Source organism: Streptomyces sp. NPDC111656 (genome assembly GCF_055656965.1).
In genome coordinates, this window is record NZ_JBVKCA010000004.1 from 344,793 (window position 1) to 400,446 (window position 55,654).

52 protein-coding genes (1 of these 52 running past the window's edge) are annotated in these 55,654 nt (G+C 70.2%); 21 read left to right on the forward strand and 31 right to left on the reverse strand.

Features of this window, described 5'->3' with window-relative positions:
* Positions 1-93: 93 nt before the first annotated feature.
* The 5 genes from ACZ7M3_RS14915 (at position 94) to arfA (ending at position 5,872) form a co-directional block, all read left to right on the forward strand.
* Entirely contained in the window at positions 94-1,482 is a 1,389-nt protein-coding gene (locus ACZ7M3_RS14915; RefSeq protein ID WP_472063516.1) for an extracellular solute-binding protein, read from the forward strand.
* Entirely contained in the window at positions 1,479-2,429 is a 951-nt protein-coding gene (locus ACZ7M3_RS14920; RefSeq protein ID WP_472063518.1) for a carbohydrate ABC transporter permease, read from the forward strand. Before ACZ7M3_RS14915 ends, ACZ7M3_RS14920 begins: the two co-directional genes overlap by 4 nt.
* Positions 2,426-3,283, forward strand: a complete 858-nt coding sequence (locus ACZ7M3_RS14925) for a carbohydrate ABC transporter permease (protein WP_450426369.1) — start codon at positions 2,426-2,428, stop codon at positions 3,281-3,283. The genes ACZ7M3_RS14920 and ACZ7M3_RS14925 overlap by 4 nt, the downstream gene beginning before the upstream one ends.
* A gap of 21 nt (positions 3,284-3,304) precedes the next feature.
* Entirely contained in the window at positions 3,305-4,273 is a 969-nt protein-coding gene (locus ACZ7M3_RS14930; protein WP_472063520.1) for an arabinan endo-1,5-alpha-L-arabinosidase, read from the forward strand.
* 93 nt (positions 4,274-4,366) lie between these two features.
* Positions 4,367-5,872, forward strand: coding sequence for an arabinosylfuranosidase ArfA (gene arfA / locus ACZ7M3_RS14935; protein ID WP_472063522.1), 1,506 nt, complete (start codon positions 4,367-4,369; stop codon positions 5,870-5,872).
* 3 nt (positions 5,873-5,875) lie between these two features.
* Here arfA and ACZ7M3_RS14940 read toward each other — a convergent pair whose 3' ends face one another.
* The 3 genes from ACZ7M3_RS14940 to ACZ7M3_RS14950 form a co-directional block, all read right to left on the reverse strand.
* Entirely contained in the window at positions 5,876-8,869 is a 2,994-nt protein-coding gene (locus ACZ7M3_RS14940) for a beta-galactosidase (protein WP_472063524.1), read from the reverse strand.
* 214 nt (positions 8,870-9,083) lie between these two features.
* Entirely contained in the window at positions 9,084-9,755 is a 672-nt protein-coding gene (locus ACZ7M3_RS14945; protein ID WP_472063526.1) for a DUF4232 domain-containing protein, read from the reverse strand.
* A 170-nt stretch (positions 9,756-9,925) separates the two neighbouring features.
* Positions 9,926-10,990, reverse strand: coding sequence for an alpha-hydroxy acid oxidase (locus tag ACZ7M3_RS14950; RefSeq protein WP_472063528.1), 1,065 nt, complete (start codon positions 10,988-10,990; stop codon positions 9,926-9,928).
* Positions 10,991-11,099: 109 nt separating this feature from the next.
* Between ACZ7M3_RS14950 and ACZ7M3_RS14955 the strand changes: the two genes are divergently transcribed.
* Positions 11,100-11,612, forward strand: a complete 513-nt coding sequence (locus tag ACZ7M3_RS14955) for a DinB family protein (protein WP_472063530.1) — start codon at positions 11,100-11,102, stop codon at positions 11,610-11,612.
* A gap of 4 nt (positions 11,613-11,616) precedes the next feature.
* A complete protein-coding gene (locus ACZ7M3_RS14960; RefSeq protein WP_472063532.1) occupies positions 11,617-12,009 on the forward strand; it encodes a VOC family protein in 393 nt (130 codons plus the stop codon).
* 13 nt (positions 12,010-12,022) lie between these two features.
* Here the strand turns inward: ACZ7M3_RS14960 and ACZ7M3_RS14965 are convergent, their stop codons facing one another.
* Positions 12,023-12,439, reverse strand: coding sequence for a nuclear transport factor 2 family protein (locus tag ACZ7M3_RS14965; protein WP_472063534.1), 417 nt, complete (start codon positions 12,437-12,439; stop codon positions 12,023-12,025).
* Between the two features lie 172 nt (positions 12,440-12,611).
* Here ACZ7M3_RS14965 and ACZ7M3_RS14970 point away from each other — a divergent pair, with 172 nt between their 5' ends.
* The 3 genes from ACZ7M3_RS14970 to ACZ7M3_RS14980 all read left to right on the forward strand — a co-directional run bounded on the left by ACZ7M3_RS14970 (position 12,612) and on the right by ACZ7M3_RS14980 (position 15,573).
* The gene (locus ACZ7M3_RS14970; protein ID WP_095854857.1) at positions 12,612-13,178 is read left to right on the forward strand and encodes a hypothetical protein; all 567 of its coding nucleotides are present in this window, start codon (positions 12,612-12,614) and stop codon (positions 13,176-13,178) included.
* Complete coding sequence (locus ACZ7M3_RS14975; RefSeq protein ID WP_472063536.1) at positions 13,175-14,548, forward strand: carotenoid oxygenase family protein; 1,374 nt, start codon at positions 13,175-13,177, stop codon at positions 14,546-14,548. Before ACZ7M3_RS14970 ends, ACZ7M3_RS14975 begins: the two co-directional genes overlap by 4 nt.
* Before the next feature lie 86 nt (positions 14,549-14,634).
* On the forward strand, positions 14,635-15,573 hold the full coding sequence (locus ACZ7M3_RS14980) for an RNA polymerase sigma factor (protein ID WP_472063538.1): 939 nt from the start codon (positions 14,635-14,637) through the stop codon (positions 15,571-15,573).
* A 30-nt stretch (positions 15,574-15,603) separates the two neighbouring features.
* Here the strand turns inward: ACZ7M3_RS14980 and ACZ7M3_RS14985 are convergent, their stop codons facing one another.
* The 7 genes from ACZ7M3_RS14985 to ACZ7M3_RS15015 form a co-directional block, all read right to left on the reverse strand.
* Complete coding sequence (locus ACZ7M3_RS14985; protein WP_095854860.1) at positions 15,604-16,344, reverse strand: DUF2637 domain-containing protein; 741 nt, start codon at positions 16,342-16,344, stop codon at positions 15,604-15,606.
* A gap of 27 nt (positions 16,345-16,371) precedes the next feature.
* Entirely contained in the window at positions 16,372-16,527 is a 156-nt protein-coding gene (locus ACZ7M3_RS14990) for a hypothetical protein (protein WP_472063540.1), read from the reverse strand.
* A gap of 170 nt (positions 16,528-16,697) precedes the next feature.
* Positions 16,698-17,474, reverse strand: coding sequence for an intradiol ring-cleavage dioxygenase (locus ACZ7M3_RS14995; protein ID WP_472063542.1), 777 nt, complete (start codon positions 17,472-17,474; stop codon positions 16,698-16,700).
* A gap of 98 nt (positions 17,475-17,572) precedes the next feature.
* A complete protein-coding gene (locus ACZ7M3_RS15000; RefSeq protein WP_472063544.1) occupies positions 17,573-18,001 on the reverse strand; it encodes an organic hydroperoxide resistance protein in 429 nt (142 codons plus the stop codon).
* 82 nt (positions 18,002-18,083) lie between these two features.
* A complete protein-coding gene (locus ACZ7M3_RS15005; RefSeq protein WP_472063545.1) occupies positions 18,084-18,986 on the reverse strand; it encodes a helix-turn-helix domain-containing protein in 903 nt (300 codons plus the stop codon).
* Between the two features lie 75 nt (positions 18,987-19,061).
* Positions 19,062-19,313 carry a DUF397 domain-containing protein gene (locus ACZ7M3_RS15010; RefSeq protein WP_472063547.1) on the reverse strand — a complete coding sequence of 84 codons (252 nt, stop codon included), beginning with the start codon at positions 19,311-19,313 and terminating at the stop codon, positions 19,062-19,064.
* Positions 19,310-20,149: a helix-turn-helix domain-containing protein gene (locus ACZ7M3_RS15015; protein ID WP_472063549.1), complete on the reverse strand. Its 840-nt coding sequence runs from the start codon at positions 20,147-20,149 to the stop codon at positions 19,310-19,312. Before ACZ7M3_RS15015 ends, ACZ7M3_RS15010 begins: the two co-directional genes overlap by 4 nt.
* Positions 20,150-20,277: 128 nt before the next feature.
* Here ACZ7M3_RS15015 and ACZ7M3_RS15020 point away from each other — a divergent pair, with 128 nt between their 5' ends.
* Positions 20,278-20,826, forward strand: a complete 549-nt coding sequence (locus tag ACZ7M3_RS15020; protein WP_472063551.1) for an ATP-binding protein — start codon at positions 20,278-20,280, stop codon at positions 20,824-20,826.
* On the opposite strand, the gene ACZ7M3_RS15025 is transcribed toward ACZ7M3_RS15020, so the two are convergent.
* Entirely contained in the window at positions 20,735-22,003 is a 1,269-nt protein-coding gene (locus tag ACZ7M3_RS15025; protein ID WP_472063552.1) for an ABC transporter substrate-binding protein, read from the reverse strand. The two genes, ACZ7M3_RS15020 and ACZ7M3_RS15025, sit on opposite strands and share 92 nt — an antisense overlap.
* Positions 22,004-22,152: 149 nt before the next feature.
* Here ACZ7M3_RS15025 and ACZ7M3_RS15030 point away from each other — a divergent pair, with 149 nt between their 5' ends.
* Entirely contained in the window at positions 22,153-23,058 is a 906-nt protein-coding gene (locus ACZ7M3_RS15030; RefSeq protein ID WP_472063554.1) for an NmrA family NAD(P)-binding protein, read from the forward strand.
* A gap of 156 nt (positions 23,059-23,214) precedes the next feature.
* Here ACZ7M3_RS15030 and ACZ7M3_RS15035 read toward each other — a convergent pair whose 3' ends face one another.
* From ACZ7M3_RS15035 to ACZ7M3_RS15070, 8 genes are all read right to left on the reverse strand, one after another.
* Positions 23,215-25,062, reverse strand: a complete 1,848-nt coding sequence (locus ACZ7M3_RS15035) for a pyridoxal phosphate-dependent aminotransferase (protein ID WP_472063556.1) — start codon at positions 25,060-25,062, stop codon at positions 23,215-23,217.
* Between the two features lie 205 nt (positions 25,063-25,267).
* A complete protein-coding gene (locus ACZ7M3_RS15040) occupies positions 25,268-26,416 on the reverse strand; it encodes an aldose epimerase family protein (protein ID WP_351293657.1) in 1,149 nt (382 codons plus the stop codon).
* Between the two features lie 61 nt (positions 26,417-26,477).
* Positions 26,478-27,722: a multiple monosaccharide ABC transporter permease gene (gene mmsB, locus ACZ7M3_RS15045; RefSeq protein ID WP_067369546.1), complete on the reverse strand. Its 1,245-nt coding sequence runs from the start codon at positions 27,720-27,722 to the stop codon at positions 26,478-26,480.
* Positions 27,719-29,269, reverse strand: coding sequence for a multiple monosaccharide ABC transporter ATP-binding protein (gene mmsA / locus ACZ7M3_RS15050; RefSeq protein WP_472063558.1), 1,551 nt, complete (start codon positions 29,267-29,269; stop codon positions 27,719-27,721). Before mmsA ends, mmsB begins: the two co-directional genes overlap by 4 nt.
* A gap of 32 nt (positions 29,270-29,301) precedes the next feature.
* A complete protein-coding gene (gene chvE / locus ACZ7M3_RS15055; protein ID WP_472063560.1) occupies positions 29,302-30,414 on the reverse strand; it encodes a multiple monosaccharide ABC transporter substrate-binding protein in 1,113 nt (370 codons plus the stop codon).
* A gap of 141 nt (positions 30,415-30,555) precedes the next feature.
* Complete coding sequence (locus ACZ7M3_RS15060) at positions 30,556-31,524, reverse strand: hypothetical protein (protein WP_054233605.1); 969 nt, start codon at positions 31,522-31,524, stop codon at positions 30,556-30,558.
* Positions 31,525-31,746: 222 nt separating this feature from the next.
* Positions 31,747-32,751: a zinc-dependent alcohol dehydrogenase gene (locus ACZ7M3_RS15065; RefSeq protein WP_452967587.1), complete on the reverse strand. Its 1,005-nt coding sequence runs from the start codon at positions 32,749-32,751 to the stop codon at positions 31,747-31,749.
* Complete coding sequence (locus tag ACZ7M3_RS15070) at positions 32,748-33,905, reverse strand: mandelate racemase/muconate lactonizing enzyme family protein (protein WP_054233607.1); 1,158 nt, start codon at positions 33,903-33,905, stop codon at positions 32,748-32,750. Before ACZ7M3_RS15070 ends, ACZ7M3_RS15065 begins: the two co-directional genes overlap by 4 nt.
* Positions 33,906-34,170: 265 nt before the next feature.
* Between ACZ7M3_RS15070 and ACZ7M3_RS15075 the strand changes: the two genes are divergently transcribed.
* Entirely contained in the window at positions 34,171-34,983 is an 813-nt protein-coding gene (locus ACZ7M3_RS15075) for an SCO2400 family protein (protein ID WP_472063563.1), read from the forward strand.
* Positions 34,984-35,181: 198 nt separating this feature from the next.
* On the opposite strand, the gene ACZ7M3_RS15080 is transcribed toward ACZ7M3_RS15075, so the two are convergent.
* Positions 35,182-35,616 (reverse strand): MarR family winged helix-turn-helix transcriptional regulator, encoded by a 435-nt coding sequence (locus ACZ7M3_RS15080; RefSeq protein WP_351293644.1) that lies wholly within the window; start codon positions 35,614-35,616, stop codon positions 35,182-35,184.
* Positions 35,617-35,739: 123 nt separating this feature from the next.
* On the opposite strand from ACZ7M3_RS15080, the gene ACZ7M3_RS15085 reads away from it, so the two are divergent.
* Positions 35,740-36,759 (forward strand): NADP-dependent oxidoreductase, encoded by a 1,020-nt coding sequence (locus tag ACZ7M3_RS15085; RefSeq protein ID WP_472063565.1) that lies wholly within the window; start codon positions 35,740-35,742, stop codon positions 36,757-36,759.
* Between the two features lie 112 nt (positions 36,760-36,871).
* Positions 36,872-37,291 (forward strand): organic hydroperoxide resistance protein, encoded by a 420-nt coding sequence (locus ACZ7M3_RS15090; RefSeq protein WP_472063567.1) that lies wholly within the window; start codon positions 36,872-36,874, stop codon positions 37,289-37,291.
* An 85-nt stretch (positions 37,292-37,376) separates the two neighbouring features.
* Here the strand turns inward: ACZ7M3_RS15090 and ACZ7M3_RS15095 are convergent, their stop codons facing one another.
* A complete protein-coding gene (locus tag ACZ7M3_RS15095; protein WP_472063569.1) occupies positions 37,377-39,950 on the reverse strand; it encodes a M14 family zinc carboxypeptidase in 2,574 nt (857 codons plus the stop codon).
* Between the two features lie 270 nt (positions 39,951-40,220).
* On the opposite strand from ACZ7M3_RS15095, the gene ACZ7M3_RS15100 reads away from it, so the two are divergent.
* Complete coding sequence (locus tag ACZ7M3_RS15100; RefSeq protein WP_472063571.1) at positions 40,221-41,093, forward strand: hypothetical protein; 873 nt, start codon at positions 40,221-40,223, stop codon at positions 41,091-41,093.
* A gap of 400 nt (positions 41,094-41,493) precedes the next feature.
* Complete coding sequence (locus tag ACZ7M3_RS15105) at positions 41,494-42,321, forward strand: EI24 domain-containing protein (protein ID WP_472063573.1); 828 nt, start codon at positions 41,494-41,496, stop codon at positions 42,319-42,321.
* Here ACZ7M3_RS15105 and ACZ7M3_RS15110 read toward each other — a convergent pair.
* Both ACZ7M3_RS15110 and ACZ7M3_RS15115 read right to left on the reverse strand, forming a co-directional pair.
* Positions 42,302-43,555 carry a pyroglutamyl-peptidase I gene (locus tag ACZ7M3_RS15110; RefSeq protein WP_472063575.1) on the reverse strand — a complete coding sequence of 418 codons (1,254 nt, stop codon included), beginning with the start codon at positions 43,553-43,555 and terminating at the stop codon, positions 42,302-42,304. The two genes, ACZ7M3_RS15105 and ACZ7M3_RS15110, sit on opposite strands and share 20 nt — an antisense overlap.
* 130 nt (positions 43,556-43,685) lie before the next feature.
* Positions 43,686-44,618, reverse strand: coding sequence for a LysR family transcriptional regulator (locus ACZ7M3_RS15115; RefSeq protein WP_472063577.1), 933 nt, complete (start codon positions 44,616-44,618; stop codon positions 43,686-43,688).
* 49 nt (positions 44,619-44,667) lie between these two features.
* Here ACZ7M3_RS15115 and ACZ7M3_RS15120 point away from each other — a divergent pair, with 49 nt between their 5' ends.
* Together ACZ7M3_RS15120 and ACZ7M3_RS15125 are read left to right on the forward strand one after the other, a co-directional pair.
* Positions 44,668-45,480, forward strand: a complete 813-nt coding sequence (locus tag ACZ7M3_RS15120) for an NAD(P)-dependent oxidoreductase (protein ID WP_472063579.1) — start codon at positions 44,668-44,670, stop codon at positions 45,478-45,480.
* A gap of 11 nt (positions 45,481-45,491) precedes the next feature.
* Positions 45,492-45,881 carry a RidA family protein gene (locus tag ACZ7M3_RS15125; RefSeq protein ID WP_351293619.1) on the forward strand — a complete coding sequence of 130 codons (390 nt, stop codon included), beginning with the start codon at positions 45,492-45,494 and terminating at the stop codon, positions 45,879-45,881.
* Between the two features lie 56 nt (positions 45,882-45,937).
* Here ACZ7M3_RS15125 and ACZ7M3_RS15130 read toward each other — a convergent pair whose 3' ends face one another.
* Positions 45,938-46,513, reverse strand: a complete 576-nt coding sequence (locus tag ACZ7M3_RS15130) for a TetR/AcrR family transcriptional regulator (RefSeq protein ID WP_095854879.1) — start codon at positions 46,511-46,513, stop codon at positions 45,938-45,940.
* A 198-nt stretch (positions 46,514-46,711) separates the two neighbouring features.
* Between ACZ7M3_RS15130 and ACZ7M3_RS15135 the strand changes: the two genes are divergently transcribed.
* On the forward strand, positions 46,712-49,255 hold the full coding sequence (locus ACZ7M3_RS15135) for a glycoside hydrolase family 3 protein (protein WP_472063581.1): 2,544 nt from the start codon (positions 46,712-46,714) through the stop codon (positions 49,253-49,255).
* Positions 49,256-49,359: 104 nt separating this feature from the next.
* Here ACZ7M3_RS15135 and ACZ7M3_RS15140 read toward each other — a convergent pair whose 3' ends face one another.
* Together ACZ7M3_RS15140 and ACZ7M3_RS15145 are read right to left on the reverse strand one after the other, a co-directional pair.
* Positions 49,360-50,340, reverse strand: coding sequence for an aldose epimerase family protein (locus ACZ7M3_RS15140; RefSeq protein WP_472063583.1), 981 nt, complete (start codon positions 50,338-50,340; stop codon positions 49,360-49,362).
* Between the two features lie 37 nt (positions 50,341-50,377).
* Complete coding sequence (locus tag ACZ7M3_RS15145; RefSeq protein ID WP_472063584.1) at positions 50,378-51,280, reverse strand: SGNH/GDSL hydrolase family protein; 903 nt, start codon at positions 51,278-51,280, stop codon at positions 50,378-50,380.
* 256 nt (positions 51,281-51,536) lie between these two features.
* Here ACZ7M3_RS15145 and ACZ7M3_RS15150 point away from each other — a divergent pair, with 256 nt between their 5' ends.
* The gene (locus ACZ7M3_RS15150) at positions 51,537-52,031 is read left to right on the forward strand and encodes a DUF3145 domain-containing protein (RefSeq protein WP_067369479.1); all 495 of its coding nucleotides are present in this window, start codon (positions 51,537-51,539) and stop codon (positions 52,029-52,031) included.
* A 148-nt stretch (positions 52,032-52,179) separates the two neighbouring features.
* On the opposite strand, the gene fabF is transcribed toward ACZ7M3_RS15150, so the two are convergent.
* From fabF to ACZ7M3_RS15170, 4 genes are all read right to left on the reverse strand, one after another.
* Positions 52,180-53,451 (reverse strand): beta-ketoacyl-ACP synthase II, encoded by a 1,272-nt coding sequence (fabF, locus tag ACZ7M3_RS15155; protein WP_095854883.1) that lies wholly within the window; start codon positions 53,449-53,451, stop codon positions 52,180-52,182.
* A 106-nt stretch (positions 53,452-53,557) separates the two neighbouring features.
* A complete protein-coding gene (locus ACZ7M3_RS15160; RefSeq protein ID WP_028800941.1) occupies positions 53,558-53,806 on the reverse strand; it encodes an acyl carrier protein in 249 nt (82 codons plus the stop codon).
* Positions 53,807-53,883: 77 nt separating this feature from the next.
* Positions 53,884-54,915 (reverse strand): ketoacyl-ACP synthase III, encoded by a 1,032-nt coding sequence (locus ACZ7M3_RS15165; protein WP_452970734.1) that lies wholly within the window; start codon positions 54,913-54,915, stop codon positions 53,884-53,886.
* Between the two features lie 14 nt (positions 54,916-54,929).
* Positions 54,930-55,654: the 3' portion of an ACP S-malonyltransferase gene (locus ACZ7M3_RS15170; RefSeq protein WP_075026664.1), read on the reverse strand. Its footprint extends 202 nt past the window's final position; 725 of the gene's 927 nt are visible here — the last part of the coding sequence; its start codon lies beyond the right edge, outside the window; its stop codon occupies positions 54,930-54,932.

A 55,654-nucleotide genomic window follows, 5' to 3' on the forward strand; every position in this document is an offset into this window, starting at 1 on the left:
GACGAGAAAGCGCTTCCTATCTACGGTCCCGTTCGAAGTTACGAGCGATCACCGAAATCTCGAACAGTGAATCTCGAACAGTGAGGGCAGGGCATGGGACGACCTGACCTGAACGACGGGTATCCGAACCGTGGGAACCTGAACCGCAGGAACGTTTTGGCCGCGCTCGGCGGCCTGACCGTCGCCGGCAGCCTCGGCTTCGCCGCGCTCGGCACCGGCGCGGACGCGCTCGCCTCCAGCGCGCGCACCCGGGTCCGTTACTGGAACCTCTTCCAGGGCGGCGACGGCACCAACCAGGTCGCGATGGTGGACGCCTTCCGCAAGGGGCATCCGGACATCGCGGTCAAGGACTCCACCCTGACCTGGGGCGGCCCCTACTACACCAAGCTCGCCATGGCCGCGGCCGGCAACCGCGCACCGGACCTCGCCGTCATGCACCAGGGCCGCGTCCCCGGGTTCGCGCCCGGCCGCCTCCTGGACCCCTGGGACATCGACCTTCTGGCCAAGTACGGCGTGCGGGAGGCCGACTTCAACCCCGTGCTGTGGAAGCGCGGCATCGTCGGCGGCAAGCTCTACGCCCTGCCCCTCGACATCCACGTCCAGCTCTGCTTCTACCGCAAGGACGTCTGCAAGAAGGCCGGGCTGCTCGACGCCGACGGCCGGCTGCCGGCCGCCGGCTCCACCGACGAGTGGTTCGCCCTCCTCAAGGCGGCCAAGAAGCAGCTGAAGAACGGGCAGCAGACCCTCGGTCTGCACGCCAACGACCAGAACTTCGCCTGGTGGTTCTTCGTCGCCTTCTACCAGCAGCTCGGCGGCGGCTACTTCAACGACGACCAGACCGACGTCACCTTCGACACCGACAAGGCCACCGAGGTCCTGGAGTTCTTCCGCAAGCACGTGACCGACGGCTACGTCACCGTCGGCGAGGCCGACGGCGAGGCGTTCCTCGCCGGGTCACCGTTCACCTGGGAGGGCAACTGGTCGGTGCCGTACTTCAACGGGGAGAAGCTCGACTTCGGCGCCCAGCCGCTGCCTCCGGTGTTCGGGAAACCGGCCACCCACGCCGAGTCGCACTCCTTCATCCTGCCCCACCAGTCCGGCCGCGGCGGCGCCGCCGACGAGGGCGCCTACCGGCTCGCCGCCTACATGGTCACCCACGCCACCACCTGGGCCATCGGCGGCCATGTCCCCGCCTACCTGCCCACCTTCAAGGATCCCGCCTACCTCAAGCTCAGCCCGCAGAACGAGTACTCCGGGCCCGCCATGGAGCATCCGGCCACCGAACCGCACATCTGGTTCGCCGGCTCCACCGGCGTCCTCGCACAACGCGTCGGCCCGGTCGTCGCCTCCTCCAACCTCGGCTCCGCGAAGCCGGCCGCGGCGGCCCGCCGTATGAAGTCCGTCCTGGAGCAACTGCTCGCCATGAAGAACCCCATGGACGGCAGGACGGCCGCCCAGGAGCTGAAGGGAGCAGGCGCATGAGCAGCGCCACGAGCACGGTCGCCGCCACCACCCTGCGTCCTCGCGCGACCGCCGCCGCCGACTCCGCCCGCGTGCGCTGGGGCCGTCGCTTCCAGCACGGCGGCTGGTTCGTCGCCCCGTTCTTCGTCCTGTACGGGCTCTTCGTGCTGCTGCCGGTCGTCCGCGGCCTCTACCTCAGTTTCACCGACGCCAACATCTCCGGCGACCACACCGACTTCGTCGGCCTCGACAACTACCGCGAGGCCCTCAAGGACGACCTGGTGTGGAACTCGCTGTGGCACAGCGTTCAGTTCACCCTGTACGTCGTCCCGTGCATCGTCGTCGTGGCGCTGCTGATGGCGCTGATCGCCCACCACACCGTGCACTTCAAGTGGCTGTGGCGGCTGTGCTTCTTCGCGCCGTTCCTGCTGCCCTCGGCCGTCATCGGCAACCTGTGGTGGTGGCTGTTCCAGCCCACCAACGGCATGGTCAACCACGTCCTCGGCCTCACCACCCCCTGGCTCACCCAGAAGTCCACGGCCCTGCTCGCCGTCGTCGTCGCGACCCTGTGGTGGACGGTCGGATTCTCCTTCCTGCTCTTCCTCGCCGCCCTCCAGAACATCCCCCAACACCTCTACGAGGCGGCCGAGCTGGACGGCGCGAACGCCTTCCGGCGCATGCTCCACATCACCGTGCCGAACCTGCGCAACATCACCGGCCTCGTCATCGCGCTGCAGATCCTGGCCTCGCTCCAGGTCTTCGACCAGGCGGTGGTCATGTACCAGTTCGGCCCGGGGCCGGAGGAATCGACCCGCACCTTCGTCCAGTACACCCTCGAACAGGGCTTCACCAGCTACCGCGTGGGCTACGCCTCCGCGATCTCCTTCGTCCTGTTCCTCATCATCGCGGCCGTCGCCCTCGGGCGGATGTGGCTGCTCCGCAGCCGAGAGGAGGGCATCTCCCGATGACCACGCCGTCACCCACCCTCCGTAAACCCCGCAGCACCTGGACGCCCGCGCAGATCGCCCTGACGGTCGTCGCCCTCGCCCTGTCCGTGATCTGGATGGCGCCGCTGGTGTGGGCCCTGTCCACGTCGCTCAAGACCCCGGCCGAGTCGGTGGCCTCGCCGCACTGGATCCCCGAGGACCTCACCCTCGACTCCTGGCGAAAGGTCTTCGAGGCCGGCAACATCCCCAACTGGTTCGTGAACTCGCTGGTCGTGTCGGTCTGCGTCACCTTCATCGTGCTGCTGGTCGCCTCCCTCGCCGGATACGGATTCGCCCGCACCGAGTTCCGCGGCAAGTCCGTCCTGATGGCCGTGACGATGGCGGGCCTGATGTTCTCCCCGGCGATCCTCGGCGTCCCGCTCTTCACCACCGTGCAGTCGCTCGGCATGGTCGACACCTACTGGGGCATGATCCTGCCGCAGTGCGCCCCCGCCGCGATGGTCTACATCCTCTACAAGTTCTTCCAGTCGCTGCCCCGCGAGCTGGAGGAGGCGGCGTTCATCGACGGCGCGGGCCGCTGGCGGATCTTCTTCACCCTCGTCCTACCGCTCTCGAAGCCCTCGCTGTCGGCCGTCGGGATCTTCACCTTCATCGCCTCGTGGAACAACTTCCTGTGGCCGTACATGGTGACCAACAACCCCGACCTGATGACCATGCCGAACGGCATCGCCACCGTGCAGAACGCCTTCGGCATCGTCTGGCCGCAGCTCATGGCGGGCGGCCTGATCGCGGGACTCCCGCTGATCGTCGTGTTCGTCTTCTTCCAGAGCCAGATCGTGCGGGGTGTCGCCCACACGGGTCTGGCCGGCCAGTAACAGCCCAGAGGAGAGTGTGAGTTGAAGCGCTTCAGACTCGCCGTACTGCTCGCCGCGGCCACCATCGCCCTGCTCCCGGCCACCGCGTCGGCCGACGTCACCTACCCCGACCCCCTCCCCCTCACCGGCCAGCAGATCATCCACGACCCCACGGTCACCCACCTCAGGAACGGCCGCTACGTCGCCTACTCCACCGGCGGCGTCCTCGGCGCCCGCCTCTCCACCGACCTCCACCACTGGGACGACGCGGGCAACGCCTTCACCACGCACCCGAGTTGGTGGTACGACTACAGCTCCACCGCCGACCCCTGGGCCCCCGACCTCTCCTACCGAGACGGCCGGTACTGGCTCTACTACGCCGTCTCCTCCTGGGGCACCAACCACTCGGCGATCGGCGTGGCCACGTCGAAGACGGGCATGCCCGGCACCTGGACCGACCACGGCCCTGCCTTCACCTCCCAGACCACCGATGCCTGGAACGCCATCGACCCGGCGGTGATCCGGGCCGACGGCAAGCTGTGGATGGCGTTCGGCTCGTACTGGACGGGCATCCGCATGGTCGAACTGGACCCGAGCACCGGCAAGGCGAGCGCAGACACACCCGTGGAGCACCTGGCCACCCGCCCGGACGCCCCGTACGCGGTCGAGGGCCCGTACATCGTCAAACACGGCCGCTACTACTACCTCTTCGCCTCCTACGACGCCTGCTGCGCGGGCGTGAACTCCACCTACAAGATCCGGGTGGGCAGGTCGACGAAGGTGACCGGCCCCTACGTGGACAGCACGGGCAAGCCGCTGCTGGAGGGCGGCGGCGACCTGCTCCTGGCCGGACACGGCAGGTACATCGGCACCGGAGGCGAGTCGGTCTTCCACGACCGAGGCCAGGACTGGCTGGCGTACCACTACTACGACGCCGATGACTCGGGCACGCCCAAGCTGGGGCTGAACACCCTGAACTGGAAAGCAAACGGCTGGCCAAGTTTGCGCTAGGGGCGCGGGGCTGTACCAATATGCGGCTCCGCCGCGTGGGCGCGCCCAGCCCCACCAAACCCGCAGACAAAACTGAACCCCCGGAAGGAAGAAATGCGTACCGCCCGCTTCGCCCTGGACCCCGCCTTCACCATCGGCGAGGTCAACCCCCGCCTCTTCGGCTCCTTCGTCGAACACCTCGGCCGCTGCGTCTACACCGGCATCTACGAACCCGACCACCCCTCCGCCGACGCCGAAGGCCTCCGCACCGACGTACTGGATCTGGTCCGCGAACTGGGCGTCACCACCATCCGCTACCCCGGCGGCAACTTCGTCTCCGCCTACAACTGGGAGGACGGCGTGGGCCCCGCGGAGGAACGGCCCCGCCGCCTCGACCTCGCCTGGCGCTCCACCGAGACCAACCGCTTCGGCCTGTCCGAGTACATCGCCTTCCTGAGGAAGATCGGCCCCCAGGCCGAGCCGATGATGGCGATCAACCTCGGCACGCGCGGGGTCGCCGAGGCCCTGGAGCTCCAGGAGTACGCCAACCACCCCGGCGGGACGGCCCGTTCGGACCTGCGGGTGGCGCACGGCGACAAGGAGCCGTTCGGCATCGGCCTGTGGTGTCTGGGCAACGAGATGGACGGACCCTGGCAGACCGGCCACAAGACGGCGGAGGAGTACGGCCGACTCGCCGCCGAGACCGCCCGCGCGATGCGCCAGATCGAGCCGGACCTCGAACTCGTCGCGTGCGGATCGTCGGGGCAGAACATGGAGACGTTCGCCGCGTGGGAGGCGACCGTGCTGGCCCAGACGTACGACCTCGTCGACTACATCTCCCTGCACGCCTACTACGAGGAGACCGAAGGCGACCGCGACTCCTTCCTCGCCTCCGCCGTCGACACCGAGTCCTTCATCGAGAACGTGGTGGCGACCTGCGACCACGTAGGCGCCCGGCTGAAGTCGAAGAAGAAGATCAACCTCTCCTTCGACGAGTGGAACGTCTGGTACCAGAGCCGGCCGAACCCGCATCCGGTCGAGGACTGGCAGGAGGCCCCGCGCATCCTGGAGGACGTCTACAGCGTCACGGACGCCGTCGTCTTCGGCTCCCTGCTGATCGCGCTGCTGCGACACGCGGACCGGGTGACCGTCGCCTGTCTCGCCCAGCTCGTCAACGTCATCGCGCCGATCATGACGGAGCCGGGCGGCGCGGCCTGGCGGCAGACGACGTTCTTCCCGTTCGCGCAGGCGGCGAAGTACGGACGCGGGGAGGTCCTCGACGTCCGCGCGGTGTCGCCGACGTACGAGACGAAGAAGTACGGGGAGGTCGACCTGCTGCACGCCACCGCCGTGCGCGCCGAGGACGGCTCGGTCACCGTCTTCGCGGTCAACCGCAGCCAGACCGAACCGCTGCCGCTCGAAGTCACCCTGAACCGGCTTGGGTTGACGACGGTCGTCGAGCACAGCGCGGTCGCCGACGCGGACCCCGACGCCCGCAACACCCTTCAGGACCGGGAACGGGTCGCCCCGCACCCCGTCGAGGGCACCACCCTCCAGGACGACGGCACCCTGACCGCCGTCCTGGAACCGCTGTCCTGGAACGTGATCCGGCTCGGCTAGGTCCTAGCGGGCGTGCGCGCGGCCGGGGGAGTCCACCGGTGTCACCGGTACCCCTCCGGCTGCGCTGCCCATCAGCGTCAGCCTCACCTCGCCGGGACCGGCCGGGGTGGTGCCGTCGGACAGTACGGCGAGGGCCAGGGTGTTGGCGCCCCGGGTGCGCAGGACGCCGCCCGGCAGGACGAAGGTGTGCTGGGGGCCGACGTCGTTGATGTACTGGCCCATGTTCCAGCCGTTCAGGAAGATCTGGACGCGGTAGGCGCGGGCCGGGTCGTCGGTGAGGGTGAGCCCGATCGAGGCGTCCACGCCCGGATCGATCGCGAGCCGGAACCCGGTGCGGTACCAGGCGACCCCCTGCCCACGTTCCGCCCGCGGGAAGTCCACGACCTTCCAGCCGCCGTCGGCGAACTCCGGCAGATGCCAGCCCTGCCGTTCCCCGTACAGCCCGCCGTGGTTGAGCGGCCCCCGCACGGGGTCGGGCGCCGCCCCGCCCTGGATCCGCCAGGTGACGGCCGGGCTCGCCCCCGCGAACGTCACCGCCGTGAGACCCCGTGCGGCCTTGTGCGTGTCCTTCGCCGCGCCGTCCATGTCGTGCTGCATCCGGCGGACGAGGACGGAGAGGACGTGCGGTCCGTTCGTGTACCGCGCGGGGAAGGTGGCCGTGGCGGACCACGTGCCCTTCCGCACCGTCGACTTGTCCGGCACCGGCATCCGGTGCGTGCCGAGCGGCTTCCCGTCCAGCCACGCCATCAGCAGCCCCTGTGTGCCCGTGACGTACGAGAGGGACACCGACCCGGCGGCGCCCACGGCCCCCGCTTCCTCGAAGCGCCCCCGGTACCAGACGTCTCCGTAGTGGAAGCCGTAGTCGTCGGCGAAGAGGACGGGCTGCCCGGCCGGTACGGGGGTGGTGCTGTACGAGGAGGTCCTGTCCGCGACCTTCCAGGTGGAGTCGTCGAACTCGGGGTCCGATTCGGGGTTCTCCGTGCGGAAGCGCCAGTTGCCCAGCGCGGGAAGGGGGACGGCCGCGACCCCCGGCAGCCGCTGCTCGGCCCGCAGACTCCCGGAGGTGGTCGCCCGTGCCTTCAACGTGCCCCGGTTCCATACCACTTCACTCATCCCGCGCGGTCCCCACACCTCCAGGTCGGCCTCCTCGACGGTGTCCCCGGTGAGATGGACGGTCGAGTCGCGCAGGGCGGCGGTGCGCAGGAGCGCCGGGCCGTGTACGAGCACGGGCCCCGACGGGGTGTCGTAGCGCCACAGTCGTACGGACGTCTCGTCGTCGGCGAGCAGCAGGAGGAGGGGAGCGTCCGTGCCGCCGCCCTCCACCAACACCCTTGTCAGGCCGTCGAGTTCGGCGTCGACGCGCAGCGCGCCGGACGCGTACGCGTGGTGGGCCTTCCCCTCCAGCACGGTGACCGTGGGCTCGCTCGCGCACTCGACGGCCGTCCGCGTCGCCTCCCCCTTGCGCCCCGTGAACACGGCGATGTCCTGCCGTCCGGCGGTGAGCCACAGCATCGGCTGGGCGCTGGAGTATCTCAGCGTCCGCCGCCCGAGCGCGAGACCGGTGGCGAGCAGCCGGGCGTCGAGGCCGGGGACCGGCACCGGTAGCGGAACGTTCACTCCGGCGAGGGGGACGGCGGCGAGGACGTCGTCGGCCCGGTCGTTGCGCAGGATGTGGAAGTGCGCCTCGGTGTCCGGGTTGACCAGGTGGTACGCCGTGATCCCGGCGTCCGCCCCCGACGCGCCGCCCCTCGCGCCGACCCGGACGTCGGCCGCCCGGTCCAGCTTGGCGAGGTCGGGCACGGAGTGCAGGAGCTGCCCGAGCTGGTGCATCGGGACCAGCTTGGGGGTGGGTCTGCGGGCCTCGTCGAGGGCGGCGCCGTAGTCGTACGAGGTGTAGACGACCGGCGCGGGCAGCCAGCCCCAGGAGGTCCCCCCGAACGTCATGTAGACGTTGTGGACCTTGATGCCGTTGGCGAGGTTGGTGAGGTAGAAACGCCGCTCGTACGCCGCGTCGCGCGTCCGCGCCGACTCCGCGTACCCCTTCCCGTCGAACTCCACCCCGCCCCACGGATCGAACCAGCCGCCCCCGAACTCGGCCAGCAGCCCCGGGGTTTCGGGACTCGCCGTCGAGCCGCCCTTCGTACCGCCGATGCCGAAGTAGCCCCAGTCGGGCGGCGGCGCGACGGGCGAGGGATAGCCGTCGAAGCCGTACAGATAGCGGCCGCTCTCGCCGCCCGTGTCGAACGTTCCCGGTGCCCAGTACCCGTTGCGCCCCTTGTCGTTGTGGAAGAGCGGCACGTCGATGCCGTCGGCGCGGACCTTGGCGTAGAGGTGGGCCATGTAGTCGCGTCCGCGGGGGCTGGTGATGTGGTTCGCGTACTCGTTCTCCAGCTGGTAGAGGACGATCGTGCCGCCGCCGTGGGTGTAGAGGTGCCGGGCCGCGATCCGGTTCACGGCGGTCAGCCACTCGTCGACGTACGACAGATAGGTCGGGTCGGAGGTGCGGGCGGTGCCTCGGGTGGCGGTCAGCCAGCCGGGGAAGCCGCCCGCGTCGACCTCGGCGTTGATGTACGGGCCGGGCCGCAGGATCACGTACAGGCCGGTCTCGGCGGCCGTGCGCAGGAACAGGTCGAGGTCGCGGACGCCGGTGAAGTCGTACTGTCCGGGCGCGGGGGAGTGGTAGTTCCAGGAGACGTAGACGCTGATGGTGTTGTAGCCGTGGGCGCGCAGCTTCTCCAGGACGTCCCGCCAGAGGGAGGGGCTCGGCAGCCGGAAGGGGTGGACCTCGCCGGACCACAGGACGACCCGCCTGCCGTCGACCAGCATCGAGTACTTGTCGAAGCCCACGGTGTGGCGGCTGCCGTCGGCGCCGGGCGGCTCCGGTGCCGGACCGGTGGGGGCGGTCGCGCGGGCGAAGGCGCCGTCGCTCCCGCTGAGCGTGAGGCCGAGCGCGGTGGTACCGGCGAGTGCGCTGAAGGTACGTCTGCTCAACACCATGCGGGGCCTTTCGGGGACAACGGTGGGGGTCCCCCCTGTTCGAGCGGAGCCGAGAACTTGGGGGAGGGTGCGGCCATTGTCCACAGCGGTGCGTCTCCCCATGGCGGTATGAGGGGCCCGGCGCGGGCGGATTACGCGGTACGGCCGGTACGGGCGGCATCGGCTCCATCGACACGAGCGAGTTCCTGATGCCGCCGCGCGGGGCCGGGTGGGGTCAGGAGGGCTTGGCCGCCGAGAGGGCGGTGACCGTCACCTTGTCGTCGCACTCGGCGATGACACCGTCCGTCAGCGCGACCTGGTGCGCCCCGGCGCCCGGGACACCCACCACCAGCGTCGGGTAGCTCGCGGGCGTGGCCGCGGACTTGCAGTAGCCGTCGGCCTCGCCCTGGACCTGCACGAACGTCAGCTTTGTCCACGCCTTCCCGCCCGCGGCGATCTTCACCGTGGACGCGCCCCCGGTCGTGGTCACCTTGAGCGGACGGTTCTTCTCGGGGGAACCGTTGCCCGCCCCCGCCACGGTCGGATACCCCTGGACGGTGCACGCCTTGCCGGACACGTTGGTGAACTCGACGATCGCCGCGCCGGTCCCGGTACCGTCCGGCCGCACCGCGGCCTGGTACATGGACGCCTTGAGATCCGGCAGACCGCAGGCCTTCGCACCGGTGGGCGGCGTCGCGGTGTGCGTCGGGGAGCCGGATGTGGCGGATGCGGCGGGGGAAGCGGAGCCGGAGGTGGAAGTGGACGCCGCCGGCTTGACCGGAGCGCCCGACGGCGAAGAGCCCGCCCCCGCCGGGCTCCCGCCCGGCTGACACGCGGTCATGAGCAGGGTGGCCGCCGACGCGGTCACCATGGCCGTCGCGACTCTGCGGATACCGATGCCGTACATGAAGTCCCCCGAAGTGGTTCAGGCGCCGGTCTCTCACCGACACTCGTCGCTTCAGAGCGCGTCATCGGCTTCCGGGGTTCACCTGGCGGGCTGTCTGTGACATGACGGTGACACAGCAGGCCGCACTGCGCATTTCGGGACAGCTCGACCGCCGACGCCCGCACGTTCGATCAATCGAGCAGCGGTCGGGGAGCCGCCCACAGGAGGTCGCGGGTCAGTTCGAGCACGCTCGGTGTGCCGGTCAGGCTCATCGCCTCGACGAGTTCGTCGGTGAGGTCGTCGATCAGGCGGGTCACACCGGCGGCGCCGCGGACGGTCAGCGCCCACAGGACGGGACGGCCGATGAACACCGCGCGGGCACCGAGGGCGAGGGCGGCGAGGATGTGGGTGCCGCGGCGCAGCCCGCCGTCGGCGTAGACCTCGGCGCCGGTGCCCGCCACCGCGTCGACGACCTCCGGCAGGGCCCAGGCGGTGGGCACCAGCCCGTCCAGTTGCCGCCCGCCGTGGTTGGAGACGATGAGGCCGGACGCCCCCGCGGCCACCAGTTCCCGGGCGTCGTCGCCGCGCAGCACGCCCTTGACGACGATGGGAAGGCCGCGGGCCCGTTCCCGCAGCCAGCCGATGACGTCGAGGGTCAGATCGGGTGCGCGCTCGGCCGCCTCGGGCGAGGGAATCCCGGTGACGTTGCCGTACAGGTCGTCCGGTCCGATGAAGTCGTCGACCTGGGTGCCACGTTTGCCCCGCGCCCCGTTGACCGGCGTGTCGGCGGTCAGCACGACCGCCCGCGCCCCGGCGGCGAGGGCCCGCTCCAGCGTCTCGATGGTCAGTACGGGGTCCCGGGCCACGTACACCTGCACCCACCACGGCGCCCGGCTCGGCACCAGGTCCGCGAACGGCACCGCGGTGTTCGAGGTCACCGCCAGCAGTGATCCCGCCGCCGCGACGCCCCGCGCGGTGGCGGCCTCCCCGTCCGGGTGGGCCTTGCGCTGCAGGGTGCTGGGCGCGACGAGTATGGGCGTACGAACGGGCGTGCCGAGTACGGTCGTGGAGGCGTCGCACGTCGAGACGTCCCGCAACAGCCGTGCCCGGAAGCGGAACTGGTCCCAGGCCGAGGTCGCCTCCGCGACGCTCATGCCGCGACCTGCGCCGCGCCGGAAGTACGCGTAGACGTCCTCCGGCAGCACCTCGGCGGCCCGTTCCTGAAGACCGTCCATCCAGCGATCGATGTCTGTCACCTGACATCCCTTCGTCGTACGGTACGACGAAGCAAGGGTGCCCCAGGCACCCGCCTCGGCGGTCAAATTCGCTCGACACCGAGGAGCGGGACCGTGATGCTGCACACCTATGACGCGAACCGATACACCCACTGCCTGGGACGAACGCACACAGCTGACCACCTTCCTCGACTACGCCCGTGCCACCGCCCGCGCCAAGTGCGAGGGGGTCTCGCCGGAGGGCGCGCGACAGGCCCCGCTCCCCGGATCCCCGCTCATGACGCTGTGCGGGCTGATCAGCCACCTGCGCTGGGTCGAGCACTACTGGATTCAGGTGGTGTTCCTCGGCGGGGAGGACGACGGGCCGATCGCTGCCGCGACGGAGGAGGATCCCGATCCGGAGATGCGGATCGCCGTCGACGTGCCGTTGCCCCAACTCCTCGACGAGTACGAGGAGCAGAGCGCCCGCTTCCGTCTCCTGGTCGCCGAGCACGACCTCAACACCACGGCCAAGCGTCCGATCCGCGACGGCCGGCACGTCGACCTGCGCTGGATCATCCTCCACCTGACCGAGGAGACCGCCCGGCACAACGGCCACCTGGACATCGTCCGGGAACTGGTCGACGGCGAGAAGGGAGCCTGAAGCCATGGGCGAGTCGGCGGGGCTGAACCCGACCATCCGCACCCTCACCTTCGACTGCACCGGTGATCCGTACGATCTCGGCCTGTTCTGGAGCGAGTTGCTCGGCCGTCCGCTGGACGAGGACGACAAGCCGGGCGACCCGGAGGCGTTGCTGCGCGACCCGTCCGGCGGCCCGATGCTGCTCTTCGTGCGGGTCCCCGAGGGCAAGTCGGCCAAGAACCGCATCCACTTCGACCTTCAGCCGCAGGGCCGCACCCGCGCCCAGGAGGTCGCCCGCGCCCTCTCCCTCGGCGCCCGCCAAGTCGCCGACCACACCCGCCCGGACGGCGGCGGCTGGATCACCCTCACCGACCCCGAGGGCAACGAGTTCTGCGTGGAACGGGGCGAGTTGGGCTGAGCGCGCGCTAGCGCTACGCGCCCGTCACCCCGTTCAACGGCACCCGCCGCGCCTCCACCGTCCGCCGCGCGATGCGCCATCCCCCGTCACGCCGCACCACGACGTCCTCGTACGTCACCGATCCGCACCGGCCGTCCGCCATCACCCCCAGTCCTTTGGACCGCACCCGCGCGCGGCCGTCTCCGAGATCGTCGGTGATGACGATGTTGGTGACGTGATGGGCGACGGCGTTCGCGGCGCCGAGGGCGAGGGCCGCGTCCCGGATCGCCTCGATCCCGACCAACTCGCCCTGTCCGAAGGCGGACACGTCGTAGACGACGTCCTCGGTGAACAGTTCCGTCAGTTCGTCGAGGCGCCCGCCGTCGAAGAGGTGGCCGTGCAGGGAGACCAACTCGGCGATGGCCAGGCGGTCTTCGGTGGCGAGTGTCATGGCGGGGCCTTCCGTGTGCGTGCGGTCGTGTGTGGTGTGCGGTGTGACGGGCATCACATTTCTGGGTTCGAACTTTCGCGCTAGCCGTGCATCTGGTCGGTGTCAGGTCACTGGGTGGCTTCGGAGCAGCACGTCTCCGGAGCCGTCCGTTCCATTTCACCGAGGAACTTTCATGGGTTATCTGCGCGGATTCATTCCCTGGATCGTCGCCGGCGTCGTCTCGTCCTTCGACTGGCGCTGGGGCGCGATCGCGGGCCTTGTGTCGGGGCTGCTGCTCCTGCTGCAGGACCGCTTTCGCGGGGTCGGCCTCGACGCGCTGATCCTGGAGATCAGCACCGTCGCGTACTTCGTCGTGGTCGGCGCCGTGGCCGTCGCCGACCCGGGCTCGGCGCTGGCGGACCACACGGACGTCATCTCCTTCGGCTGGCTGGCCGCCACCGCCTGGGGGACCCTGGCGATCCGGCGCCCCTTCACGCTGGGCATCGCCAAGCGCCAGACTCCCCCCGAGTACTGGGACATGCCGGAGTTCGTCCGGGTCAACAACCACATCACCAGTGCCTGGGGCGCCGGCTTCACCTTCATCGGCGTCAGCCTGGCCGTCTGCGGCGCGGTGGACGCCCCGGCCTGGGTGGGCATCGCCGCCCACGTCGCCGGTCTCGTCGGCCCCGCCGTCTTCACGAAGGTCTATCCCGCCCGAGCCCAGGCACGCCTGCTGGCCGCCGCAGGAGCGACCGCGTGACGAACGAGACAGCTCTTCCCCTGTATCTCCAGGGCCGCTTCGCCCCGGTCCCCAAAGAGCACAGCGCGGCCGACCTCACCGTGCGGGGCTCCCTGCCGCCCGACCTGGACGGCCGCTATCTGCGCAACGGCCCCAACCCGCTGCCCGGCCAGGACAAGGGGCACTGGTTCACCGGTCCGGGCATGCTCCACGGCATCCGGCTGCGGGGCGGACGCGCCGAGTGGTACCGCAACCGGTGGATCCGCACCCGCCGGCTGGACGGGCACCCGTTCATCCGCGCCGACTTCACCGTCGACCTGGCCGCGACGCCCGCCAACACGCACGTGATCCGGCACGCCGACACCGTGCTGGCCCTGTGCGAGGTCGGTCTTCCCTACTGGGTCACCCCCGAGCTGGAGACCGTGGGACCGTACGACTTCGGCGGGCGGCTGACCACCGCGATGACGGCCCACCCCAAGGAGGACCCGGTCACCGGCGAACTGCACCTGTTCGGGGCCGGGTTCGCCCCGCCGTACCTCACCTACCACCGGGTCACCGCGGACGGACTGCTGCTCGACAGCAGGCCGGTCGAGGTGCCGGGCCCGACGATGATGCACGACTTCGCCATCACCGAGCACCACATCGTGTGGATGGACCTTCCCGTCGTCTTCGACCCCGCCCTGGCCGGGCCCGGCGGCGGCATGCCCTACCGGTGGGACGAGGAGTACGGCGCGCGGCTCGGGGTCATGTCCCGTACGCCCGGAAGCACCGACGTGCGGTGGTACGACGTCGATCCCTGCTACGTCTTCCATGTGGGCAACGCCTACGAAGACACGCGGGGGCGCATCGTGCTGGACGCGGTGCGCTACGACCGCGCCGGCTTCCGGCACACCTGGTCGGACATCGGCGGTTCCACCAGGGCGAGCGGCCCGGTCGGGGTGAGGGAGCCGGGTCACTCCCAGGCCTCCTCGGTCCTGCACCGCTGGACCCTGGACCCGGTCACCGGCCGCGCCTCCGAGTCACCACTGGACGACCGTGACGCCGAGTTCCCCACGCACAACGAGACCCTCACCGGGCGTGCGAACCGCTACCTCTACACCGTCTCCGGTGACGGCATCGCCAAACACGACCTCACGCGCCACACCAGTCGCACCTACGAGACGCCCGGCAGCCGCTACGCGGGCGAGGCGGTCTTCGTACCGGCGGCGGACGCCACCGGCGAGGACGAGGGGTGGCTCCTGTCGCTCGTCTCGAACGGCGACGGCGAGGCCGGGGAACTGCTCGTCCTCGACGCCACGGAGATGACCGTCCAGGCAGTGGTGGAACTGCCCCACCCCGTCCCGGCGGGATTCCACGGAAGCTGGCTGCCGGAGCCCGTCCAGCGGCCATGATCGACTGGACAGGTCCTAGGGCTCCCACGGCCCCAAGTGGAAGCTCTATCCTACGCGCATCGCCATCGCGACGGAGGCGTTCGGACATGATGCCCCTCACCTCACCCACGGATGAGGAACTCACCCGCCGGGCGCAAGCCGGCGAGACCGGAGCCCTCGGGCTGCTGCTGGCTCGCCATCAGGCGCCGATGCGCGCGGTGGCGATGAGCCTGCTCGGCTACGGCCCCGACGCGGAGGACGTGGTGCAGGACGCCGCACTGACCGCGCTGCGACGCATCGGGGACGTACGGGATCCCGCGGCCGTAGGAGCCTGGCTGCGGGCGGTCGTGCGCAACGCCGCCCGTATGCGGCTGCGTGTCACCCGGGAGACGCCAGGGCTGGACGGCCTCGACCACCTGCACCCGTGTGATCACGAGCCGTCGCACCCGGAGCGGGTCGTCGAGCAGCACGCGATGCGGGACTGGATCTGGGACGCGGTGGAGGAACTGCCCGAGCCGCTGCGGCTGGTGCTGATGCTGCGGCACTTCAGCGGCATCACCTCGTACCAGGAGATCGCCGCCGCCTGTGAGATACCGGTCGGCACGGTGCGCAGCCGACTCAACCAGGCCAGGGCGAAGCTGGCCCAGGTGCTGTTGTCGACCGCCGCCCAGGCGCACGACGACGCTTCCGCTCTCACCGAGGACAGCAGGCAGGAGGCCCTGGTGACCCTGCAGGGTGCCGCGCGCGGCGATCTGCCCCGGGAGATAGCCGAGCTGTGGCCGGCCGAGGCCGAACTGGTCGGTGCGCTCAGTCGAGCGGGTGAGCGCACCCACCCCTTCCCGGCCATGCGGCAGAACCGGGAATCCGGGGTGCGCCAGCACCTGCGCCATGTGGTGGCCAGCCGGGACATCACCATCTGGGAGATGGACGTCATCAGCCCCGCGGATGCGGTCAGCCCCTGCCCGCCGACCCTCGCCTGGCTCATGTTCCGGCGGGACAGAAGAGTTCAACGACTACGGGTGGTCTTCCCCGAACCTCCACGGTGAGCGTTGTTCCGGCGGGGACGGCCGTGACGATCAAGGTCTTGGCTGCTTGGGCCGCCTCATGGTCTGGCAGGCGTGCCGAGGTCCGTGGTGGGGCGAGATCTGGCCGACGAGTTCCCGGAAGCAGATCAGGGCGGTGATGGGGGGGATTCCGACGACCACCATCGCCAGCAGGGAGCGCGGAGACTGGCCGACACAGAGGGCGACCGCCGTGGCGGAGGCGATCAGCATCACGGACCAGGACCGTCTGGCGCTCCGGTGCTGAACGGACGCTCGAAGAATGGACAAACCTGCCACGAGCCACGGTCCGTACACCATCAGCGGCCACCATCGTGCCAATTTCGCCGATACGACCAGTAGTGAAATGCCACGCAGCTGGTTGTATGAATAAGAGACGGACCATCCCAGCATCATCACTGCGGACACAATGATCATTACGACCAGGAAGACAACCGTGATGATCCTGTGTTTTGCGGCAATGGCATGGAATCCCGGCCGGGGCCTGCGCCGGTTGACCGGGCGGCGCGGCAGGGCGTGGCTGTGTGGCGGGGCCGGAGCGGTGGGCGTCACGCTCGACGTCGTGTACAGCATCTGCGCCAGCTCTTCGTCCGGATCCCACGCGTCCGGCTCGATCGCGGGCTCGGGGACGTGCCAGAAGTGTTGCGTCCCGAGCGGATCGGCGCCGGTGAACGGTGGGTTCAGCGGATCGTAGGCGGTGGCTCGCGGATCGAGCTGAATGTCGCGGAGGGTGGGATCGTCCTGAGTCCAGTCCATCTGTCTGCGGCTCCTTTGCGCCCTGGCTCAGCGGGATCCGTCTGTGGGGTGTCCGTCCCACGTGGCCCGCAGGTATTCGCTCTCCATGCGGGTCATGGCCTTGAGGAACTCCTCGAGCAGATCCGCGCAGTGCTCCAGGCGCGCCCTCCCGTCGGCGGTATCGAGCCAGTCGTTTGCGTGCATATCTTTTGTCGTCACGGCTGAATAACGAGCACCATAGGGTGTAAGGCATTCGGTCATTCAGGGGAATGTACGTCCATAGATCCATAGATCAATTGAGATGATCGTGGTGTTATCGAGGCGAGGGCCCCGCCGGTTTCCGGCGGGGCCCGTTGTGCGGATCGGGGCGGACGTCAGCTCGTTTCGACGCCGACCGTCAGCGTGCCCGTGTAGCCCGAGGCGGCCGTGCTGCCCAGGGCCGTCAGGGTGAGGAGGCCGGACACGGCGCCTCCGTCGTCGTAGATCGAGTCCTGGGCGAGGGTGGTGCGGGTGACCGTGTTCGTGGAGTACGGGGAGACCTTGGCCACCGCTGTGGTGATCGTCTCGTTGAAGAAGAGCTGGCCGGTGTGGAGTTCCCGGCCGCCGGTGAAGCTGCCGTCCGAGGTGAGCGTGACTCCCGTGTGCACCTTGAGGTGGATGTGGATGCAGCGGCCCCGGTACCAGCCGGGGTAGATCGTGGTGAGGTTCGCGACGCCGCTGGAGTTGGTGAGGACGCCGCCCCGCAGGAACGAGCCGTCGTCCGGTTCGCTGTGGCCGTTGTTGCCGACGAACCCGGAGTACTCGCCCAGCGCGTCGCAGTGCCAGATCTCCACGAGGGCGCCGGCGAGCGGGGCGCAGGTGTCGTCGTCGACGACGGTGAGCGCGAGCTTGAGCGGGACGCCCGGCTTGCTCTCGGTGATGTCGGCGCGGACCAGGGCGCCGTCCAGGTAGTAGGGGCCTTCGGTCATCTCCTTGGTGAGGGTGCAGACGGCCGCCGCGGCGACGGGGGCCGAGTGCCCCGCGTCCGCCTTGTCGGCTGTGGGGGCTTCCGGTGCGGCGGCGCCCACGGCCAGGGTGGCGGCCGTGGCGCCGGTGGCGATCAGCACCGTACGGCGCCCGATCGGGTGGGCTGCTCCTGAAGTGTCTGTCATGAACACGGCAGATTAGGAACGGTTGCTGTTGGTCAGCTGTCAGTACGGCAAAGTGATGATCCGTCAAGTTCCTTGTGAGACACGTGCGCCGGGTCGGTTCAGACGGTCGCTTCGAGGGTCACGTCGATGTTCCCCCGGGTGGCGTTGGAGTAGGGGCAGACCTGGTGCGTGGTCTGTACGAGCCGGTCGGCGGTCGCCTGCTCCACGCCGGGCAGGTGGACCGACAGCTTCACGGCCAGGGTGAAGCCCCCGTCCTCCTTGCTGAGCAGGCTCACGGTCGACGTGACGGTGGAACCGGGCACCTTCACCTCCTGCTGGGCCGCGATCAGCCGCAGTCCGTTGTGGAAGCAGGCCGCGTAGCCCGCGGCGAAGAGCTGCTCGGGGTTGGTCCTGTCGCCGCCGGGGCCGCCCATCTCCTTCGGCACGGCGAGGACCTCGTCGAGGACTCCGTCGAGGCTACGGACCTCCCCGTTGCGGCCGTCGCCGGTCGAGAGGGCCTCGGTGGTGTAGAGCGTGGTGCTGGACATGGTGTCTCCTTCTGGCTGTACTTGGGCAGGTTTGAGTAGGCATGCGTGGGCATGCCGAAGAGGGGGGTGAGGGTCACCCCGGCTACTGGACGGAAACGGAATCCGTGTCGACGGCGGTCCGCGTGCGCGGGGCGGTGACCTGGGCGAGCAGGGTCAGCGCGGCCTGCGAGGAGGACCCCGCCGCCGCGGTGACCGCGACGATGCGCTGCCCGGGCTCGTTCGGGATCGGCATCGCCTGCTGGGCGACGTCCATCGGGCCGACCAGTGGATGCCGCATCCGGTGGGTCGCGATGTTCCAGGCGCGAACGCGGTGTTCGGACCAGAGGGAGGTGAACTCCCGGCTTTTCATCGTCAGTTGACCGATCAGCTCGGCCAGCTCCGGATCGTCGGGGTACTCCCCGACCGCGAGCCGCAGCTTGCCCACCGCGTCCCTGGCCTTGCGCGACCAGTCCTCGTACAGATCACGGGTGTGCGGATCCAGGAAGACGAGCCGTGCGGTGTTGGGGCGCCGGGCCGGCTGCTCGGGACTGTCCGGATCGAGATGCCCGGCGAACAGCGCGTGCCCGGTGCGGTTCCATGCCAGGACGTCGCTCCGGCGGCCGAGCACGATCACCGGGGTGTCCCCGAAGGCGGCGATCAACTGCCGCGTCGCCTCGGAGACGCGCTCGGGTGCCGGGCGGCGGGGCCGGCTCCTGCCGCTCTTGCGCACCACCCCGGCGAGGTCGTGCAGGTGGCGGTGTTCGGTCTCGTCCAGGCGGAGCGCCCGGGCAATGGCGTCCAGTACCTCCACGGAGGCGTTGAGGGACAGCCCCTGCTCCAGTCGTGTGTAGTACGACTGGCTCACCCCCGCCAGCTGGGCCAGCTCGTCGCGCCGCAGCCCGGGCACGCGCCGGCGCTCCCCGAACGTCGAGAGCCCGACGTCGGCGGGCCGCAGCTGCGCGCGACGCGTACGGAGGAATCGACCGAGCTGGTCCTTGCTGTTCATGGACTTGAGTATGGGCGGGTCCGGCGCGGGTAGCCTGCCCCTCCCAGTAACACGTTGTGGGGCGACTCCGTCGGTTCAGCGGTGGGTGGCGGAGGCGTGGTTGAGGAAGTCGGCCCAGGTGGTGGGGGAGAGGGTGAGGTGGGGGCCGTCCGTGTTCTTGGAGTCGCGGACGTGGATGGTGGAGGGGCAGGTGGCGACCTCGACGCAGTCGTCACCGGAGCCGCCGCTGTAGCTGGACTTGTGCCAGGAGAGGGCGACTTCGACGCAGTCGCCGGAACCGCTGCTGCTGTAGCTGCTTTTGAACCAGGCCAGTTCGGACGTGCTCATAGCGCTCCTCGCATCCGCTCCAGCAGGCTCACGGAATCTTCCAGGGAGAGAGCCTGCGCACGCATCCTGGCATATCGCCTCTGGAGCACGCTGACCACCTTGGGGTCCGAGATGAGCTGGCCACTCATCGGGGCCTCGGTGTAGGCGAACCACTTGTTCTCGGGGGTTTCCAGAAACTGCATGGGGCCGTGCAGCCCGGCGTGCGACTCGCGTACCACCGGCATGACCTGGAGCTCGACGTTCCGCAACTGCGCGATTTCCAGTACGTGATCGATGAGCTCCCGCGTGGCCTGCACTCCGCCCGTACGCCGAAGGAACAGTGGTTCCTCCAGGATGAAGCCGAACGCGGTGTTGGGGCGCTCTCGCAGCAGCCGTTGCCGCTCGGCCCGCGCAACCCATTGGGCCTCGATCTGGTCGTCGTCCAGCGGCGGCAACTCGTCGACGAACAACTGCCGCGCATACCCCTCCGTCTGCAACAACCCCGGAATCAACCGACACTCATAGGTATAGAGAGTGATCGCCGTCGTCTCCAACCTCGCCCACTGCCTGAACCACGCCGCCAACCCCGGCTGCCTCGCCAGATGCCCCGCCGCCTTCCGTAGCGCCCCGGTGTTGCCCAACACCTCCTCCGCCCGATCGACGAACGTCGGATCCGGCATCCGCCGCCCCAGCTCCACCGACGCCACCGTGTGTTTGGAGAACCGCACCCGTTCCCCGAACTCCTCCCGGCTCAGCCCCGCATGTTCCCGCAGGGCCTGTACGACCGCCCCGAACGTCCGCAGACTGTCCGACGACTCGGGCTCTCCACCCGTCCCCACCGCACCATCGACCACCATGGGTCACCTCCCGCGCCCCATGGTCACGCCCAGTGACCGGTACTGTCCAGCGCGTCACCGCGTACGCTCCCGCAGCGTACGCGGCGCCGACCTGGTGCAGCGCGCGCGATCACCGCCAGATTGGGCCCATGACCGCACCACCCACCCCCCAACATCCGGTTACCGTACGTGTGTTCACGCAGCGGCTCAGCGCCACCCCGCGCGGCGCCCGCCTCGCACGTCACCTCGCCCTGCACCAGCTGCACGCCTGGGGCGTCCCGCACGGCACGGACGCCTCCGACGCCGTCGCCGTGATCGTCGCCGAGCTGGCCGCCAACGCGGTCACGCACGGGCGCGTACCGGGGCGGGACTTCGAACTGCGGCTGTCGCTCGTCACGGGCAGCGTCCGCGTGGAGGTCACCGACACGCGCAGTGGGCCGCGTCCGCCGGGACCCGGTGACGTACCGGCCGTGCGTCCCCTCGACGAAGGCGGTCGGGGCCTCGTACTCGTCGAGGCACTCGCCGACCGGTGGGAGGTGCTGGACCGGGAGCCGCCCGGCAAGACCGTCCGTGCCGAGGTCGACCCGCCGGGGTGGCTGTCCCTGGTCAGGAGGTCGAGCGTGTCGCCTTCCCGATCGACGACAGCACCGCCTCCGGATCCCCGCCCGGACCCACCGACTTGCCGATCCGTGCCCTGATCGACGCCGCCACCTGGGACCAGTTGGTCTCGGAGAGGGGGTAGAGCTCCATGTTGTCCAGGGCGTCCAGGCCGTTCCAGAGCTTGGTGTACTGCTTGTCCTCGCGCATGGCGGCGCTCGCCGCGGTGGTGACGGGCAGGAGCTGGTACTCGGCGGCCTGCTGGGTGACGTACTTGTCGCCGTAGAGGAAGTCGAGGAACTCGCCCGTCTGCTCGCGGTGGCCGGCCGAGCGGAAGGCGATCGTCCAGTCGGCCGTGCCCATGGTCGGCACGGTCCGGCCGGTACGGCTCGGGAGCGCGACGGTGCCGTAGGGGACGCTCAGGGTCGAGTCCTCGATCTGGCGCATCAGCGAGAGCGGGGCGTTGACCATGGCCGCCTTGCCGTCCATGAAGGCCTGGAGGGCGGCGCCGCGGTTGAGCTTGCCGGGGAGGGTCGGGCCCGTGAGACCTTCGGTGACGAGGGAGGAGCGCAGCCACTCCAGCGTGGAGACGTTCTCCTTGGAGGTGAGGGCGTAGCTGCCGCTGTTGTCGGTGTAGCCGCCGCCCCCGGCCAGCAGCCAGGTCAGGGTCTCCGCCTCCGCTTCCTCCGGGCCGAGGGGCAGCGCGATCGGGTACGTCACGCCCATGGTCTTCAACACGCGGGCGTCCACGAGTAGTTGCTGCCAGGTGGTGGGGGGCTTCAGGCCCGCCCGGGAGAAGAGGTCCTTGTTGTAGTACAGGAGGCGGGTGCTCGCCGTGAACGGCAGGCCGTACTGGACGCGGCGCACCTGCCCGGCCTCCGCGAGGCTCGGTACGAAGCTGCCCTGGGCGGATATCGACAGCAGTTCGTCCGCGCGGTAGAGCAGGCCCTTGGCCGCGTACTCGGCGTAGCTGTCGCTCTGCACGACGTCCGGCGCCCTGCCCTGCTTGACGAGTGCGGCGACCTTCGCGTCGACCTCGTCGGCCGGGTAGACCTTCGTCTCCACCCGGATGTCGGGATGGGCGGCCTGGAAGGCGAGACTGACGCGGTCCCAGAAGCCGATGGAGTTCTTGTGGACGCTGTCGCCGTAGTTCGTGGCGACGACGGTGAGGGTCGTGGTCTTCGCCGCCGACCCGGAGTCCGTGCCGCAGCCGCTCACGCCCATCGTGAGGCCCAACGCGGCCGTCGTCGTCATCATGATCCGGGCTCTGCGACGCACGGCTCCCACCCCTCCTGGACGAAGAGCGTTGATCGTAGGCCGGGAGAGGCGGTGGCCACAGGGCCGCCGCCGTTGCGTTTTGGTTCCGGTGGTGTGACGGAACAGGTGATCTCATGGGCGCCGTCAACGACTCACAAGGAGACAGACCGTTGGTTGCCAGCAATCTTGTTCTTCTCTCCAACGCCGGTGACGTGGGCCGCACGGTCCTCGACCAGCTGCGCGCGCAGGACGTGCCCACGCGGGTGATGGTCCGCCGCGACGACGCGCGTGCGGCCGAGCTGCGGGTGCTCGGCGCGGAGGTCGTCATCGGAGACCTGACCCGGCCCGAGACCGTCGCCGCCGCGCTGGAGGGTGTCGGGCGGATGTACTTCGCGATGCCCGTGTCGCCGGACCAGCTGCTGGCGGCGACCGTGGTGGCCAGCGTGGCGCGCGAGTACGGGGAGCTGGACGGGCTGGTCGACATGTCCCAGATGACGGTGTCGCAGATGACCGCCACCAGCACCGGGGAGTCGGACCAGCAGCGGCTGCACTGGCTGTCTGAGCAGGTGTTCGACTGGTCGGGCCTGCCGGTGGTGCACGTCCGGCCGACGGCGTTCCTGGACAATCCGCTGTTCACCACACTGGCGGCGCGATCGATCCGGGACAACGGCACGATCGCGCTGCCGTTCGGCACCGGACGCACCTCGCCGATCGCCGTCGACGACGTCGCCCGCGTCGTCGCCACCGTGCTCCGCGACCCGGCCCCGCACGTCGGGCACGTCTACGAGCTGACCGGGCCACGCACGGTCGACATGACCGAGATGGCCGAGGAGTTCTCACGGGCGCTGGGGCGTCCGGTGTCCTATGTCGACGTGCCGCTGGACCGGTGGCGCAGCGAGGTGCTCGCCAAGGCGGGCCTGCCGCCGCACACCGAACAGCACATCGCCACCATGGCCCGGCTGCACCGGGAGAACCGCTACGACCGCACGTCCGACGACGTCGAACGCGTCACGGGCGTGCCTGCCAGGACGATCGAGGCGTTCGTGGCCGCGCGCCGGGATTTCTACCTGGGCTGATCCCCGCGCACGCCGTGCCGGACAGATCCTCGGACAGGGCCTGAGCGGGCCCGGCGAAGTCCGCTGCGGCTCGGCAGCGCCCTGAAGGGGCGCGGGGAACTGCGCGACCAGCCACGACGGACCCGCAGGTGGCGTACCGCACTTTCAGCGGAGCGCTCAGCCGACCTGGTTGTACATCGCGCCCGCCGCCGGCCAGCCCGTGGGCTGGGGTGCCGGTTCCGGCTCGGTGCGGCCCCGTACCTGGGCGGCGGTCAGGCCCCGGTTGCGCAGGCCCGGCATGCCGGTCTGGCCCAGCCCGGCGGCCGGGGCGGGGGCCATGGCGGGCATCGCCGGTGCCTGCGGCGGCGGCTGCATCGACCGTGCCTGCGCCTGGGCCGCCGGTGACGGGGCCTGGGCGACGGCGGGGATCGGCGCCTGCTGTCGTTGTGCCTGAGCCTGTGCGGTCTGGGCCATCTGCGCCATCTGGGCGACCGCGGACATCGGCGGCGCCTGCGGCATCATCTGGGCGGGCATCATCTGGGCAGCGGGCTGCATCTGCGCGGCCGGCTGCATCTGGGCCACCCCCGGCATCTGCGCGACGCCGGGCATCTGGGCGACCGCGGGCATGGGCTGCTGCTGCGGGGCAGGCGCGGGCATGCGTGCCGCGGGCTGCTGCTGCGGCATCATCGCGGCGGCCGGAGCCGGGGCGGGGACCAGGCCCGGCATCCCGGTGGGGGCCTGCGCCGGGGCCGGGCCCGGCCAGGTCTGGGCGGGCGGCAGGCTCGGCATCGCGGCGGCCTGCGCGGCCAGCGGCATGCCGACCCCGTTCGTCTCGCTGATCAGACGGTCCACCGCCGCCGTACCCGAGCTGTAGCTGGTCCCTGTGCCCAGCTCGGGTACGGCGGCTCCCCTCCTGGACCCGTAGAGCACCTGTTCCATGCCGGACACCAGGCGACGCACGTCCGTCTCGGGGCGCACCACGAGTCTCAGGAAGCGACTGGACGAGCCGATCTTGTTGCCGCACTCGCGGACCAGGATCCGGTGCTCGCTCAGCAGTCGGTCGCGCACGACGGTGCCCTCGGCGCCCACGGGAAGCCGTACGAAGAGGAAGTTGCCCTGCGAGGGGTAGACCGTCAGGCCGGGGAGTGCCGAGAGCTGGCGGGCCATGTCGAGGCGGTCGCGGCGCACCAGGTGCAGGCTCTCCATGTACTCGGCGCCGTGCTCCTTGAGCATGAACACCACGGTCTCCGCGAAGGAGTTGAGGTTCCACTTGGGCAGCATGGAGCGGATCTTGCCCGCGAGCGCGGGGTTGGCCACGAGGTAGCCGAAGCGGATGCCGTGCAGGCCGAAGTTCTTGCCGAGGCTGCGCAGGACGATGACGTTGGGCCGCAGGACGGCCTCTTCCACGACGCTCGGGTCGCTCTCGGCGTCGGCGAACTCCAGGAACGACTCGTCGATGACGATCAGGTCCAGGTCCTGGAGCTGGTCCATGAAGTTGACGACCGCACGGCGGCTGAGGAAGCCGCCGTCGGGGTTGTTCGGGTTGCAGATGACGGCGACACGGGTGCCGCGGGCGCGGATGAACTCGATGTACTGGGCCGGGTCCAGAGCGAAGCCGTTGGACTCCATGAGCGGGAACATGTCGACCCGCTTGCCGGTCTCCATGGGCTGGTCGGTCCAGCGGCCGAAGGTGGGGACGGGGATGGCGAGGGACTCGCGCACGAGCAGGTGGTCGATCCAGGTGATCAGTTCCGTGGAACCGTTGCCCATCGCGACGCAGCTCGGCGGGAGTTGGAGCAGCGCGCACAGCTCGGCCGTGATCGTGTCGGCGCTGCTCGGGTAGTACGTGATGATCTCGCGCAACCGCCCGGCCAGTTCGTCGAACATGCCGGGGGTGGGGAAGTACGGGTTGCACGGGATGCAGAAGTCGATCGGGCCGACTCCATCGCTCTCGCGGGCCAGCGCAGCCATCGAGGGGCTGTGCGCCGCAGTACCGCGGAACAGCGAGGCGACGTTGTCGGCCATGGAACCTCCGGTCTCTGGGTGGCCCGTGCGGGGGAGCACGGGCCGCCCTTTCATACGGAGGCGGAGGGGGCGGCGTTCAACTCGTGGGGATTGAGTAAGGGTTGACTTTTCCAGGCAACCGAAAGGGCCCCGGTGGCGTCACCCACCGAGGCCCCGATGTCACGCGGCGGTGTCAGGCGGACGTCAGACGCAGGTCAGACGCACGTCACGCGCTGAACGAGTGGACCGTCGTCGTGCGGTACGTCTGCCCAGGTCGCAGCACTGTCGAGGGGAACGACGGGTGGTTCGGCGAGTCCGGGAAGTGCTGGGTCTCCAGGCACATGCCGTCGCCCTGCCGGTAGGTGTGACCGGAGGGGCCGACCAGGGTGCCGTCCAGGAAGTTGCCCGAGTAGAACTGCACGCCCGGCTGGTCCGTCGCGATCTTCAGGGTGCGGCCGGACTTCGGGTCGCGCAGGGTCGCGATGTGCTCGGGCCCGGCGGTGACACCCTTGTCGAGGACCCAGTTGTGGTCGAAGCCCTTGGCGGTGACCAGCTGGGGGTGGCCGACGCGGATGTCCCGGCCGATCGGCTTGGCCTTGCGGAAGTCGAAGGGGGTGCCCGCGACCTTGGCCAGCTCACCGGTGGGGATCAGCCCCGAGTCGGTGGGCGTGTAGCGGCCCGCGGCCAGGTGCAGCTCGTGGTCGTAGATGCCCCCGCTGCCCTCACCGGCGAGGTTGTAGTACGTGTGGTTGGTGAGGTTGACGACCGTGGCCTTGTCGGTGGTGGCCCGGTAGTCGATGCGCCAGTCGCCGTGCCGGGTGAGGGTGTACGTCACCCGCACCTTCAGCGTGCCCGGGTAGCCCATCTCGCCGTCGACGCTGGTGTAGTGCAGGTGCAGGCCGACGTCGGAGCCCGAGGTGAAGCCCTCGATGTCCCACACCTTGGTGTTGAAGCCCTTGGCGCCGCCGTGCAGGCTGTTCACGCCGTCGTTGACGGAGAGCTGGTAGGCCTTGCCGTCCAGGGTGAACCGGCCCTTGGCGATGCGGTTGCCGTAGCGGCCGATCGTCGCCCCGAAGAACGTCGTCCCGGCGACGTACGAGGCGAGGTTGTCGTAGCCGAGGGAGACGTTGGCGTAGCGGCCGTGCCGGTCGGGGATCTCCAGGGACTGGACGATGCCGCCGTAGGAGATGACCTTCAGGCGCGTGCCGCCGTTCTCCAGCGACCAGCGGTAGACCTTGGTGCCGTCGGCGAGCTTGCCGAAGAGCTCCTTCACCGGCTTCCTGCCTCCTGTGCTGGCGTGCGCGGTGCCGACCGTGCCGGCGGCGAGTCCCGCGGCCGCGGCCGCGGCGATGACCGTACGTCTGCTCGTTTCCATGTGCGGCTCTCCTTGACTGGAAGAGAAAGGCCCCCACCGGAGTGGGGGCCTTTACCGAGACTTACGAACCGACCTTGCGCTTGTTCCACACGTCGAAGCCGACCGCGGCCAGCAGCACCAGTCCCTTGATGACCTGCTGCCAGTCGGAGCCGATGCCGACGAGGTTCATACCGTTGTTCAGCACGCCCAGGACGAGACCACCGATGATCGCGCCGAGGACCGTGCCCACGCCGCCGCTCATCGACGCGCCGCCGATGAACGAGGCCGCGATCGCCTCCAGTTCGAAGTTCAGACCGGCCTTGGGCGAGGCCGCGTTGAAGCGGGCGGCGAAGACCAGACCCGCCAGGGCCGCGAGCATGCCCATGTTCAGGAAGACCAGGAAGGTGACCTTCTTGTCCTTCACACCCGACAGCTTGGCCGCCGGGAGGTTGCCGCCGATCGCGTAGATGTGCCGGCCGATGACCGCGTTGCGCATCAGGTAGCCGAAGCCGGCGACCAGGACGCCGAGGATCAGCAGAACCACCGGGGCGCCCTTGTAGCTGGCGAGCAGCATGGTGACGGTGGCGACGGCGGCGATCAGCGCGACGAGCTTGAGGAGGAAGAGGTTCCGCGGCAGGACGTCGAGGGAGAACTCCTGCTGACGCCCCCGGTCGCGGACCTCCTTGACCACCACGAACGCGATCAGCCCGATGCCCAGGAGCAGGGTCAGGTTGTGGTAGTTCGTGTTGGGGCCGACCTCGGGCAGGAAGCTGTTGGCGACCTTCTGCAGACCCTCGGGGAACGGGCCGATCGTCTGGCCCTTGAGGAAGATCTCGGTCAGACCGCGGAAGGTCAGCATGCCCGCCAGGGTCACGATGAACGACGGTATGCCGAGATACGCGATGAGGAACCCTTGCGCGGCGCCCGCGGCGGCGCCCATGGCCAGACACAGCACCAGGGCGATGGGCCAGGAGATGTCGTGGTTGACCATCAGCACGGCTCCCACCGCGCCCACGAACGCCGTCAACGAGCCGACCGACAGGTCGATGTGGCCCGCGATGATGACGAGCATCATGCCGATCGCGAGGATCAGGATGTAGCTGTTCTGCAGCACCAGGTTGGAGACGTTGCGCGGCAGCAGCAGGTCGCCGTTGGTCCACACGGCGAACAGCACCACGATCAGACCGAGGGCGAACAGCATGCCGTACTGCCGCATGTTGCGGCGCATGCCGTCCAGCATCAGCTGAAGCAGGCTCTCGCCGGTGGCCGAGCCGCTCTTGCCGGGCGGCGCCGGGGCCGGCGTCTTGGCGGTCACATCCGTGCTCATCGGGTTACCTCTTTGTCCTTCGTCATCTGGCGCATCAGCGTTTCCTGCGAGGCCTCCGCCCGCGAGAACTCACCCGTCAGCCGTCCTGCGGCCATCGTGTAGATGCGGTCGCACATTCCGAGCAGCTCCGGGAGCTCGGAGGAGATGAAGACGACCGCCTTGCCCTCGGCCGCCAGCTTGTCGATGACCGTGTAGATCTCGAACTTGGCGCCCACGTCGATCCCGCGGGTCGGCTCGTCGAGGATCAGTACCTCGGGGCCCGCGAAGATCCACTTGCTGAGGACGACCTTCTGCTGGTTGCCGCCCGACAGCTTGCCCACCGGCTCGAAGACGGTCGGCGCCTTGATGTTCATGGACTTGCGGTAGCCCTCGGAGACCTGCCGCTCCTCGTGCTCGTCGACGATCCCGCGCTTCGACACCTTGCCCAGGGCACTGAGCGTGATGTTGCGGTTGATGGTGTCGATGAGGTTGAGGCCGTAGTGCTTGCGGTCCTCGGTGACATACGCGATGCCGTGGCCGACCGCTTCGGAGACGGTCTTGGTACGGATCTCCTTGCCGTCCCGGAGCACCGTGCCGCCCGCGTACCGGCCGTAGGTGCGTCCGAAGACGTTCATCGCCAGTTCGGTGCGTCCGGCGCCCATGAGCCCCGCGATGCCGACGATCTCGCCGCGCCGCACGGAGACCGACACATCGTCGACTACCTTGCGCTGCTGGTCGATCGGGTGGAACACGGTCCAGTCGCGGATCTCCAGGGCGGGCGCGGCGCCCTCCTCCGGGTGGTGCGGCGTCCGCTCCGGGAAGCGGTGTTCGAGGTCGCGGCCCACCATGCCGCTGATGATCCGGTCCTCGGTGGTCTCCGGGGCCTTCACGTCGAGGGTCTCGATGGTCCGCCCGTCGCGCAGGATGGTCACCGAGTCCGCGACCCGCTCGATCTCGTTCAGCTTGTGGGAAATGATGATCGAGGTGATGCCCTGGTTCTTCAACTCCAGGATGAGATCGAGGAGTTTGCCGCTGTCCTCGTCGTTCAGGGCGGCCGTCGGCTCATCCAGGATGAGCAGCTTCACCTGCTTCGACAGCGCCTTCGCGATCTCCACGAGCTGCTGCTTGCCCACGCCGATGTCGGCGACGCGGGTCTGCGGGTTCTCGTCGAGCCCGACCCGCCGCAGCAGCTCGGAGGCGTGCCGCAGCGTCTCGGTCCAGCTGATGAGCCCGCGGGTGGCGTGCTCGTTGCCGAGGAAGATGTTCTCCGCGATGGAGAGGTAGGGGATCAGGGCCAGTTCCTGGTGGATGATCACGATGCCGTGGTGCTCACTGGCCCTGATGTCCTTGAACGAGCAGACCTCTCCCTCGAAGAGGATGTCCCCCTCGTACGATCCGTGCGGGTGGACGCCGGAGAGGACCTTCATCAAGGTCGACTTGCCGGCGCCGTTCTCCCCGCAGATGGCATGGACCTCGCCCTGCTGGACGGTCAGAGTGACGTCCGACAGCGCCTTGACGCCGGGAAAGGTCTTGACGATCGAGCGCATTTCCAGGACGGGTCCCGCCATGGTCGTGCCTTCCAATCACTAGGGGGTGGCGGTTACTTGAGGTCGCTGTCCTTGTAGTAGCCGGTGGCGACGAGTTCCTTCTCGTAGTTGGTCTTGTCGACGCTGACCGGCTGCAGCAGGTAGGCGGGGACGACCTTGGTGCCGTTGTCGTACGTCTTGTCGTCGTTGATCTCGGGCTTCTTGTTGTTGAGGGCGGCGTCGACCATGTCCGTGGCCACCTGCGCCAGCTTGCGGATGTCCTTGTAGACGGTCTGCGTCTGCTCACCCGAGATGATCGACTTCACCGAGGCCAGCTCGGCGTCCTGACCGGTGACGACCGGCAGCGGCTTGTTCTTGGAGCCGTAGTCGTCCGACTTCAGCGAGGAGAGGATGCCGATGGAGATGCCGTCGTAGGGCGAGAGCACGGCGTCGACCCGGGCGCTCTTGTACGACGAGGTCAGGATGTCGTCCATGCGCTTCTGGGCGGTGCCGCCGTCCCAGCGCAGGGTGGTGACCTGGTTCAGCGCGGTCTGGCCGGACTTGACGACGAGCTGCTTCTTGTCGATGTACGGCTGCAGGGCCTTCATCGCGCCGCCGAAGAAGTACTTCGTGTTGTTGTCGTCGTTCGAGCCGGCGAAGAGCTCGACGTTGAACGGGCCCTTCTTGGAGCCGTCCGCGAGACCGAGCTTCTGCAGGATGTAGTTGCCCTGGAGCGTGCCGACCTTCTCGTTGTCGAACGACGCGTAGTAGTCGACGTTCTTGGAGCCGAGGATCAGGCGGTCGTAGGAGATCACCGGGATCTTGGCGTCGGCGGCCTGCTGGAGCACGTTGTTCATCGACTTGTTGTCGATGGCCGCGATGATCAGGGCCTTCACGCCCTGCGTGATCATGTTCTCGATCTGCGAGACCTGCGTGTCCGGGTCGTCCTCGCCGTAGGCCAGCTTGGTCTTGTACCCCTTCGCCTCAAGGTCCTTGACCACGTTCTTGCCGTCGGCGATCCAGCGCTCGGAGGACTTGGTCGGCATCGAGATGCCGATCGTGCCGCCCTTGGTGTCCTTGCTGTCGGTCTTGCTGCCACCGTCGCTGTTCTGGCCACAGGCGGTCAGGGTGAGGGCGAGGGAGGCCGCGCCGGCGATGGCGGTGAGAGCGGCTCTGCGGTTGCGCATGATCATCATCCTTGATGTCTTGGACCGGCTCGGTCTCGCGTTACGGGGATGCTCCGAGAGCGTTGCGAGGGAAGACCGAGTAGAGGTGTGTGGGATTGTGCGCGGCTGTGTCGGCTTGTGTGAAGGGGGTTTGTGCGAACGTTATGAGGTGGTGTTGAAGCGCGTGAGAGTTCCGGGCAGCCGGGATCCGAGCGGCGCCATGTCGCCGTCCGCTCCGTGCCGCGCGAGCAGGTCCAGGGCGAGTCGGCCGCGACGCACCCGTTCCTTGGCGGTGTTGAGGGTCAGGTCCCTCAAGTGGTGCCCGTACGGGTAGATTCCGGGGGCTTTGGACAGGCCGAACTTGAGGTACAGCGGAGCGCCGCGCCGGATCAGCTCGGCGACCTCGTACATCCGTACATAGCCGCCGAGGTCGTCGGGAGCCTCGATGTACATGTCCATCGGAGCGGCTGAAACTCGCCGTATCTCGGTGAGATGATCGAGCGTCAGATCGCTCGGCACGTTGATGGAGTCCGCGCCGAGGTTCTCGTACACCGCGTACGAGGCCGGGTTGACCGGACCTACCAGTGCCGAGAGCTTGAGGGTCGTGTCGGCCGGGATGATCCCCGCCGCGCGCGCCCGGTGCAGGGTCCACAAGACGCCCTCGTCGGCGACGAGAAGACACTTGACGCCCAACTCCGTCGCCCGGAGGGCGTCTTCGACGCAGCCGGCCACCGCGTCGTGGCCACGGGCCCGCAGGCCGCCGCCGCGCGAGTCCGAGCGCACCGAACCGCCGATGTCCCAGGTGCCGCGCGGCCCGGTGAACAGGCAGAGTTCGATGTCTCGTTCACCGGTGGCCTCGACCATCTCGGTGATCTCGGCGTCGGTCAGCATCCAGACACCGCTGCCCTGGCTGATCCGGTGGATCGGTACGTCGAGCCGCGAGGACTCCTTGAGGACCACGGCCAGGGCCTCGGGCCCCTCCACGGAGGGAACCTCGGTGCGCCAGCGGCCGCCCCCCGGGAAGGTGTGCGGCGAGGCGTCGGCGGGGGAGAGGGCGGGCGCGCCCAGGCCGAGCGCGGCGAGCGCCTGCTCACCGGGTCGACGGGCTGCCGTAGGGGCGGCGTCGGTCACTGGCTGTCCTTCGTGTTCGAGGGTGGCGCGTACAGATGTGGTGCGCATGCAGATGTGGTGTGTGCGGACGGGTTGGTGGCGGGTGCCGGCGCGTGGTGCATGTACTGATGCCGATACGTTCGATATTTCGAACGAAGTTCGCGGCCTTGGGTGCGCGGGGCCTGGGTGGTACGCCGGTACGGAGCCGTCAGGTAACTCCGTACCGGCGTACGGCTCGGGGGACTACGGCTTCAGCAGGACCTTTCCGACCTTGGGATCGCCGGACCCCACCAACTCGATGGCCTGCGGGAACTCGGCGAGCGGCAACTCGTGCGTGACCAGCGGCAACGGGCTGAGCAGTCCGGCCCCGAAGACCCGCACGGTGTGCGCCCAGGCCGCCGGCGGCGCACCGAACACGGTGTGCACCTCCAGCTGCCGTACGACGAGATCGGTGGGGTCGAGCCCCTCGGCGCCCGGCGCCGGGATCCCCGTGAGGACCAGGCGTCCGCCGCGCCTCAGCAGGGAGGCGGCGGTGCGTGCGGCGGACGCGGACCCGGCGGTCTCGATGACGACGTCGAAGTCGTCGGGGAGTTCCTGGTCCTTCGTACGGAAGTCGGTGGCGCCGAAGTCCTTGGACAGCGCCGCCCGGTCCGGCCGGGTCCCGACCACGAGCAGCTCCGCCGGAGAGTTCGCCTTCAGGAACTGGATCGCGAACATCCCGAGCGTGCCGGTCCCGACCACCGCGACCCGCTCACCGGGCCGGGCGTTCGCCTTCAGCGCGGCGGCCGCGATGCAGGCTGCGGGCTCCAGGAGGGCCGCCGCCGTCAGGTCGGCGTCGTCCGGCAGCACGTGCAGCAGCCGCGCCGGGAGGGTCAGCGTGGTCGCCATCGCGCCCGGCTGGGTGAACCCGGTCTCCTCGTACCCCGCCGTGCACAACGTTGTCTCGCCCGCGTGGCAGCGGTCGCAGACCTGGCAGTTGCGGAAGCCCTCGCCGACGACCTTGCGCCCGACGATCGACTCCGGGACCCCGGCCCCGACCGCCTCGACGGTCCCCGACCACTCGTGGCCGGGCGTGAGCGGATAACGGACGTACCCGTCAGGGCGGTTGCCCTGGTAGACCTCGCGGTCGCTGCCGCAAATGCCCACGGCGTGCACCCGTACCAGCGCCTCACCGGCGCCCGGCCGCACCGGCTCGTGCTCGATCAGCCGGTGCTCGCCCGGCGCCTGGACGACGACCGCGGTGCTCACTGCGACCCCTTGGGCTTGCGCTGCTCCCAGCCGTCGGCCCACAGGTCGAAACGGGCCTGCTGCTGCGGGAACTCGGCCGCCGCGTCGACGTCCAGCTCGACGCCGAGACCGGGCTCGTGGGACAGCTCGAAGTAGCCGTCGACGACCTGCGGGGCGCCCTTCACGACCTTCTTGATCTCCGCGTCCGCGAAGTCGTTGAAGTGTTCGAGGATCTTGAAGTTGGGGGAGGTGAAGCCGACTTGGAGGGAGGCGGCGGTGAGGACGGGGCCACCGACGTTGTGGGGCGCGACGAGGACGTAGTGCGCCTCGGCGGTGGCGGCCAGCTTCCGGGTCTCCCAGATGCCGCCGATGTGACCGACGTCGGGCTGGATGATGTCCACGGCCTGGCTCTCGAAGAGCTCGCGGAACTCGATGCGGTCGTGGATGCGCTCACCGGTCGCGACCGGGATGTCCACCTTGGCGGCGACCTTCTCCAGGGCCTTCAGGTTCTCCGGCGGGACCGGCTCCTCCAGCCACGCGGGCTTGAAGGGCGCGAGCTCGCGGGCGAGCCGGACGGCGGTGGAAGGGGAGAACCGGCCGTGCATCTCCAGCATCAACTCGGCCTCGGGGCCGATCGCGTCGCGCACGGCTTCGATCAGCGACACGGAGTAGAGCGTCGCCTCGTGGTCGAGCTCGAAGTGCCCGGTCCCGAAGGGGTCGATCTTCAGCGCCTTGTACCCGCGCGCCACGACCTCCTGGGCGGCCTTGTGATAGGCCTCCGGAGTTCGCTCGGTCGTGTACCACCCATTGGCGTAGGCCTTGACCCGGTCGGTGACCTTGCCGCCGAGCAGCTGCCACACGGGGACGCCGAGTGCCTTGCCCTTGATGTCCCAGCAGGCCATCTCGATGACCGCGATGCCGGACATCACGATCTCGCCGGCGCGCCCGTAGTCGCCGTACTTCATCCGTCGGACGAGGTCCTCGACAGCGAACGGGTCGGAGCCGAGAATGTGATTGGCCTCCGCCTCCCGCAGATAGCCGATCAGTGCGTCGGTGTGGCCCAGCATGCGGGTCTCGCCGACTCCGGTCAGGCCCTCGTCGGTGTGCACCTGGACGTAGGTCAGGTTGCGCCAGGGCGTCCCGACCACGTGTGTGCTGATTCCCGTGATGCGCACGGCAGTTGCCCCCTGTGCTCTTGCGGCTCTGTTCGAAATTTCGTCACACGTTCGAAATGCTGGCGTGACAGTAAGGACGTGGCCCCGGAGGTGTCAATGGGTCGAACGGAACGATCGGCGGCGGATTTTGCCGGTATGCCTCGGCTCGTCGCGCGCGCGATGCTGCGAACGGGGCGCGGGGCGCGCCGGAACAGGTGGTTCACTACACAACTTTCACAGCTGTGACTATGAACGTTACCTGTGAGGAACTTAGTCTTCCGGCGTCATGGACTACTGCGACCCGTGCCGACGGCACCTCAACGGCGCCCTTGCCTGCCCGGGGTGCGGCACCTCAGCCGAACAGCTCCGCACGCATGCGGAGCAGACCGACAAGCGTGCCGGAACGGGCGCGGGGGCGGTCGATGCCGGTGGCGACTCGTTGTACGAGGGCGACAACGACGACGATGAAGATCCCGACGACGACGAGGACGACGACGGCGAGGGGGAGCCGTCCGGACGGGCCGCTGCCCGGCGGCGCGGTCGTGGGCGCGGGAGAGGCCGGGGCCGGGACTCGGAGGGGCCCGGCGGTGCGAGCCGGCGGGACCGGAAGGCCGCGGCGCATCGTCGTCGGCGGCGTCGGGTGCTGCTCATCGCCGCGGGGTTCGTGCTGGCGGCGGGTGGGCTGAGCCTCGCCGAGCTCGGCATAGACGGGCCGGGGCTGTTGCCGAAGCCGGCCGCGGCCGGAGGCGAGTCGGCGGACGGGTCGGCGTCCTCGGACGCCGGGACGGCGCGGCCGATCACCGACGCGGGGGGTTCGTCCGGTGCTACGTCCACCGCGTCGCCCTCTCCGGACGCGTCGGCGTCTCCCTCCGCTTCCCAGTCCGCCAAGGACGACAAGTCCAAGGACGACAAGAAGAAGGACACGCAGGAGCAGTCGGCGACGACGGGTACCGGTGTGGTGCCGTCCTCGACGTCCGGGCCCGTGTCCTCGACTCCGCCGAAGTCGTCGCCCAGGCCGACGGCCGCGCCGACCTCGGCCGCGCCGTCGCCCTCGCCTTCACCTTCGCATTGCAACCGTTTCCTGTGGTGGTGCACGTAGGGGGTTCCTCGCCCCCGCCGCCCCTACCCGTCCCATCCCCGGGGCTCCGCCCCGGACCCCGTCCAGCGGTTCTTTTTCGGCTGCGGCGGGTGGGGGTTGCTCGCGCAGTTCCCCGCGCCCCTAAAAGCTCGGGGCGAAGCCCCGTCTCAGGGGCGCGGGGAACTGCGCGGCCAGCCCCCACCCGCCCGCAGCCGAAATCTACGGCGTGAGCATTCTCTGCAGGAGGTCCCGGAGGGACAGGCGCTCCTCGGTGGAGAGGCCCGCCAGGGGCTCGCGGGCGAAGTTGAGGGCGTCGCGGAGGGAACGCGCGACACGCCGCCCCTCCTGCGTCGCCGCGGCCAGCTTCACGCGGCGGTCGGACGGGTCGGGGCGCCGCTCGACCAGGCCCCGCGCCTCCAGCCGGTCCACGATCCCGGTCACGTTCGACGGCTCGCACTTCAGCTTCTGGGCGAGCCGCCGCATCGGCAGCGGCTCCAGGGAGAGCAGGCTCAGAAGTCGCGCCTGCGCCCCGGTCAGCGCATGCTCGGCGGCAGCGTCCTCGTACTCCTCGTGATAGCGGGCCACGACCGTGCCGATGAGGCCCACGACCTCGAGGGTCAGCGGGTCGATACGGGTTGTTCTTTGCGTGGCCATGGGCTCCAGGCTACCCCGTTACTTGACATCATGAAATATTGAGGAGCATGGTTGTTTCAGGTACTGAAGTATTCGACCGTAGTCGCACGTACCCGTGCATGCACGCAGGAAAGGCACCCCCTCATGACCGAGACCCAGCTCCCCGCAGTCAACCGCGAATGGCACCTGGTCAGCCGCCCGGTCGGCTGGCCGAAGACCGAGGACTTCGCCCTGGTCGAGGCCGAGGTCCCGCAGCCGGGGGAGGGCCAGGTCCTCGTACGGAACGCGTACGTGTCCGTCGATCCGTACATGCGCGGCAGGATGTCGGCGGCCAAGTCGTACGTCGCCCCCTACGAGCTGGGCAAGGTCATGCAGGGCGGCGCGGTCGGTGAGGTCGTCGCCTCCAACGCCGAGGGCATCGAGGTCGGCGACCACCTCCTGCACTTCTTGGGCTGGCGCGAATTCGCCGTCGTGGACGCCAAGCAGGCCGTCAAGGTGGACCCGCAGGCCGCGCCGCTGTCGACGTACCTCGGCGTCCTCGGCATGACCGGCCTCACCGCCTACGCGGGCCTCCTGCGCACCGCCTCCTTCAAGGAGGGCGACTCCGTCTTCGTCTCCGGCGCCGCCGGTGCCGTCGGCAGCCAGGTCGGGCAGATCGCCAAGCTCAAGGGCGCCTCGCGCGTCATCGGCTCCGCCGGCTCCGATGAGAAGGTCAAGCTGCTCGTCGAGGAGTACGGCTTCGATGCCGCCTTCAACTACAAGAACGGCCCGGTCAGCGAGCAGCTGCGCGCCGCCGCCCCCGACGGCGTCGACGTCTACTTCGACAACGTCGGCGGTGACCACCTGGAGGCGGCCATCGGCCGGCTCAACCGGGACGGCCGCATCGCCATCTGCGGCGCGATCTCCGTCTACAACAGCACCGAGCCCGTCTCCGGCCCGAAGAACCTCGCCCGCCTCATCCAGACCCGCGGCCGCATCGAGGGCTTCCTGGTCGGCGACCACTACGACCTGCAGGCGGAGTTCGTGCAGGAGGTCGGCGCCTGGGTCCGCTCCGGCGAGCTCAAGTACAGCGAGACGGTCGTCGAGGGCATCGAGAACAACCTGGAGGCGTTCTTCGGCGTCCTGCGCGGCGACAACGTCGGCAAGATGATCGTCAAGCTCTGACCCTCCGGCCTTCGGGACGGCTGTCGCCAGGCTTCCGGCATGCGGTAACTTCTTTCCGAAACCGTCGCGATCGTGGGCGCGAGTCGCGGCGGACCAAGGAGGAACGCACCGTATGTCCATCCAGCAGACCGATGTCCTCTACACCGCCGTCGCCACCGCCGAGAACGGCCGCGACGGCCGGGTCGCCACCGACGACGGCAGGCTCGACGTCGTCGTGAACCCGCCCAAGGAGATGGGCGGCAGCGGCGCCGGGACCAACCCGGAGCAGCTCTTCGCCGCCGGGTACAGCGCCTGCTTCCAGGGCGCCCTCGGTGTCGTCGCCCGCCGGGAGAACGCCGACGTCTCCGGTTCGACCGTCACCGCGAAGGTCGGCATCGGCAAGAACGAGGACGGGTTCGGGATCATCGTGGAGATCTCCGCGTCGATCCCGAACGTCGACGGGGCCACCGCACGGGACCTCCTCGAAAAGGCCCACCAGGTCTGCCCCTACTCGAAGGCGACCCGCGGCAACATCACCGTGACGCTCGTCTGACGGCGCTCGTTGTGCACGGCGGAGGCCGCACCCTAGGACGTGGGGTGCGGCCTCCGCCCTGTCGTGGGAGACGGTCGGCGGTGTCCTACGAGACGGTTAGCAGCGCCCTTCCCACCTGCGGGAACTCCCCCTTCGGATGATCACGGAAGAGTGGCTCCGTACCGAAGAGCACGGCATGCGGACCGCTGACGACAGCGGCCTGGCCGCCGGCGGCCGTAGGCCCTCCTGTCCCGTCGGCCAGCGGGCGCCAGTGCCCGGAGACGAGCGGATCGCCCGGCGCGTACGCCTGCTCGACACGCACCCCGGGGCCGAGATCGGTGAACCAGACGGGCGCGTAGACGAAGCTGTGGTCGGGCGCGTTCGCGGTGAGCGGGCCGCCCGAATTCACCACCCGCACCACACCGTTGGCGTCACCGTTGCCCTCCACCGGCCGCACCGCCAGCAGCCCGGCCCCCGAGTTGAGCGCGGCTCCGACGGTTCCGCGGCCGACGAGACCGTGGGTGTGGAGGAAGGCGTCCAGCGCGGCCTGTGCGCCCGCGTTCAAACGGGCGTGGTCGAGCCCCGACGACACGAACAGCACGTCCGCCGCGGACCAGTCGAAGCCCGCGTTCAGGACGGCCGTCGACACCGGCACCACGTCGAAGTTCATCTCCCGCAGCGCGAAGAGCTCACCCGGCGTGACGGCCGCGGCGACGCGGACGCGGTGCAGGGGTGTTCCTGGGCTGCTCTTGGTCTCCCGGGTCTCCCTGGTCGCGTTGAAGGCCACGTCGTACGTACGGGCGAGAGCGGTGGCCCGCGCCCGCGCCGATCCCGGCACGACGGCACTGCCGTCCGCGAGCTGCCGTACCGAAACTCCCTGCGCGAGAAGGGAGTTGAGGGCGGCGATCTCCTGCGGGGTGCCGAGACGCAGCCGCAGATCGCCACGCGGGGCGACGTACCCGACCCGCGCGGCGGCTTCGACCCGGCGGGCGGCCACGGCCGACAGCTCCCCGCTCCGTACGGGCACGACCGTCGCACCCCACAACCGCCCAAGACTCCAGCCCGAGATGTCGTACATCACCGACACCTTGTCACTGATGTCGCGCCCGTCGGCCAGCATCACATTGGCCAGACCGCGTTTGGGCTGGTGCAGGTCGACGACGTACGAGCCCTTCGCGTACGACCGTCCGGCCAGCCGGAAGTCGCGGGTCGCGCGCGTGACGCGGACGTCGTCCGCGAGGAGATGGTCGACGAGGCGGGCGGCGGCCGTCGCCGAACGCTGGGCGCCGCCCGCCGGGATCACGTAGGCACGCGGGAAGTCGGTCGTGTAGACGTCCTCGGGACCGATGCCCGGCACCCCCGGCACCGTTTCCGCCGAGACCGGCACCTGGGCCGCGCCCGTCGCGCCGCGCCGGAAGACCTCGATCTGGTCGGCGATGATCGAGGCGCGGTGGGTCCGGGCGTAGGCGAGGGTCGCGCGCATGGCCGCACCGGCCACGTCCACGTTGATGGTGGACCTGCGCCTCAGTTCGGCCACGGGCAGGGTGTCGTACTCCGAGTTGTTCACCGTCAGCGGGATCTCCACGGTGTGCGCGGCGACCGCGCCGTGGAACGCCAGGTACTGGGGCGTGAAGATCGGCGGCCAGTCGTCCCAGCCCTCCTGCTGGTCGCGGAAGGGGATCTGGACGGGCTCGACACCGTCCTTCGCGGGGGTGTACCCGAGGCCGTTGACGGCGGCCTCCATGCCGAGGGCGTTGGCGTAGGTGTTCTTGAGGAAGAGGTCGTACTCGTAGTTCTCACCGTGCGGCGGGGTCGTCGGCTCGATCAGGGTGCCGTTGACGTACCCGTGCAGGTCGAGCATCACGGCCGGCTGCTTGTCGATGGCGATCTGGCGGATCGCGCGCGCCTCGGGCTGCGAGGCGGTGATGAAGTCCCGGTTCAGATCGAAGCCGTTCGCGTTGGCGCGGGTGCCCGCGATCCGGCCGTCCGGGTTCGCCGTGATGTTGAAGTAGAGACGGCTGTGGGCGAGGAGGTCGGTCGTCTGCGCGTCCTTCGCGCTCGCGAGCCGCTCGATGAGCTCGAGGGCGGCGTCGGTGCCCTCCCACTCGTCGCCGTGGATGTTGTTGTCGAAGAAGACCGGCGTCTTGTAGGACGCCTTGAGGGCCGGGTCCTTCGCCGCCGACTGCGGCGCGTTCTCGATCAGCTCGCGCATCCGCTCCTGGTCGAGGGACTCGCTGGCGGACTCCGGGGCGGTGACGGTGACCAGATAGAGCCGGTGACCGCCCGCCGAGCGGCCCGCGACCTCCACGCTGACACGGTCGCCGAGCCGTTGGAGGGCGTTCAGCTTCGGGGCGATGGCGTGGTACGGGGTGAGGCCCAGCTTGATGGACTTGTCCGCCGGGTTCTCCGGGTCGGGGGAGAGGACCTGCTCGCGCGGATAGCCACGGCGGGGGGCGGCGAGGCCGGAGTCGGACAGATCGGTGACGGGGCTGGTGAGGGCGTTGCGGGCGGCGTTCGCCGGGGCCCTGGCGGCGCCCTGGGACTGGTCCGTCCCTTCACGACCCGCCCCTTCACGGACAGGGGGTTCGCGGTCCGCGGTGGCGGTGTGCGGGGCGAGGAGAAGCGATCCGGTCGCGGCGGTGAGGACAGTGGCGATCAGGACGGGTCTCGGTAGGCGCACGCGTCGTACCTCCGGTGGGGGGCCTGAGATCGGTACGGGTGGGTGGGGCACGGTTCGGTAGGGCGTACAGGTCGGTAGGGCGAGGTGTACCTGTTCGACTCTTCCTCAACAAGAGGGCCTGGGCGCCACGGTGGCCCCCCTGGACGCCATGGATGCCACGGATGGGGCATCGCCGACGGGCCGGAGGGGGCATGCTGAGGCCATAAGACGCCGTAGGGGGCCGGAGGACGGGTCCATGTGGCGAGGCGCCGTGCGTGGCGAGGAGGGCTCATGTCCCCGATTCCGTCGCTCCCCAGCATCCCCAGCAGGGATGACGTGCTGCGTATGGCGCGCAGCACGACCGACATCACCGGCCAACTCCTCGACACGGCCGGGAACATCACCAGAATCGCCCTCAACACCTTCGACCCCCGGGACGGGTCGGGGGCGGAGGCGCTGCGTGTGCTCCGGGAGACGACGGCGGAGCTGGCGGAGGCGAGTGCGTCTCCGCAGGCGCAGGAGGCGTTCTACCGGATCGTGGACACGCTGACGCGGCTCGGGACGACCGGGGCGCCGCTCGCGGTGCATCCCGTGAGCCGGCCCGCGCAGGCGTTGCTGGCGGCGCTGGGGGACAGTCTGCTGCCGATCCTCGACGCGGTGGAGCCCGCGGTGCAGGAGGCGGCGGACGCGTTGGGGGACTTGCTGGAGGCGGGGGCGCCGTTGCTGCCCGCGATGGCCGGGGTGGCGGCGGGGGCGTTGCTCGCCTTGACGCCGGTGATACGGGCGGCGGCGGACGTGTTGCGCGACTCGTCGCCCGAACTCCGGCGTATCGCCGACGCGTTGACCTCGGCGCTGGCTCCGTTGCTGCCGCTTCAGGTGGCGCTGGCCGAGCGGGCGGCCGCGGCGGGGGTGGGGGTGGTGCGGGCCGCGCTGCCGCCGCTGGCCGACCTCACGGAGGCGGCGGCGGCCACGACGAACGCGGTGCGGCCGGTGCTGATCGCCGGTGAGGAGTTCCTGGTCTCCGGCCTCGAACACCTGCAGCCCCTGCTTCTGGCGTCGGCGTCACGGACGGGGCGGGTGGCTCGGGCGCTGGCGGTACGGGTGTCCGCGGCGGTGTCGCCCACGGCGGAGCGGGGGCTTGTGGTGGCGGTGACGCCGGCCTAGCCGCGACTTCGCCTTCGGCTGCGGGGCTGGTGGGGGGCGAGGGCTGCGCCCCCGCGTCCCCCGCCCGGATTCGTTCGGCTGCGGGCCGGTGGGGGCTGGTCGCGCAGTTCCCCGCGCCCCTGGGGCGGGGCTGCGCCCCGCATCCCCGGCCGCCCGATTTCGTTCGGCCGCGGGCCGGTGGGGGCTGGTCGCGCAGTTCCCCGCGCCCCTGAAAGCCTCGGCCTGGTCGGCGTTCGAGGGCGCCCCACCCACCCCGGTCCGCATCATTCAGCCCGTCCGGCGATTGAGGACGAGGCCGTTCAGGCCGATGCGGGGGTCCGGGGGCGGAGCCCCCGGGGATGGGATGGGTAGGGGCGGCGGGGGCGAGGGAAAGGGGGCGAGCCCCGGTAAAGTTCGGGTCATGCGTGATCTCGGGGCCGGGTTCGGTTATCTCATACAGGGCCAGCGATGGGTGGCACGGCACGGGAAGCAGTACGGTTTCGGACTGCTGCCGGGCCTGATCACCCTCGTGCTGTACGCCGCAGCGCTCGTCACCCTCGCCCTGTACGGCGAGGACTTCGTCACCTGGTCCACCCCCTTCGCCGACGACTGGTCCAGCCCCTGGCCGGGCCTCTTCCGCGGCTTCCTCACCGCCGTACTCTTCGCCCTCGCCCTCCTCCTCGCCGTCCTCACCTTCACCGCCGTCACCCTCCTCATCGGCCAGCCCTTCTACGAGTCCCTCTCGGAGAAGGTCGACAGGGACGTCTCCCCGGACGGCACGGCCCCGGAGTCCGGCCTCCCGCTCTGGCGCGAGCTGTGGATCTCCGCGCGAGACAGCCTCCGCGTCCTCGTGCGGGCCGCCGTCTGGGGCGTCCTCCTCTTCGCCCTCGGCTTCCTCCCGTTCATCGGCCAGACCGTCGTCCCCGTGATCGGCTTCTTCGTCACCGGCTTCTTCCTCACGGAGGAACTGACCGCGGTCGCCCTCCAGCGCCGAGACGTCGACCTCCGCGACCGCCTCACCCTGCTCCGCTCCCGCAAGACGCTGGTCTGGGGCTTCGGCACCCCGCTGGGCCTCGCCTTCCTGGTCCCGTTCGTCGCCGTCTTCCTGATGCCGGGCGCGGTCGCGGGCGCCACACTGATGGCCCGCGACCTGCTGGCCGAGGAAACGGGCGAGCCGGACGACGACCGCGGCAACCACGACACCGCGGCCGTCATCACGGCCCCCGCCGTTATCGCCCCGCCCCGCTGACGGCCACCGTCACGATCGCCCGCACCTGGGCGATGATGTCCAGCCGGTTCTGAACGAACTCGGGGTCCGTGACCGTCCCCGTCGCCGGGTCCGTGTTGCCCGTGCCGAACTGCAGTACAGGCGTGTGGACATGCCCGCCGGGCAGGCTGTCGTGCAGACCGAGACGGTCGCGCAGCAGCGTCGCGCGATAGGCGATCTCGTTGGAGAGGTAGTCCCCGCCGCCCCCGGCGCGTGCCGTCGAACCCGGGGTCGGCCCGTCGGGGCGTACGACCGGATCGGTGCCGCCCGCCGGGATCTCGGTCACCGAGGTGTGGTCGTACACGGGGAAGCGGCCCGTGGCCGCGGCCACGATCCGCGCGTACGGGAGCGTCGTCGACGTCCACTGCGGCTGCGAGGCCGGGTCGGTGACGGGGATCGTCTCGGTGCGGGAGACGTTCTCGTTGTCCGGGAAGCCGCCCCGCCAGGCCCCGTTGGTCCGCTCCACGTCGAAACGGCCGACGCGGCCCTGGCTCACCGTGGTGAACAGATCCACGCGCGGGAGCTGGCGGCGCAGCGTCCGCTCCACCGTGCCCTGGGCGAAGTCCTCCCAGCGGACCGGGAACACGGCGGTCTCGATGCGCGCCGGGCCGTCCGCGGTCTGGATCGTCGTACCGTCCAGGGCGAGGGCGGTGGCCCCGGACGGGTTGGAGATCCGGACGTCACGGTCCAGCGTGAACGGGTCGAACCCGGTGAGCAGGATCCGCTTCACGCCCTTGGTGCGCGGATAGCGGATGGCGTTCTCGCCGCGCGAGTTCTCCTCCAACTCGGCGAGCAGGCTCGCGCGTTGCGTGTCCGTGAGACCGAACTCCGGCTCCCACTGCCGCACTTCGCGCGTCATCCCCAGCCGCGCCCAGTACAGCGGCCGGTCGTCGTCCCGGCTCAGGTCGCCGCCCGCCGGGCCCCGTCCCTGCGCCCGGTCGACGGCCCGCTGCCACAGTCGCGCCCCCTGCCCTGCGACGACACGCTCGGCCTGTCCGAACGAGCCCGCCCGCTCCAGCGCCCGCGCGAACCCGGGGGCCACCGTGTCGAATCCGGAGCGCCGCAGGATCTCCTGGGGAGCGGTCTGGTCGAGGCGCTGTTCCTCGACGGTGACGGGGGCCGCCGCTGCCGCCGACGCGGTGGGCGCCGCGGCCAGGCCGCCCACCAGGGCCAGTCCGAGTACACCTGCTCCGAGCCGAACGCGTATGTAGGTCAAGGGAGTTCGTGCCTTCCGTCGCCGTGGGGTGCTGCCGGACGGCCGCAGTATCGCGTGACGGAGGGGACGTACGCCATGAGGTGTGGCACCGGCAGCCGAAGCGGCCGGGGTGGCGCGGGCGGCGGGTGGCTCAGGTGGGCAGGTGGGTCGCGGCCTCCCGCAGTGCCCCCAGGAACGCCTGCGCCGACGGTCCCAGCGACCGGCCCCGCACCGTCGCCGCGTACACCGCCCGTGCGGGCGCCTCCTCGTCGCGCACCGCGAGCAGCGCGATGTCCGGGCGTACGGACTCGGCGGCGAGCGCCGGGACCAGGGTCACCCCGAGCCCGGCGGCGATGTACCCCTGCTTGGCCGTCCACTCGGCCACGACATGCGCGACGCGCGGCCGGAAGCCGTGCCGCAGGGCCGCGTCCAGCAGGGTGCCCTCGGGGCGGGCGGAGCCGGATATCCAGTCGGCGTCGGCGAGTTGGGGGAGGCGGACGGAGGACTCGGCGGCGAGTGGATGGTCGGCGGGGACGGCGACGTACAGGGACTCGTCGAGCAGGTGGTGCAGGGTGTACGGGTCCAGCGGGGCGCGGCCCGTCGTGGAGACGATCGCCAGGTCGAGGCCGCCCGCGGAGAGCCGCTCCAGGAGCACGGGCGTCAGGCCCTCCTCGCGGGTGATCCGCACCCCCGGATGACGCGCGCGGAACGCGGCGATGGCGCGGGGTACGAGCGCGGCGTCGGCCGTGGCGAACGCGCCGAAGCGCAGCCGGCCGCCCGTGAGCCGCCGCAGCGCGGCCAGTTCGCGGTTCGCGTCGTGCAGCCGCTCGACCACCGCCTCGGCATGCGGCACGAGGACCCGCCCGGCCTCCGTCAGCCGTACACCCCGGGGCAGCCGGTCGAAGAGCGGGGCTCCGCCGAGCGCCGACTCCAGCGAGGCGATCTGCCGGGACACCGCGGACTGCGTCCAGCCGAGGGTCCGCGCGGCCACCGTGAACGAACCGTGCCGGGCGACCTCCAGGAAGACCCGCAGCCAGGTGGTGGAGAGGTCGGGTACGGCATGCGGGTTGAGCATGAGAGCCATGCTAGACATTCGCTTGTCGCATCACGAGGGCCCGCCTAGCGTCGACGACATGGAAAAGATCGCATTCCTCGGGCTCGGGCACATGGGCGCCGCGATGGCGCGCCGACTTCTCGCCGCGGGATTCCCGCTGACCGTCTGGAACCGCACCGCCGAGAAGGCCGAGCCGCTGGTCGCCGAGGGCGCCACCCTCGCCCCGTCCCCGGCCGAGGCCGTACGGGACGCGGACGTGGTGATCACCATGCTCGCCAACCCGGCGGCGCTCGACACGGTCGCGGACGCCATCGTGCCGGAGCTGCGCCGGGGCACCACCTGGGTGGAGATGTCGACCGTCGGACCCGACGTGGTCAAGGAACTCGCCGCTCGGCTCGCGGAGGGCGTGACGTTCGTCGACGCGCCCGTGGCGGGTAGCACGGACAAGGCGGCCGCCGGGCAGCTCGGCATCCTCGCGGGCGGCGAGCTGACGGGCGTCGGGCACGTGCTCGTCCATATGGGCACCGTCACCCGCACCGGCCCGCTGGGCTCCGGCGCCGCGCTCAAGCTCATCGTCAACACGGCCCTGCTCGGCGGGGTCGCCCTCGTCGCCGAGACCATGGCCCTCGCGGACAAGCTCGGCATCGACGAGAAGGTGGCGCGCACCGCGCTCGCGAACGGCCCGCTCGGCGGCGCCGTCGGCCGCGCCTTCGCCGAGGACGTGTACTTCGCCATCCCGCTCGCCGCCAAGGACGTCGCCCTCGCCACGAAGGTCGCCGAACTCCCCGTAATCGAAGCGGTGTTGGAGCAGTACAAGAGCGCCGCCGCCGATCCCGCCGTCGCCGGCGCGGACATCGCGAAGGCCGTCGAACACATCCGCCGCTCCGTCTGAGAGGACCACCCATGCAGATCACGCTCGACAACCCGCCCTCGGCGCCGGGACCCGCCAACGGCTACTACTCCCAGGTCGCCCGGGTCGAACTGCCGGGTGCGGGAGCCCTGTTGTACGTCTCCGGACAGGTCGCGGACGGCGCCGACCTCACCGAACAGAGCCGCGGGGTCTTCGAGACCATCGGCGCCCTGCTGGAGGCGCACGGGGCGGGCCTGGCGGACATCATCAACATCCGTACGTATCTGACGGACATCACCCAACTCCCCGCCTACGGTGCCGTACGCGCCCAGTACCTCACCGGCACCCCGCCCACCAGCATGACCTTCGAGGTCTCCCGCCTCTTCAAGCCGGAGGCCCTGATCGAGATCGAGGTCGTGGCCGCCGTACCGGCCCCGCGGTAGCGCAGGCGGGGGCAGAGGTAGAGGCAGACGCAGAGGCAGAACAGTGGCGGGCGGGTTCAGTCCTCGCCGAGCAGTGCGAGGAAGTCCCGGAACGCGCCCGGCATGTCCACCGACTCCGGGTCCAGGAGCCACTGGAACTGGAGGCCGTCCATCACCGCCACCAGCAGCGGAGCGGTGCGCTCGGGCGTGAGCCCGTTCGGCAGCCGCTCCCCGTACTCGGCGCGCAGCACCGCCGCCATGCTCGCGCGCACCCGCGCGTACCGCTCGGTGAAGTACTCGCGCGCCGGGTGCCCCTCGGTCACGCTCTCGCCGAGCAGCGCCGAGAACGTCTGGATGATCCCGGGCCGCATGGCGTTGTACTCGACCAGTGAGGCGAGCAGGTCGACCCGCCACTGGGTGTCGGGCACGGCGTCCCACTGGTCCCGCTCCTTGAGCACCGCGACGAGCAGCGCGTCCTTCGTCGGGAAGTAGTGCAGCAGCCCCTGCTGGGTCAGCCCCACGCGTTCCGCGACCGACGCCATGCTCGCGCCCCGGTAGCCGCGCTCGGCGATCACCTCCAGGGCCGCCCGGACGATCTCGGCGCGCCGCTCCTCGCTTCTGGCCCTGGTGCTCATGGCGTCACCGTACGGCATGCGCACGCATGGAATGTAACGAAAGAATAATGAAACCTACTGCTCTACAGGTATCGGATGCAGGATGGACGCGCAGAACGGATTCAAGGGCTCACGGATTTACGGGCTCACGGATTCGCGGACTCACGGATTCGCGGACTCACGGATTCGCGGACTCACGGACTCACGGACTCACGGACTCAATGAGGAGGCACCGCGATGGCGGGAACGCGCACACCGGCCGACGAGGCCCGCGAGGCGGTCGTCGAGGCGGCCCTCGGCAAGCTGGACCTGGACGCGAAGACGAGGCTGCTCGCCGGGCAGGACATGTGGTCGCTGCCCGCGCTGCCCGAGATCGGCCTCAAGTCCCTCGTCATGTCCGACGGCCCGATCGGCGTACGCGGTGTCCACTGGACCGCCGACGACCCGTCGATCGCGCTCCCCTCACCGACCGCGCTCGCCGCCACCTGGGACCCGGCCCTCGCCCGACGGGCCGGCACCCTGCTCGCTCAGGAGGCCCGTCGCAAGCAGGTCCACGTCCTCCTCGCGCCGACCGTCAACCTGCACCGCTCCCCGCTCGGCGGCCGCCACTTCGAGGCGTACAGCGAGGACCCGTACCTGACCGGCGAGATCGGCTCAGGCTATGTCCAGGGCGTCCAGTCGGGCGGCGTCGGCACCACCGTCAAGCACTTCGTCGCCAACGACGCCGAGACCGACCGCTTCACGGTGAACAACCTGCTCTCCGAACGCGCCCTGCGCGAGCTGTACCTGGCCCCCTTCGAGGCCATCGTCGCAGGCGCCCACCCCTGGGGCATCATGACCGCCTACAACTCGGTCAACGGCACCACGATGACCGAGCACCACCACCTCGTGAACGAGATCCTGCGCGGCGAGTGGGGCTTCGACGGCTTCAACGTCTCCGACTGGACCGCCGCCCGCGCCACGGTCGGCGCCATCGAGGGCGGTCTCGACGTCGCCATGCCCGGCCCCCGGACCGTGTACGGGGAGGCGCTCGGCGCCGCCGTCCGCGCGGGCGAGGTCGAGGAGGCCAAGGTCGACGAGGCCGTCCGCAACGTCCTGCGGCTCGCCGCCCGCGTCGGCATCCTGGAGGGCGCCGAGCCGGTCGTCACCGAACCGCCCGCGACGGTGGACGGCGAGGCCCTGGCCCGCGAGATCGCCCGCCGCTCCTTCGTCCTCGTGCGCAACCAAGGGGCTCTTCCGCTCGGGGAAGGGCACGGGGAAGGCCATGGGGAAGGGCGCGGCGAAGGGCGCGGCGAAGGTCACAAGGTCGCCCTGATCGGTGCCGCCGCCCGCGACGCCCGCGTCCTCGGCGGCGGCTCCGCGACCGTCTTCCCCTCCCGGGTCGTCACGCCCCTCGACGGCCTCACCGCGGCCCTCCCCGAGGGCAGCCTCACCTACGCCGTCGGCGCCGATCCGAACGAGGAACTCGCCGTCGCCGACAGGGGGTTCACCCTGCGGGCCGTCTGCCGCGACCGGGCCGGCACGGTCATCGGCACCGGCTCGGCCCCCAATGGCCAGATCCAGTGGATGGGCGAGGACCTCCCCGAGGGCGTCACCCACGCCACCCTCCACAGCGTCGAACTGACCGGCACCTTCACCCCGCGCGAGAGCGGCACCCACACCCTCGGTATCAAGGGTCTCGGCGCGTTCACGCTCACCGTCGACGGCACGGTCCACTTCGACGACATCCAGCGCAGCACCAAGGACGACCCCTTCGAGGCGTTCTTCGGCGCCCCCGTCGAGCGTGCCCAGGTGGATCTCGTCGCCGGTGAGACGTACGAGGTGGCGCTGCGGCACGTCATCGTCGTCCCCGAGGGCGCGCCGCTGAAGGTGATCGGCTTCGCGCTCGCCCACCAGGACCCGCGCCGCGACCCCGACGAACTCATCGCCGAGGCCGTCGAGGCCGCCCGCGCCGCCGACACCGCCGTCGTCGTGGTCGCCACCACCGACCGCGTCGAGTCCGAGGGCTTCGATCGCAAGGACCTCCGGCTGCCCGGCCGCCAGGACGATTTGGTGCACGCCGTCGCCGCCGCCAACCCGAACACCGTCGTGGTCGTCAACGCCGGCTCCCCGGTCGAGCTGCCGTGGCGCGAGGAGGTCGCGGCCGTACTGCTCAGCTGGTTCCCCGGCCAGGAGGGCGGCGCCGCCCTCGCCGACGTGCTCACGGGCGCCCACGAGCCCGGCGGCCGGCTGCCCACCACCTGGGGCTCCCTCACGGCCGCCCCCGTCACCCAGGTGGTCCCGGCCGACGGCGAACTCCCCTACACCGAGGGCGTGTTCATCGGCTACCGCGCCTGGGAGAAGGAGGGCAGGACCCCCTCGTACGCCTTCGGACACGGTCTCGGCTACACCGACTGGACGTACGAGTCGATCGAGCTCGGCGGCGACGACGGCGGTGCCGGTTCGGGTTCGAGTACGGGTTCGAGTACGGGTTCGAGTACGGGTACGACGGTCACGGTCCGCGTCCGCAACTCCGGTGCGCGGGCCGGGCGCGAGGTCGTCCAGGTCTATCTGGCACCCGTCGAGGCCGACGCCGAGCGTCCGGCCCGGTGGCTCGCCGCGTTCGCGGGCGTCGAGGCGGGCCCCGGCGAGAGCGTCGACGTCGCCCTCGTACTCCCGCGCCGGGCCCTCGAGGTCTGGGACGAGAGCACCGGAGCCTGGGTGTTTGTGAAGGGTTCGTACGAGGTTGCTGCGGGCCGCTCGATCGTCGACCGTCGGGTCGCGGCGACGATTAACGTCTGACGCGGGACGAGTCCACCCCGAGCAGCCCCGGTCCGGAACCTGACATCCGGATCGGGGCTCGTCGGTTCTCGGCCACGGCCGTCGGACCGGTCGCCGGTCGTCGGCTACTGGCCGCGGACGCCGAACCCGTACACGGTCTCCGACCGGTACACCCCGCCCGGCCGCAGCTCCGTACTCGGGAACTCGGGCCGGTTGGGGGAGTCGGGGAAGTGCTGGGTCTCCAGCGCGACGCCGTCCCCGGGGGCGAAGGGTTCGCTCAGGTGCTCCGCGGTGTACAGCTGGAGCCCGGGCTCGGTGGTCGCGACGGTCAGCGTCCGCCAGGAGGACGGGTCGTGCAGCTCGGCGACCTCGACGGCGGTCTTCGTGAGCCCCTTGTCGAGCACGAAGTTGTGGTCGTAGCCGGCCCCGACCTTCCGCGCCGTACGGAAGTCGAACCGCGTCCCGTCGACCGCGTCCAGCGCCCCGGTGGGGATCAGATCGGCGTCCACCGGAGTCAACCGCGAGGCGTCCAGCCGGAGTTCGTGGCCGCCGGCGTTGCCCGTACCGGCCAGGTTCCAGTACGTGTGGTTCGTCAGGTTCACCACGGTCGGCGCGTCCGTGACCGCCTCGTAGGCGATCCCCAGCGCGCCCGCCTCGTCCAGCGTGTACGTCGCCGAGACCTCCAGACGGCCCGGGAAGCCCTCCTCACCGTGCGGGGAGACCCGGGTCAGGCGCAGCCCGTGATCGACCGGCTCCGCGTCCCACACCCGCTTGTCGAAGCCGCGCTCCCCGCCGTGCAGGGAGTTGGGCGCGTTGTTCTGCGCCAGGTGACAGGTGAGGCCGTCGAGGAGGAAGCGGCCCCCGGCGATCCGGTTCGCGTACCGCCCGACCAGCGCCCCGAAGTACGGGCCCGTGTGCGTCAGATAGCCGTCGAGGTCGGAGAACCCCAGCACCACGTCCGCGCGCACCCCGTCCCGGTCCGGGACCTCGACCGACTGGACGATCCCGCCGTACGTCAGGATCCGCACCCGCACTCCGGCGCGCTCCAGCGTCCAGCGGTGGACCGGGGTGCCGTCGGGAAGAGTGCCGAAGAATTCGCAGTGCATGATCGAAAGCCTAGGCCAAGGATCCGAACGGCAGGTTCTAGCTCACCGGCTTCGTCGCCGTCACCACCCGATAGGCCATCTCCGCGAGCCGCGCCTGCCCGTCCCTGCTCGGGTGGAACCAGTCCCAGTGGCTCAGCTGGTCCGTTCCGAAGCGGTAGTCGAAGACCGCGCCCCCGTCGAAGCGGCAATGCTGGTCCTTGGCGCACACCTCCTTCAGGACCTGGTTGTACGCCTCCACCCGGTCCTGCACCGTCGTGCGCCGCCGCATCGCCGCCGTGGTCAGGGAGTCCGCGTCACCCAGCATCGAGGGGCAGATACCCAGCTTCCAGATCTGCTTGCCCAGCGGGTTGCCTCGCCCCTCGGACCACAGCCGCTTCAGATCCGGCACGCTCGACACGTACACCTGGGTCTTGGGCAGTGCGTGGCGCAGCGTGTCCATGGCGTCCTCGAACTCGGCGCGGAACCGGGCGACGGGGGTCATCGCCGACACCGACGAGCGGCAGGCGTCGTTCGCGCCCGCCATCACGGTCACCAGCTCCGGTTTGTTCGTGACGGCCTGTGCCATCTGGTCGGGGAGATCCGCCATCCGGGCACCGGTCACCGCGTAGTTCCAGCTGCGCTCGGCGGCCCCGGCCTGCCCGAGCAGCCGTACGGCGAGGCTCTTGACCTTCGTGTCGCTGCCGGTCGCCCAGGAGACCTCCGGACAGTCGGACAGCACCGTGCACGCGTCGAAGCCGCGGGTGATGGAGTCCCCGACGGCGGCCATCGACGTCGGGCTGCGGTCCCAGGTGGGGGTCGGCTTCGGGAGCGCCTTGGCCGTCGTGCCCCGGGGCGCCGGGGAGTTGTCACCGACGGCGTCGCAGCCGGCGACGGCGACGCCCAGGAGAGCCGCCGACGCGATGGCGAGGGCGGCCCGAGAACGGTGACTCCTGTGACGCATCCCCTGATCCCCTCGTTCGTCAAGCACGATCGCTCAGCACCATTGCTCAGCACCCATGCGACACGGTTGGCCGACACCCCGCAGTACACGACCGGTCGCACCGCGTCCCCTTGGGTGAAACCTCAATGTTTCTGGGCGCTGGGACCGACGGTACGTCACACTCCTTGCGCCGCCGCACGGTAGCCTCGCCACGTGGCCGCCCTGCCACTGCCTTTCCGCTAAGTTACAAGATGTCTCGCTCTGTCCGGAGGCCCCAGTGACGACACGTGGAGTTCTCTACGTGCACTCCGCGCCCCGCGCGCTGTGCCCGCACGTCGAGTGGGCGGTCGCGGGCGTGCTCGGTACCCGCGTCAACCTCGACTGGATCCGGCAGCCCGCCGCGCCGGGCACCTGGAGATCCGAGTTCTCCTGGAAGGGCGAGGTGGGCACCGCCTCCAAGCTGGCCTCCGCGCTGCGCGGCTGGCAGATGCTGCGCTTCGAGGTCACCGCCGAGCCCTGCCCCACGGCCGAGGGCGAGCGCTACAGCTGCACCCCCGAACTGGGCATCTTCCACGCCGTCACCGGAATCCACGGCGACATCCTGATCCCCGAGGACCGCCTGCGCGCCGCCCTGCTGCGCTCCCAGCGCGGCGAGAGCGACCTGGAGTCCGACCTCGCCAAACTCCTGGGCAAGCCCTGGGACGACGAACTGGAACCCTTCCGCTACGCGGGAGAGGGCGCCCCGGTCCGCTGGCTCCACCAGGTGGTCTGACCTGACAACGGGCGTGAGGGGAAGCTTTTAGGGACGCGGGGAACTGCGCGACCAGCCCCCACCGCCCGCACCCGACGAACAAGCAAATGTGGCCCGAACTCCGACAGGGAGTCCGGGCCACACCCGTTCAGTACAGCTACCGCACATCTCAGATCGTACGGAACGCCAGCACCACGTTGTGCCCACCGAACCCGAACGAGTCGTTCAGGGCAGCGATGCGGCCCTCGACAGGCAGCTTGCGAGCCTCCCCGCGCACGATGTCGGCGTTCGCCTCGGCCTCGGGGTCGAGGTTCTCGACGTTGATGGTCGGCGGAGCGATCCGGTTGTACAGCGCCAGCACCGACGCCACCGACTCCACACCCCCCGCGCCACCGAGGAGATGACCGGTCATCGACTTGGTCGCGGAGACCGCCATGTGGTCGGCGTCGTCGCCGAAGACCTTGCGCAGCGCCTTCAGTTCCGCCACGTCACCGGCGGGCGTCGAGGTCGCGTGCGCGTTCACGTGCACGATCTCGGCCGGGTCCAGGTCGGTGTTGTCGAGCAGGTTCTGCAGGGCGTGGGAGATGCCACGCCCCTCCGGCTCCGGCTGCACGATGTCGTGGCCGTCGGCGGAGATGCCCTGGCCGACCGCCTCCGCGTACACCCGGGCCCCGCGCTTGGCGGCGTGCTCGGCGGACTCCAGGACGAGGACGCCGGCGCCCTCACCGAGGACGAAGCCGTCACGGGCGACGTCGTAGGGGCGCGAGGCGCCCTGCGGGTCGTCGTTGTTCTTGGACATCGCCATCATGTTGCCGAACGCGGCGATGGGCAGCGGGTGGATCGCCGCCTCCGTACCACCGGCGACGACGACGTCGGCGCGCCCGGTGCGGATCATCTCGATGGCGTAGCCGATGGCCTCGGCGCCCGAGGCGCAGGCGGAGACGGGGGTGTGCACGCCGGCGCGGGCGCCGACGAGCAGGCCCACATTGGCGGACGGGCCGTTCGGCATGAGCATGGGAACGGTGTGCGGGGAGACGCGGCGGACGCCCTTCTCCTTCAGCACGTCGTACTGGTCGAGCAGCGTCGTCACGCCACCGATGCCGGAGGCGATGACGGTGCCGAGCCGGTCCGGGTCGACGGAGGTGTCGTCGCCGGCCTTGTCGGTGAAACCGGCGTCGGCCCAGGCTTCCTTGGCGGCGATCAGGGCGAACTGCGCCGAGCGGTCGAGACGGCGGGCCTGCGGGCGGGGGATGACCTCGCCCGGCTCCACGGCGATCTGCGCCGCGATACGGACCGCCTGGTCGGCGGCCCAGTCCTGCTCCAGGGCGCGGACACCGGACTTGCCGGCGACCAGGCCCTCCCAGGTAGAGGCTGCGTCGCCACCCAGCGGTGTGGTTGCGCCGATACCGGTGACGACCACGGTGCGATTGGTCGAGCTCACGGGAATTCTTTCTCCAAATACGAGGATTCAGCGGCGCCACCGCCGGGTGGCGGGGCAACGGACTGATCGGTGGACCGGGCCGGGCGAACCGGGCCCGATCGCTGGATCAGGCCTGGTGCTTGAGGATGTAGTCGGTCGCGTCGCCGACGGTCTTGAGGTTCTTGACGTCGTCGTCCGGGATCTTGACGTCGAAGCGCTCTTCGGCGGCGACGACGACCTCGACCATGGACAGCGAGTCGACGTCCAGGTCGTCGGTGAAGGACTTGTCCAGCTGGACGTCCTCGGTGGGGATCCCGGCGATCTCGTTCACGATCTCGGCGAGACCTTCGACGATCTCTTCCTGAGTGGCGGCCATGTCAGGCGCTCCTTCGGTGTGTATCCAGAGAGGGTTGGCGGTAGTCCGTACGGACCGGATGATCCGGCACGGAGTGCCTAGGGGAGGGTAACGACCGTCGCGGCGTACACGAGACCCGCCCCGAAGCCGATGACGAGCGCGGTGTCGCCGCTCTTCGCCTCGCCGGTCGCCAGAAGCCGCTCCATCGCGAGCGGGATCGAGGCGGCCGAGGTGTTGCCGGTGGTGCGTACGTCACGCGCGACCGTGACGTGCTGCGGCAGTTTCAACGTCTTCACCATCGAGTCGATGATCCGCTCGTTGGCCTGGTGGGGAATGAAGACGTCCAGGTCGTCCGCGGTGATTCCGGCCGCGTCCAGCGCCTGCTGGGCGACCTTCGCCATCTCGAACACGGCCCAGCGGAACACCGCCTGGCCCTCCTGCGTGATCGCAGGGAACTTGACCTCGCCCTTGGAATCGAGCGGAAGCTGGGACAGGTCCGAACCGCGGAACTCGTCCCACGGCACGGTCTGCTTGATCGTGCCGGCCTTGTCGCCCTCGCTGCCCCACACGGTCGGGCCGATGTGCGGCTCCTCGGAGGGGCCCACGACGACCGCGCCCGCGCCGTCACCGAACAGGAAGGCCGTCGCACGGTCCTCCAGGTCGGTCAGGTCGGACAGCCGCTCCACGCCGATGACGAGGACGTACTCCGCCGAACCCTCGACGATGATGCCCTTGGCGAGCGTGAGGCCGTAGCCGAAGCCCGCGCAGCCGGCCGAGATGTCGAAGGCGGCGGCCTTCCGCGTGCCGAGCTTGTCGGCGATCTCCGTCGCGATGGCCGGAGTCTGGCTGAAGTGCGAGACGGTCGAGACGACCACGGCGCCGATCTGGTCGGCGTTGATCCCGGCGTCGGCGATGGCCTTGCCGGACGCCTCGATCGACATCGCGGCGACGGTCTCCTCGTCGGAGGCCCAGTGCCGGGTCTCGATGCCGGAGCGCGAGCGGATCCACTCGTCGGATGAGTCGATCGTCTCGAGGATCACCTCGTTCGGCACGACCCGGACGGGACGGTAGCCGCCCACACCCAGGATCCGCGCGTAGGGGGCGCCCTTGCTGGGCCTGATCTTCGACATGCTCTGTCGGCTCCTTAGGCGGAGGCGTGCTCGGCGATGAGCTCGCGAGCCGCGTCGAGGTCGTCGGGGGTCTTCAGCGCCAGGGTCTTCACACCCGGCAGCGCGCGCTTGGCGAGTCCGGTGAGGGTGCCGCCCGGGCAGACCTCGATCAGCGCGGTCGCGCCGAGCTCCTGGAAGGTCTCCATGCACAGGTCCCAGCGGACCGGGTTCGCGACCTGGCCGACCAGTCGTTGTACGACCTCGGCGCCGGTCGTGACGGCCTTGCCGTCCTTGTTCGAGACGTACGCGATCTTCGGGTCCACGGGGCTCAGGGCCTCGGCGGCGCGTGCCAGCGTCTCGACCGCGGGTGCCATGTGGTGCGTGTGGAACGCGCCGGCGACCTTCAGGGCCACCACGCGGCGGACGCCCTCGGGCTTGTCCGCCTCCAGGGCGGCCAACTGCTCCAGCGTGCCGGCGGCCACGATCTGGCCCCCGCCGTTCACGTTCGCCGGGGTCAGGCCGAGCTTCTCCAGGTGCGGGACCGTGGTCTCGGGGTCCCCGCCGAGCAGCGCCGACATACCGGTCTCGGTGATCGCGGCGGCCTCGGCCATCGCCAGACCCCGGGTGCGCACGAGCTTCAGCGCGGCCGTGGCGTCGAGCACGCCCGCGAACGCGGCGGCGGTGATCTCACCGACGCTGTGACCGGCGACGGCACCGGGGCCGAGCTCGGCGACGTCACCGAGCGCGGCGGCGGAGAGGA

Coding starts and splice junctions, on each gene's coding strand:
- ACZ7M3_RS15090 (WP_472063567.1), top strand. CDS start 36,872: ATGTCCATCCAGCAGACCGATGTCCTCTACACCGCCGTCGCCACCGCC.
- ACZ7M3_RS15125 (WP_351293619.1), top strand. CDS start 45,492: ATGCAGATCACGCTCGACAACCCGCCCTCGGCGCCGGGACCCGCCAAC.
- ACZ7M3_RS15040 (WP_351293657.1), bottom strand. CDS start 26,416: ATGGAAACGAGCAGACGTACGGTCATCGCCGCGGCCGCGGCCGCGGGA.
- ACZ7M3_RS15140 (WP_472063583.1), bottom strand. CDS start 50,340: ATGCACTGCGAATTCTTCGGCACTCTTCCCGACGGCACCCCGGTCCAC.
- ACZ7M3_RS15020 (WP_472063551.1), top strand. CDS start 20,278: ATGACCGCACCACCCACCCCCCAACATCCGGTTACCGTACGTGTGTTC.
- ACZ7M3_RS15000 (WP_472063544.1), bottom strand. CDS start 18,001: ATGTCCAGCACCACGCTCTACACCACCGAGGCCCTCTCGACCGGCGAC.
- mmsA (WP_472063558.1), bottom strand. CDS start 29,269: ATGGCGGGACCCGTCCTGGAAATGCGCTCGATCGTCAAGACCTTTCCC.
- ACZ7M3_RS14940 (WP_472063524.1), bottom strand. CDS start 8,869: ATGGTGTTGAGCAGACGTACCTTCAGCGCACTCGCCGGTACCACCGCG.
- ACZ7M3_RS14980 (WP_472063538.1), top strand. CDS start 14,635: ATGATGCCCCTCACCTCACCCACGGATGAGGAACTCACCCGCCGGGCG.
- ACZ7M3_RS15010 (WP_472063547.1), bottom strand. CDS start 19,313: ATGAGCACGTCCGAACTGGCCTGGTTCAAAAGCAGCTACAGCAGCAGC.
- ACZ7M3_RS14985 (WP_095854860.1), bottom strand. CDS start 16,344: ATGGACTGGACTCAGGACGATCCCACCCTCCGCGACATTCAGCTCGAT.
- ACZ7M3_RS15100 (WP_472063571.1), top strand. CDS start 40,221: ATGTCCCCGATTCCGTCGCTCCCCAGCATCCCCAGCAGGGATGACGTG.
- ACZ7M3_RS15005 (WP_472063545.1), bottom strand. CDS start 18,986: ATGAACAGCAAGGACCAGCTCGGTCGATTCCTCCGTACGCGTCGCGCG.
- chvE (WP_472063560.1), bottom strand. CDS start 30,414: ATGCGCAACCGCAGAGCCGCTCTCACCGCCATCGCCGGCGCGGCCTCC.
- ACZ7M3_RS15160 (WP_028800941.1), bottom strand. CDS start 53,806: ATGGCCGCCACTCAGGAAGAGATCGTCGAAGGTCTCGCCGAGATCGTG.
- ACZ7M3_RS15015 (WP_472063549.1), bottom strand. CDS start 20,149: ATGGTGGTCGATGGTGCGGTGGGGACGGGTGGAGAGCCCGAGTCGTCG.
- ACZ7M3_RS15135 (WP_472063581.1), top strand. CDS start 46,712: ATGGCGGGAACGCGCACACCGGCCGACGAGGCCCGCGAGGCGGTCGTC.
- ACZ7M3_RS15105 (WP_472063573.1), top strand. CDS start 41,494: ATGCGTGATCTCGGGGCCGGGTTCGGTTATCTCATACAGGGCCAGCGA.
- ACZ7M3_RS15130 (WP_095854879.1), bottom strand. CDS start 46,513: ATGCCGTACGGTGACGCCATGAGCACCAGGGCCAGAAGCGAGGAGCGG.
- ACZ7M3_RS14970 (WP_095854857.1), top strand. CDS start 12,612: ATGGGTTATCTGCGCGGATTCATTCCCTGGATCGTCGCCGGCGTCGTC.
- ACZ7M3_RS15075 (WP_472063563.1), top strand. CDS start 34,171: ATGGACTACTGCGACCCGTGCCGACGGCACCTCAACGGCGCCCTTGCC.
- ACZ7M3_RS15085 (WP_472063565.1), top strand. CDS start 35,740: ATGACCGAGACCCAGCTCCCCGCAGTCAACCGCGAATGGCACCTGGTC.
- ACZ7M3_RS14965 (WP_472063534.1), bottom strand. CDS start 12,439: ATGACACTCGCCACCGAAGACCGCCTGGCCATCGCCGAGTTGGTCTCC.
- ACZ7M3_RS15035 (WP_472063556.1), bottom strand. CDS start 25,062: ATGGCCGACAACGTCGCCTCGCTGTTCCGCGGTACTGCGGCGCACAGC.
- ACZ7M3_RS14945 (WP_472063526.1), bottom strand. CDS start 9,755: ATGTACGGCATCGGTATCCGCAGAGTCGCGACGGCCATGGTGACCGCG.
- ACZ7M3_RS15145 (WP_472063584.1), bottom strand. CDS start 51,280: ATGCGTCACAGGAGTCACCGTTCTCGGGCCGCCCTCGCCATCGCGTCG.
- arfA (WP_472063522.1), top strand. CDS start 4,367: ATGCGTACCGCCCGCTTCGCCCTGGACCCCGCCTTCACCATCGGCGAG.
- ACZ7M3_RS14920 (WP_472063518.1), top strand. CDS start 1,479: ATGAGCAGCGCCACGAGCACGGTCGCCGCCACCACCCTGCGTCCTCGC.
- ACZ7M3_RS14995 (WP_472063542.1), bottom strand. CDS start 17,474: ATGACAGACACTTCAGGAGCAGCCCACCCGATCGGGCGCCGTACGGTG.
- ACZ7M3_RS14990 (WP_472063540.1), bottom strand. CDS start 16,527: ATGCACGCAAACGACTGGCTCGATACCGCCGACGGGAGGGCGCGCCTG.
- ACZ7M3_RS14955 (WP_472063530.1), top strand. CDS start 11,100: ATGACGCGAACCGATACACCCACTGCCTGGGACGAACGCACACAGCTG.
- ACZ7M3_RS15115 (WP_472063577.1), bottom strand. CDS start 44,618: ATGGCTCTCATGCTCAACCCGCATGCCGTACCCGACCTCTCCACCACC.
- ACZ7M3_RS15080 (WP_351293644.1), bottom strand. CDS start 35,616: ATGGCCACGCAAAGAACAACCCGTATCGACCCGCTGACCCTCGAGGTC.
- ACZ7M3_RS15120 (WP_472063579.1), top strand. CDS start 44,668: ATGGAAAAGATCGCATTCCTCGGGCTCGGGCACATGGGCGCCGCGATG.
- ACZ7M3_RS14915 (WP_472063516.1), top strand. CDS start 94: ATGGGACGACCTGACCTGAACGACGGGTATCCGAACCGTGGGAACCTG.
- ACZ7M3_RS14960 (WP_472063532.1), top strand. CDS start 11,617: ATGGGCGAGTCGGCGGGGCTGAACCCGACCATCCGCACCCTCACCTTC.
- ACZ7M3_RS15165 (WP_452970734.1), bottom strand. CDS start 54,915: ATGTCGAAGATCAGGCCCAGCAAGGGCGCCCCCTACGCGCGGATCCTG.
- ACZ7M3_RS14925 (WP_450426369.1), top strand. CDS start 2,426: ATGACCACGCCGTCACCCACCCTCCGTAAACCCCGCAGCACCTGGACG.
- mmsB (WP_067369546.1), bottom strand. CDS start 27,722: ATGAGCACGGATGTGACCGCCAAGACGCCGGCCCCGGCGCCGCCCGGC.